The 56265-nt window shown below is 58.5% G+C and carries 56 protein-coding genes, 1 tRNA gene and 3 pseudogenes; 22 read left to right on the plus strand and 38 right to left on the minus strand.

What is annotated here, in order from left to right; all coding sequences use genetic code 11:
- The 3 genes from dapD to A3220_RS11090 form a co-directional block, all read left to right on the plus strand.
- Positions 1-843, plus strand: an 843-nt coding sequence (gene dapD, locus A3220_RS11080; RefSeq protein ID WP_062374865.1) for a 2,3,4,5-tetrahydropyridine-2,6-dicarboxylate N-succinyltransferase, incomplete at its 5' end; no start/stop codon positions are given.
- Positions 830-2002: a succinyl-diaminopimelate desuccinylase gene (gene dapE, locus A3220_RS11085; protein WP_062374867.1), complete on the plus strand. Its 1173-nt coding sequence runs from the start codon at positions 830-832 to the stop codon at positions 2000-2002. The genes dapD and dapE, both read left to right, overlap by 14 nt.
- Positions 1999-2388, plus strand: a complete 390-nt coding sequence (locus A3220_RS11090) for a hypothetical protein (protein ID WP_044629731.1) — start codon at positions 1999-2001, stop codon at positions 2386-2388. The genes dapE and A3220_RS11090 overlap by 4 nt, the downstream gene beginning before the upstream one ends.
- 70 nt (positions 2389-2458) lie before the next feature.
- Here the strand turns inward: A3220_RS11090 and A3220_RS18180 are convergent, their stop codons facing one another.
- Positions 2459-2992: a cold shock domain-containing protein gene (locus tag A3220_RS18180; RefSeq protein ID WP_044629732.1), complete on the minus strand. Its 534-nt coding sequence runs from the start codon at positions 2990-2992 to the stop codon at positions 2459-2461.
- Positions 2993-3102: 110 nt separating this feature from the next.
- On the opposite strand from A3220_RS18180, the gene A3220_RS11100 reads away from it, so the two are divergent.
- Complete coding sequence (locus A3220_RS11100) at positions 3103-3351, plus strand: SlyX family protein (protein WP_044629733.1); 249 nt, start codon at positions 3103-3105, stop codon at positions 3349-3351.
- A gap of 41 nt (positions 3352-3392) precedes the next feature.
- On the opposite strand, the pseudogene A3220_RS18320 reads toward A3220_RS11100, so the two are convergent.
- The 6 genes and pseudogenes from A3220_RS18320 to radC all read right to left on the minus strand — a co-directional run.
- Positions 3393-3512, minus strand: a pseudogene (locus tag A3220_RS18320) (alanine dehydrogenase); the annotation flags it as partial.
- 9 nt (positions 3513-3521) lie between these two features.
- The gene (locus A3220_RS11105) at positions 3522-4712 is read right to left on the minus strand and encodes a class I SAM-dependent rRNA methyltransferase (protein WP_062374869.1); all 1191 of its coding nucleotides are present in this window, start codon (positions 4710-4712) and stop codon (positions 3522-3524) included.
- A 78-nt stretch (positions 4713-4790) separates the two neighbouring features.
- Positions 4791-5618 (minus strand): bifunctional DNA-formamidopyrimidine glycosylase/DNA-(apurinic or apyrimidinic site) lyase, encoded by an 828-nt coding sequence (mutM, locus tag A3220_RS11110; RefSeq protein ID WP_062374870.1) that lies wholly within the window; start codon positions 5616-5618, stop codon positions 4791-4793.
- 138 nt (positions 5619-5756) lie between these two features.
- The gene (gene rpmG / locus A3220_RS11115) at positions 5757-5912 is read right to left on the minus strand and encodes a 50S ribosomal protein L33 (RefSeq protein WP_009098622.1); all 156 of its coding nucleotides are present in this window, start codon (positions 5910-5912) and stop codon (positions 5757-5759) included.
- A 38-nt stretch (positions 5913-5950) separates the two neighbouring features.
- Positions 5951-6187 carry a 50S ribosomal protein L28 gene (gene rpmB, locus A3220_RS11120; protein WP_038481085.1) on the minus strand — a complete coding sequence of 79 codons (237 nt, stop codon included), beginning with the start codon at positions 6185-6187 and terminating at the stop codon, positions 5951-5953.
- A 273-nt stretch (positions 6188-6460) separates the two neighbouring features.
- Positions 6461-7136 (minus strand): annotated as a pseudogene (gene radC, locus A3220_RS11125) (DNA repair protein RadC).
- A 149-nt stretch (positions 7137-7285) separates the two neighbouring features.
- Here radC and coaBC point away from each other — a divergent pair.
- From coaBC to slmA, 5 genes are all read left to right on the plus strand, one after another.
- Positions 7286-8554 (plus strand): bifunctional phosphopantothenoylcysteine decarboxylase/phosphopantothenate--cysteine ligase CoaBC, encoded by a 1269-nt coding sequence (gene coaBC / locus A3220_RS11130; protein WP_062374873.1) that lies wholly within the window; start codon positions 7286-7288, stop codon positions 8552-8554.
- A gap of 2 nt (positions 8555-8556) precedes the next feature.
- On the plus strand, positions 8557-9018 hold the full coding sequence (gene dut, locus A3220_RS11135; RefSeq protein WP_062374874.1) for a dUTP diphosphatase: 462 nt from the start codon (positions 8557-8559) through the stop codon (positions 9016-9018).
- A 47-nt stretch (positions 9019-9065) separates the two neighbouring features.
- Positions 9066-10454, plus strand: coding sequence for a phosphomannomutase/phosphoglucomutase (locus A3220_RS11140; RefSeq protein WP_062374876.1), 1389 nt, complete (start codon positions 9066-9068; stop codon positions 10452-10454).
- Between the two features lie 102 nt (positions 10455-10556).
- Positions 10557-11456 carry an acetylglutamate kinase gene (gene argB / locus A3220_RS11145; protein ID WP_044629740.1) on the plus strand — a complete coding sequence of 300 codons (900 nt, stop codon included), beginning with the start codon at positions 10557-10559 and terminating at the stop codon, positions 11454-11456.
- A 21-nt stretch (positions 11457-11477) separates the two neighbouring features.
- On the plus strand, positions 11478-12086 hold the full coding sequence (gene slmA / locus A3220_RS11150; protein WP_062374877.1) for a nucleoid occlusion factor SlmA: 609 nt from the start codon (positions 11478-11480) through the stop codon (positions 12084-12086).
- A 93-nt stretch (positions 12087-12179) separates the two neighbouring features.
- On the opposite strand, the gene rpoH is transcribed toward slmA, so the two are convergent.
- The 4 genes from rpoH to ftsY all read right to left on the minus strand — a co-directional run bounded on the left by rpoH (position 12180) and on the right by ftsY (position 16349).
- A complete protein-coding gene (gene rpoH, locus A3220_RS11155) occupies positions 12180-13049 on the minus strand; it encodes an RNA polymerase sigma factor RpoH (protein ID WP_062374879.1) in 870 nt (289 codons plus the stop codon).
- Positions 13050-13291: 242 nt separating this feature from the next.
- A complete protein-coding gene (gene ftsX / locus A3220_RS11160; protein WP_062374880.1) occupies positions 13292-14338 on the minus strand; it encodes a permease-like cell division protein FtsX in 1047 nt (348 codons plus the stop codon).
- A complete protein-coding gene (ftsE, locus tag A3220_RS11165; protein ID WP_058579699.1) occupies positions 14335-15003 on the minus strand; it encodes a cell division ATP-binding protein FtsE in 669 nt (222 codons plus the stop codon). Before ftsE ends, ftsX begins: the two co-directional genes overlap by 4 nt.
- On the minus strand, positions 15000-16349 hold the full coding sequence (ftsY, locus tag A3220_RS11170) for a signal recognition particle-docking protein FtsY (protein ID WP_062374882.1): 1350 nt from the start codon (positions 16347-16349) through the stop codon (positions 15000-15002). The genes ftsE and ftsY overlap by 4 nt, the downstream gene beginning before the upstream one ends.
- A gap of 126 nt (positions 16350-16475) precedes the next feature.
- On the opposite strand from ftsY, the gene rsmD reads away from it, so the two are divergent.
- Together rsmD and A3220_RS11180 are read left to right on the plus strand one after the other, a co-directional pair.
- On the plus strand, positions 16476-17060 hold the full coding sequence (gene rsmD, locus A3220_RS11175; protein ID WP_228219032.1) for a 16S rRNA (guanine(966)-N(2))-methyltransferase RsmD: 585 nt from the start codon (positions 16476-16478) through the stop codon (positions 17058-17060).
- Positions 17061-17176: 116 nt separating this feature from the next.
- Positions 17177-17371, plus strand: coding sequence for a cell division protein ZapB (locus tag A3220_RS11180; RefSeq protein WP_044629605.1), 195 nt, complete (start codon positions 17177-17179; stop codon positions 17369-17371).
- Here the strand turns inward: A3220_RS11180 and rimI are convergent.
- The 8 genes from rimI to A3220_RS11220 all read right to left on the minus strand — a co-directional run bounded on the left by rimI (position 17368) and on the right by A3220_RS11220 (position 25185).
- Entirely contained in the window at positions 17368-17814 is a 447-nt protein-coding gene (gene rimI / locus A3220_RS11185; protein ID WP_054640806.1) for a ribosomal protein S18-alanine N-acetyltransferase, read from the minus strand. The genes A3220_RS11180 and rimI overlap by 4 nt on opposite strands.
- A complete protein-coding gene (locus tag A3220_RS11190; RefSeq protein WP_062374886.1) occupies positions 17811-18614 on the minus strand; it encodes a hypothetical protein in 804 nt (267 codons plus the stop codon). Before A3220_RS11190 ends, rimI begins: the two co-directional genes overlap by 4 nt.
- Positions 18611-18919, minus strand: a complete 309-nt coding sequence (locus A3220_RS11195) for a BolA/IbaG family iron-sulfur metabolism protein (protein ID WP_054640807.1) — start codon at positions 18917-18919, stop codon at positions 18611-18613. The genes A3220_RS11190 and A3220_RS11195 overlap by 4 nt, the downstream gene beginning before the upstream one ends.
- 40 nt (positions 18920-18959) lie before the next feature.
- On the minus strand, positions 18960-20363 hold the full coding sequence (locus A3220_RS11200) for an MFS transporter (protein WP_058579704.1): 1404 nt from the start codon (positions 20361-20363) through the stop codon (positions 18960-18962).
- An 88-nt stretch (positions 20364-20451) separates the two neighbouring features.
- Positions 20452-20838, minus strand: a complete 387-nt coding sequence (locus tag A3220_RS11205) for a hypothetical protein (RefSeq protein ID WP_062359457.1) — start codon at positions 20836-20838, stop codon at positions 20452-20454.
- Positions 20839-20927: 89 nt separating this feature from the next.
- On the minus strand, positions 20928-22439 hold the full coding sequence (gene lysS, locus A3220_RS11210) for a lysine--tRNA ligase (protein WP_062359464.1): 1512 nt from the start codon (positions 22437-22439) through the stop codon (positions 20928-20930).
- 34 nt (positions 22440-22473) lie between these two features.
- A protein-coding gene (gene prfB / locus A3220_RS11215) for a peptide chain release factor 2 (RefSeq protein WP_128082421.1) occupies positions 22474-23572 on the minus strand; the annotation gives its coding sequence in 2 pieces (ribosomal slippage) (positions 22474-23496 and positions 23498-23572; 1098 coding nt in all).
- 260 nt (positions 23573-23832) lie between these two features.
- Positions 23833-25185 (minus strand): outer membrane protein transport protein, encoded by a 1353-nt coding sequence (locus tag A3220_RS11220; RefSeq protein ID WP_062374891.1) that lies wholly within the window; start codon positions 25183-25185, stop codon positions 23833-23835.
- Between the two features lie 267 nt (positions 25186-25452).
- Here A3220_RS11220 and A3220_RS11225 point away from each other — a divergent pair, with 267 nt between their 5' ends.
- Both A3220_RS11225 and A3220_RS11230 read left to right on the plus strand, forming a co-directional pair.
- Positions 25453-25899 (plus strand): MerR family DNA-binding protein, encoded by a 447-nt coding sequence (locus tag A3220_RS11225; RefSeq protein ID WP_062374908.1) that lies wholly within the window; start codon positions 25453-25455, stop codon positions 25897-25899.
- The gene (locus tag A3220_RS11230) at positions 25872-28385 is read left to right on the plus strand and encodes a heavy metal translocating P-type ATPase (RefSeq protein WP_062374893.1); all 2514 of its coding nucleotides are present in this window, start codon (positions 25872-25874) and stop codon (positions 28383-28385) included. Before A3220_RS11225 ends, A3220_RS11230 begins: the two co-directional genes overlap by 28 nt.
- A gap of 88 nt (positions 28386-28473) precedes the next feature.
- Here A3220_RS11230 and A3220_RS11235 read toward each other — a convergent pair whose 3' ends face one another.
- The 11 genes from A3220_RS11235 to ffh all read right to left on the minus strand — a co-directional run bounded on the left by A3220_RS11235 (position 28474) and on the right by ffh (position 39446).
- The gene (locus A3220_RS11235; RefSeq protein WP_062359474.1) at positions 28474-29091 is read right to left on the minus strand and encodes a YitT family protein; all 618 of its coding nucleotides are present in this window, start codon (positions 29089-29091) and stop codon (positions 28474-28476) included.
- A 70-nt stretch (positions 29092-29161) separates the two neighbouring features.
- Positions 29162-30958, minus strand: coding sequence for a DHHA1 domain-containing protein (locus tag A3220_RS11240; protein WP_062374895.1), 1797 nt, complete (start codon positions 30956-30958; stop codon positions 29162-29164).
- A gap of 6 nt (positions 30959-30964) precedes the next feature.
- On the minus strand, positions 30965-32353 hold the full coding sequence (gene thrC, locus A3220_RS11245; protein ID WP_058579709.1) for a threonine synthase: 1389 nt from the start codon (positions 32351-32353) through the stop codon (positions 30965-30967).
- A gap of 3 nt (positions 32354-32356) precedes the next feature.
- Positions 32357-33673 carry a homoserine dehydrogenase gene (locus A3220_RS11250; protein ID WP_044629618.1) on the minus strand — a complete coding sequence of 439 codons (1317 nt, stop codon included), beginning with the start codon at positions 33671-33673 and terminating at the stop codon, positions 32357-32359.
- An 85-nt stretch (positions 33674-33758) separates the two neighbouring features.
- Positions 33759-34550, minus strand: coding sequence for a DsbC family protein (locus A3220_RS11255; protein WP_044629619.1), 792 nt, complete (start codon positions 34548-34550; stop codon positions 33759-33761).
- Entirely contained in the window at positions 34525-35406 is an 882-nt protein-coding gene (gene xerD, locus A3220_RS11260) for a site-specific tyrosine recombinase XerD (RefSeq protein ID WP_062374897.1), read from the minus strand. The genes A3220_RS11255 and xerD overlap by 26 nt, the downstream gene beginning before the upstream one ends.
- A 105-nt stretch (positions 35407-35511) precedes the next feature.
- On the minus strand, positions 35512-35868 hold the full coding sequence (gene rplS / locus A3220_RS11265) for a 50S ribosomal protein L19 (protein ID WP_054640811.1): 357 nt from the start codon (positions 35866-35868) through the stop codon (positions 35512-35514).
- 152 nt (positions 35869-36020) lie between these two features.
- Positions 36021-36797 carry a tRNA (guanosine(37)-N1)-methyltransferase TrmD gene (gene trmD / locus A3220_RS11270; RefSeq protein WP_058579728.1) on the minus strand — a complete coding sequence of 259 codons (777 nt, stop codon included), beginning with the start codon at positions 36795-36797 and terminating at the stop codon, positions 36021-36023.
- Positions 36798-36886: 89 nt separating this feature from the next.
- Positions 36887-37432, minus strand: coding sequence for a ribosome maturation factor RimM (gene rimM, locus A3220_RS11275; protein ID WP_062359481.1), 546 nt, complete (start codon positions 37430-37432; stop codon positions 36887-36889).
- 58 nt (positions 37433-37490) lie between these two features.
- On the minus strand, positions 37491-37739 hold the full coding sequence (gene rpsP, locus A3220_RS11280) for a 30S ribosomal protein S16 (protein WP_009098555.1): 249 nt from the start codon (positions 37737-37739) through the stop codon (positions 37491-37493).
- A 294-nt stretch (positions 37740-38033) separates the two neighbouring features.
- Positions 38034-39446 (minus strand): signal recognition particle protein, encoded by a 1413-nt coding sequence (gene ffh / locus A3220_RS11285; protein ID WP_054640812.1) that lies wholly within the window; start codon positions 39444-39446, stop codon positions 38034-38036.
- A gap of 273 nt (positions 39447-39719) precedes the next feature.
- Between ffh and ccsA the strand changes: the two genes are divergently transcribed.
- Both ccsA and A3220_RS11295 read left to right on the plus strand, forming a co-directional pair.
- Positions 39720-40517: a cytochrome c biogenesis protein CcsA gene (gene ccsA, locus A3220_RS11290; RefSeq protein ID WP_062374909.1), complete on the plus strand. Its 798-nt coding sequence runs from the start codon at positions 39720-39722 to the stop codon at positions 40515-40517.
- Positions 40518-40621: 104 nt separating this feature from the next.
- Positions 40622-41896 carry an HlyC/CorC family transporter gene (locus A3220_RS11295; RefSeq protein ID WP_062359483.1) on the plus strand — a complete coding sequence of 425 codons (1275 nt, stop codon included), beginning with the start codon at positions 40622-40624 and terminating at the stop codon, positions 41894-41896.
- On the opposite strand, the gene A3220_RS11300 is transcribed toward A3220_RS11295, so the two are convergent.
- Both A3220_RS11300 and A3220_RS11305 read right to left on the minus strand, forming a co-directional pair.
- Positions 41893-42573, minus strand: a complete 681-nt coding sequence (locus A3220_RS11300; RefSeq protein ID WP_062374899.1) for a 1-acyl-sn-glycerol-3-phosphate acyltransferase — start codon at positions 42571-42573, stop codon at positions 41893-41895. The two genes, A3220_RS11295 and A3220_RS11300, sit on opposite strands and share 4 nt — an antisense overlap.
- Positions 42570-43184 carry a TetR-like C-terminal domain-containing protein gene (locus tag A3220_RS11305; protein ID WP_044629626.1) on the minus strand — a complete coding sequence of 205 codons (615 nt, stop codon included), beginning with the start codon at positions 43182-43184 and terminating at the stop codon, positions 42570-42572. Before A3220_RS11305 ends, A3220_RS11300 begins: the two co-directional genes overlap by 4 nt.
- A gap of 189 nt (positions 43185-43373) precedes the next feature.
- Between A3220_RS11305 and A3220_RS11310 the strand changes: the two genes are divergently transcribed.
- Complete coding sequence (locus A3220_RS11310) at positions 43374-44060, plus strand: SOS response-associated peptidase (protein WP_044629627.1); 687 nt, start codon at positions 43374-43376, stop codon at positions 44058-44060.
- Complete coding sequence (locus A3220_RS11315) at positions 44060-46900, plus strand: insulinase family protein (RefSeq protein ID WP_062374901.1); 2841 nt, start codon at positions 44060-44062, stop codon at positions 46898-46900. Before A3220_RS11310 ends, A3220_RS11315 begins: the two co-directional genes overlap by 1 nt.
- Before the next feature lie 13 nt (positions 46901-46913).
- On the opposite strand, the pseudogene sbcB reads toward A3220_RS11315, so the two are convergent.
- The 4 genes and pseudogenes from sbcB to minC all read right to left on the minus strand — a co-directional run bounded on the left by sbcB (position 46914) and on the right by minC (position 50497).
- Positions 46914-48408: pseudogene (gene sbcB / locus A3220_RS11320) on the minus strand (exodeoxyribonuclease I).
- A 128-nt stretch (positions 48409-48536) separates the two neighbouring features.
- A complete protein-coding gene (gene minE / locus A3220_RS11325) occupies positions 48537-48788 on the minus strand; it encodes a cell division topological specificity factor MinE (RefSeq protein ID WP_016915987.1) in 252 nt (83 codons plus the stop codon).
- Positions 48785-49603, minus strand: a complete 819-nt coding sequence (gene minD, locus A3220_RS11330) for a septum site-determining protein MinD (RefSeq protein WP_062359492.1) — start codon at positions 49601-49603, stop codon at positions 48785-48787. Before minD ends, minE begins: the two co-directional genes overlap by 4 nt.
- Positions 49604-49759: 156 nt before the next feature.
- Complete coding sequence (gene minC / locus A3220_RS11335) at positions 49760-50497, minus strand: septum site-determining protein MinC (RefSeq protein WP_054640813.1); 738 nt, start codon at positions 50495-50497, stop codon at positions 49760-49762.
- A gap of 181 nt (positions 50498-50678) precedes the next feature.
- Here minC and A3220_RS11340 point away from each other — a divergent pair, with 181 nt between their 5' ends.
- Positions 50679-53486, plus strand: coding sequence for a DUF349 domain-containing protein (locus A3220_RS11340; RefSeq protein ID WP_062374904.1), 2808 nt, complete (start codon positions 50679-50681; stop codon positions 53484-53486).
- Positions 53487-53591: 105 nt separating this feature from the next.
- Here A3220_RS11340 and phbB read toward each other — a convergent pair whose 3' ends face one another.
- Complete coding sequence (gene phbB / locus A3220_RS11345; protein WP_062359496.1) at positions 53592-54338, minus strand: acetoacetyl-CoA reductase; 747 nt, start codon at positions 54336-54338, stop codon at positions 53592-53594.
- A gap of 273 nt (positions 54339-54611) precedes the next feature.
- Between phbB and A3220_RS11350 the strand changes: the two genes are divergently transcribed.
- Positions 54612-54688 (plus strand) — tRNA-Met (locus tag A3220_RS11350).
- Positions 54689-54880: 192 nt separating this feature from the next.
- On the opposite strand, the gene A3220_RS11355 is transcribed toward A3220_RS11350, so the two are convergent.
- Complete coding sequence (locus tag A3220_RS11355) at positions 54881-55153, minus strand: helix-turn-helix transcriptional regulator (protein WP_252860460.1); 273 nt, start codon at positions 55151-55153, stop codon at positions 54881-54883.
- Between the two features lie 104 nt (positions 55154-55257).
- Here A3220_RS11355 and A3220_RS11360 point away from each other — a divergent pair, with 104 nt between their 5' ends.
- The 3 genes from A3220_RS11360 to A3220_RS11370 all read left to right on the plus strand — a co-directional run.
- A complete protein-coding gene (locus A3220_RS11360) occupies positions 55258-55497 on the plus strand; it encodes a hypothetical protein (protein ID WP_062374905.1) in 240 nt (79 codons plus the stop codon).
- Positions 55490-55855 carry a DUF3596 domain-containing protein gene (locus A3220_RS11365; RefSeq protein WP_062374907.1) on the plus strand — a complete coding sequence of 122 codons (366 nt, stop codon included), beginning with the start codon at positions 55490-55492 and terminating at the stop codon, positions 55853-55855. Before A3220_RS11360 ends, A3220_RS11365 begins: the two co-directional genes overlap by 8 nt.
- Before the next feature lie 63 nt (positions 55856-55918).
- Positions 55919-56265 (plus strand): transposase (locus A3220_RS11370; RefSeq protein WP_174524467.1); only part of this gene is annotated, 347 nt, incomplete at its 3' end.

Below are 56265 nucleotides of genomic sequence, written 5' to 3' on the forward strand. Positions count from 1 at the left end.
AAGGCGCTGGAAGCGGCAGGCCACTCCGAGCAGGCCGCTCTGGCCGAGTCGCTGGCCACTAGCCAGCGCCCGCTGGTGGCGATGTTCCTGGAGAGCGACCAGCCGCCGCAAACCGCCCCTGAGGTGTACCTGAAGCTGCACCTGCTGTCGCATCGCTTAGTGAAGCCTCACGGCCTGGACCTGACCGGCATGTTCGGCCTGCTGCGTAACATCGCCTGGACCAACGAAGGCGCAATCGATATCGAAGAGCTGCCCACGCGCCGCCTGAAGGCGCGCCTCGCTGGCCGTACGCTGTCCGTCGACTGCGTGGACAAATTCCCCAAAATGACCGATTACGTGGTGCCCACCGGCATCCGCATCGGCGACACCGCTCGTGTGCGCTTGGGCGCTTACCTGGGTGAAGGCACCACGGTCATGCATGAAGGGTTTGTTAACTTCAACGCAGGCACCGAAGGCCCCGGCATGATCGAAGGGCGCATTTCCGCAGGCGTTATGGTCGGCAAAGGCTCTGACCTGGGCGGCGGCTGCTCCACCATGGGCACCCTCTCCGGTGGTGGCAACATCATCATCAAGGTGGGTGAAGGCTGCCTGATCGGCGCCAACGCCGGTATCGGCATTCCGCTGGGCGACCGCTGCACCGTGGAAGCCGGCCTCTACATCACCGCTGGCTCCAAGGTGACGCTGCTGGATGACCAGGGCCAGGAAGTGAACACCGTGGCTGCCCGTGAGCTGGCAGGCCAAGACGACCTGCTGCTGCGCCGCAACTCACAAAATGGCCGCATCGAGTGCCTGACCAATAAAAGCGCCATTGCGCTGAACGAGGCGCTGCATGCCCATAACTGAGCCTGCCTCACTGTCGCCTACGCTGAAGCTGGCCTTTGAGCTGCTTCGCCGGGCGTCGGTGACCCCCGACGATGAAGGCTGCCAGGACCTGATGATCGAGCGCTTAACGGCGCTCGGTTTCCATATCGAGCAGCTACCGTTTGGCGATGTGAAGAATTTCTGGGCGGTTCGTGGTCACCACGGCCCGGTGCTGGCGTTTGCGGGGCACACCGACGTGGTGCCCAGCGGGCCACACACTAACTGGGAATTTCCGCCTTTCGAGCCCTGCATCGACGACCAAGGCATGCTCTGCGGGCGCGGCGCGGCTGATATGAAGGGCAGCCTTGCCGCCATGCTCACCGCGGTGGAACGCTTTGTAGCGCGCTACCCTGACCATGATGGCCGCATTGCGTTTTTGATTACCTCCGATGAGGAAGGCCCGGCCATCGACGGCACCCGTGCGGTGGTAGAACATCTTCGCGAGCGCAATGACCGCCTGGATTACTGCATCGTTGGCGAGCCCTCCTCTACTGCTCGCCTAGGCGATGTGATCAAAAACGGTCGTCGTGGCTCTTTGGGCGGTGTGCTGCATATTAAGGGCATTCAAGGCCATGTGGCCTACCCTCACTTAGCGCGCAACCCGATCCACCAAGCGATGCCCGCCCTGGATGCGCTCGTCAACGAGCACTGGGATGCTGGCAACGACTTCTTCCCTGCAACCAGCTTTCAGATATCTAATCTGCGTGCCGGTACAGGGGCCACCAATGTGATTCCTGGCGAGGTAGAGGTGGTGTTCAACTTCCGCTACTCCACGGAAGTCACCCATGACGAGCTGCGCTCACGCACCGAGGCAATTCTGGATCAGCACGGTCTTGAGTATCACATCGACTGGACGCTGAATGGCGAACCGTTCCTGACGTCCGAAGGTGAGCTAGTGGAGGCGGCGATTCGTGGCGTGGAAGCCGTGACTGGCGAACGCCCAGCGCTTTCTACCAGCGGCGGCACCTCGGATGGCCGTTTTATTGCCACTCTGGGCACGCAGGTGGTAGAGCTTGGCCCGCTGAACGACACCATTCACAAGGTGAACGAGCGCGTGCGCGCTAGCGATTTGGATGCGCTGAGCCGCATCTACGAAGCAACCCTTCAAGCGCTACTGACCACCAACGAGGTAAGCGTATGATGGAGCGGTTTCCGGATATCGAAGTGTATCTGGCGCGGGTTACGCTGGATGACATTAACGCCTGGCTGGCTGACGTGCTGAGTGCACCGCCCCTTAGCCCAGCAGGAAAAGGCAAGTGGAAAACCCGTGGCCAGTATCAGGGCGATAGCGTACCGGTGCTGCTGGTGGATAACGCCGCGGATGGTTTTGCCAGCCTCTGGTTCGATAGCGGACACACCCCGTGGCACACCGACCAGGAGTGCGCCCAGCACGCCGCTGAAGCGCTGCAGGTGGAAGTCCGCTGTTCGCTGGGGGGCTGGCACCCTGGCGACGACCCAGACCGCTTTTGGCAGGTGCTGCCCGGCGGCCAGGAAAAAGCCATCGAATGGCCGGACTCAGGCCGTTAAATGCAAAAACCCCCGTAAGCGCGGGGGTTTTCTCTTTCAGCACTAATTTATCACTACAGCGCCTGGGCGCTTACTCAATAATGCTGACGTCATCGGCCTGCAGGCCGCGATCATTTTTAATCACGTGATAGCGAACAATCTGGCCTTCGGCCAGCATACGCGGGCCACGGCCACGAATGGCACGGAAGTGAACAAACACATCCTCTCCGTTATCGCGAGTAATAAAGCCGTAGCCTTTGTTGGTGTTAAACCACTTTACTTCCCCCTCTTCACGGCCATCGTTGGGGTCGATGATATCTTCCTCTTCATCATCTTCCACCGTAGGAGCAGGTGCTTGGGGTTGGCGCGGCGCAGGCTTAGCCCGAGCCACATCTGCCTTCACAACCATTGGTGGCGCCAGGGCAGCCGCCGCTAACGTGCCGAGAAACAACATAATAAAGCAGCCAAAGGCTACCGCGGCATATACGCTAAAAGCAGCTTCGGCTAACCACTGCTCAGCCAGAGGTGCATTGGTTAAATGAACAATCCCTGCCAGAAGAAGCGGCGTGGGGGCGGCGAGTAAGACACTGATAAAGAAACAGCGAAAAACAACTTTTGGGTTCATAGATGATAAAAGCTCTCTTGTTGTATGGGTAACAGACGAAGGACAATACTCGAACTACCAGGCCCATTCCTAACAGTACCGAGCATACTACACAAGGTGACGATGTTATCATGACAAACGAATTATCGCCTGCTGAGCTCGCTCAACGTCTTGAATCGTTGGAGAGTCGGCTGGCCTATCAGGAGCACTGGCTGGACACTCTGGATCAAGCGGTCGCCCAGCAGGAGCGCCGCTTGGAAAAACTGGAGCAGCTAAGCGCCTTGATGCGCGAACGGCTACGCGAGCAGCATCAGGCGCTCCAGGCGGGCGACTCCCAAGGCAGTTTTCGTCCAGAAGACGATATCCCACCCCACTATTAAGCCACGACTCGCGGCTTCTTGCCCGCCCAAAAGCAGTGGGATTACCTCACCATGCTGGCCGGGGCAACGCTTTCTAGCCCAAATGCATCAGCAACGGCACGATAGGTCACCTTGCCGTTGTGAACGTTAAGGCCGGGCAGGAAGTGCGCATCATCGGCTAATGGCCGTGCTTAGTCGCGGAACACGCGCACGCCTAGCGCCTTCAAGTACGACGTCTCCGGTATGGCCGGGTGTACCGGGTGATCAGGTCCTTGGTGGCCCTGGAAGATCACTTGACCCTGGCGGTCTTGGTGGCGCACTGCACCGCGCACCACATCGACCAAACGATCAGACGCAAGGTGCATGGAGCAAGATGCCGACAGCAGCAGGCCATCGCGGCCCAGCAGGCGTATCGCCTCACGGTTCAGGCGCGAGTAGGCGCGCTCGCCGTTGGGGATATCCTTACGCTTTTTGATAAACGCAGGCGGATCGAGAATCACCACATCGAACTGCTCGCCATCTGCCTTTAGCGCCGCCAGGGCTTCAAAAGCATCGCCTTCACCAATCGCCACCTGCTCTTGAACGCCATTCAGCTCGGCGTTGCGCGCCACTTGCTCCAGCGCCGCGCCGGATGCATCCACGCAGAGCACTTCTGATGCACCGCTGGCCGCCGCCTGAACGCCCCAGCCACCCACGTAGCTGAATACGTCTAGCACGCGCTTACCGGCCACTTGGCTGTTGAGCCAAGCACGGTTCACACGGTGATCATAGAACCAGCCGGTTTTCTGGCCGTTTAGCACCGGCACGGCAAAGGTGACGCCATTTTCGACCAGCAGCACTTCGTCAGGCAGCGTACCTTTGACGACTTCCACGTGGGCTTCCAGGCCCTCCTGGCGGCGGCCACCGGTGTCGTTACGGAAGACGATAGCACTCGGCTTAACCACTTTCTCCAGGGCGTCAACGATATCTTCCGCCAGTGCCTGCATACCGGCGGTGTTGAGCTGCACCACCAGCACATCGCCGAAACGATCAATCACCAGGCCAGGCAGCAGGTCGCCCTCGCCATGAATCAGGCGATAAAACGGCTGATCAAACAGGCGCTGGCGCAGCGCTAGGGCCTGATTAAAGCGATGCACGAACAGCGAGCGGTCCAGGCGCATTTCAGGGTCGCGAGACATGATGCGGCCGCAGATCAGCGAGTGCGGGTTCACGTAGGCAACGCCCAGGGTTTTACCGTTGGACGCCTCTACCAGCGCAGGCTCGCCCGCCGCAAAGTTTTTCAGCGGCGTCTCTTTGATATCGACTTCGTTGGAGTAGATCCACAGATGGCCAGCTTTTAAGCGGCGATCGGCGTTTTTATTCAAGCGCAGGCGTTGGGTCACAACAATCTCCAAAAGAGCAAGCTGACAGTGCACTTAGGCACTGTAAGCATAAAAACAGTTAACCGCCCAAGGCGACGATTAACGCTGGCAACCGGGGCAAAACACACTGGCACGTTGATCCAGGGTAATGCGCTTCAGCTCGCTGCCACAGCGTAGGCAAGGCTGCCCGTGGCGTCCGTAAACATTCAGCCGCTGGGCGAAGTAACCAGGCTCGCCTTGGCCGCTGACAAAATCGCGCAGCGTAGTGCCACCTTGGGTAATGGCCGCCGCCAACACCTCTTTGACGGCCGCCGCTAGCGCGTCGTAGCGCGCTTGGGAAATTCGCCCCGCCGCACGGCGCGGGTCGATGCCTGCCATAAACAGCGCTTCGGCGGCATAAATATTGCCCGCACCCACCACCACACGGTTGTCCATCAAAAAGGGCTTTACTGCCACCCGCTTATTACGCGACAGGCGGTAGAGCCACTGGCCGTTGAAGGCATCGCTAAGCGGCTCAGGGCCAAGGTGGGCAAGGCGGGTATCGCGGCTGCCGTCGCCCTGCTGCCAGTCGACAAACCCAAACCGACGCGGGTCATGGTAGCGCAGCACGTAGCCGCTGGCGGTCACCACATCCACATGGTCGTGCTTTTTCGGCAAATCCCCCGGGCGGGCAATACGCAGGCTGCCCGACATGCCTAAGTGCCACAGCAGCGTGGCACTGCCATCAGCGGTGGCTAGCGGAATCTGCAGGTATTTAGCTCGTCGGGCCAACTCGCCCACTCGTGCGCCGATTAAGCGTTCGGCCAAGTCGTCCGGCACTGGTACCCGCAGGCGCGGCTGGCGCACCCGCACTTCGGTAATTTCTTGCCCCTCTATATAGGGGGCGATGCCACGTCGCGTGGTTTCAACTTCAGGCAGTTCGGGCATGATGAAAGCCTATGATGACAGCACAGTGACAGCGATTAACGGCCAAGGCGCTAACGACAGACATGCAAAAACCCGGCTTTAGGCCGGGTTTTTCAACAGGCGCTCGCCTGCGGTGAAAGCCGATCATCGTAATCGCGATTACTTGATCTTGGCTTCCTTGTAGATAACGTGCTTACGGACCACCGGGTCGTATTTCTTGAATTCGAACTTATCCGGGGTGTTCCGCTTGTTCTTATCAGTGGTGTAGAAGTGGCCTGTACCGGCACTAGACACCAGCTTGATCTTATCGCGCATGGTTTAACTCTCCCAAAAGTGCTTAGCAAAAAGCTGGCTTAGATAGCGTCGCCGCGTTTGCGGATATCGGCCAGAACCGTCTCGATACCTTTCTTGTCGATGATGCGCATGCCTTTAGAGGAAACGCGCAGCTTGACGAAGCGGTTTTCAGACTCAACCCAAAAACGATGGGTGTGCAGGTTCGGCAAGAAACGACGACGTGTCTTACGCTGGGAGTGAGAAACGTTATTACCAGTTACCGGACGCTTGCCGGTAACCTGACATACTTTGGACATGAGAGCCTCCAACCGCTTGGCGAGTTGTTCAAAACTGTCGGGCAAACCGGAGCAGGGAGGGAGTCGACGCAGTTAACCGCCTAGCTGTACCCAAATCCGTTATTCAACCCAAGTTCAAAGGTGGCACTTTATACCAGAGCACCTAGCTACCAGCAAGCGAAACCGCCCAAAAAGCCCAAAAAAGCGCTTTTTTGGACAATTTACTTAGAAAAAGGGCAAAGACCGAAGGGTCGAGCACACGTCTTCTGCTGCTGATGCTGCTGAAAATTACCGCTATAGCCAGCCACGCTCGGCAAATGACACCACTTCTCCGTCCCCCACCACAAAATGATCGAGTACCCGCACGTCAAAGAGTGCAAGAGCATCTTTTAAGCGTTCAGTGATACGTCGATCAGCATCGCTGGGCTCAGCCACACCCGATGGGTGATTGTGGGCCAGGATGACAGCACCAGCGTGTAACTCAAGCGCACGCTTGGCAACTTCGCGGGGGTAAACGGATGCGCTGTCTAGGGTACCGCGAAACAGGGATTCATAGCGAATAATTCGATGCTGTGTATCCAAAAAAAAGTACGGCGAACTCTTCATGCCCCAAGTGACGCAGCTGTGAGCTCAAATAGTGGCGCACCAACGCAGGCGACGTTAGGGCATTGCCACGAGCCAGTTGGCTGGCCAAATGCCGTCGAGAGAGCTCTAGGGTGGCCTGCAACTGGGCAAATTTAGCACTTCCCAGACCACGGGCGGAGCAGAACTGGGTTTGGTCCGCCTCAAGCAACTGCCTTAACCCCCCAAAGTTCGCCAGCAAATCCCGCGCCAAGTCTACCGCCGAGCGCCCCTGCACGCCTACTCGCAGAAAAATCGCTAACAGCTCGGCATCCGAAAGCGCCTGCGCGCCCATATTCAACAGCTTTTCCCGTGGCCGCTCACCTTCGGGCCAATGATTAATCCCCATCCACGCCTCCCTAATGGTTCTTTTAACGCACTGCCATGACCACCAGCCTCACTATACCTCGCATTATGGCGAATCTGCCGAGCATGCCAAAATAATCAGCCAAATGGTATGGTAAGCCCCTTGTTGATCGTCACACTGGACTGCCCACCATGGCCCCACTTTCGCACTCCCCCTTATCGTCGCTAGCGGGTAAGCGCCTGCTGCTGGGCGTTAGCGCTGGCATCGCGGCCTACAAAAGCGCCCTTATCGTGCGGCAGCTAAAACAGGCTGGCTGCGAGGTTCGTGTAGTGATGACCGAGGGAGCCCAGGCGTTTATAACGCCACTCACGCTTCAGGCACTTTCGGGCGAGCCGGTGCGTACCTCGCTACTCGACCCTGAAGCGGAAGCTGGCATGGGGCATATCGAGCTGGCCCGCTGGGCGGATGCCATCGTCATCGCCCCGGCCACCGCCGACTTGATCGCGCGGCTGGTCCATGGCATGGCGGATGACTTACTGACCACTCTATGCCTTGCTTCTGAAGCACCGCGTCTCATCGCCCCTGCGATGAATCAGGCCATGTGGCGCCACCCAGCCACTCAGCGCAATGTGAAACAGCTGGCCACCGATGGCTGGCAGTTGATTGGCCCGGCGGCGGGCGATCAGGCCTGCGGCGACGTCGGCCCAGGGCGCATGAGCGAGCCTGATGAAATTCTGGAGGCCGTGAGCCGCCATTTTGCACCGCCCATTACCCCTTCGGCCAGCGCCCCCCATGTCGTGATTACCGCTGGCCCCACGCGGGAGGCACTAGACCCTGTCCGCTACCTGTCGAATCACAGCTCGGGGAAGATGGGCTATGCCCTGGCGGCCGAGGCGGCCGCGCAAGGCGCACGAGTAACGCTAATCAGCGGCCCGGTGAATTTGCCTACTCCCCAAGGAGTCGAGCGGCTCAACGTCGAAACCGCCGTACAAATGCATACAGCAGCGCTTGAGCTAGCGCCCCAGGCGGCGCTGTTTATCGGCTGCGCAGCGGTGGCCGACTACCGCGCCGCCAACGCGGCCGAGCACAAGCTGAAAAAAACCGACGACCAGGACACCCTAACGCTCACGCTGGTGAAAAATCCCGACATCATTGCCGATGTGGCGGCGCTACCGGACGGCCAGCGCCCCTTTGTCGTGGGCTTTGCCGCCGAGACCCAAGACATCGAGCGTTACGCCCAGGATAAGCTCGCCCGCAAAGGGCTCGATATGATCGTCGCCAACGATGTTTCCCAACAGGGGCTGGGATTTGGCAGCGACGACAACGCGGCGCTCCTGCTATGGCGAACATCCGACGGTAGTGACCGACTCGTTGCACCGCCACAGCCTAAAACGCAGCTGGCCGCGCTGATCGTTCGGCACGCCCTCACCCACCTCTCTTTGACCTCTTCTGGAGCCTAACCATGAGCAGTTCCCGCCCTCGCCTGCAGTGCAATGTGTTGGATGAGCGCCTGCACGACTATCTCCCCACCTATGCCACGACAGGCTCTGCGGGCATGGACTTACGCGCCCTGCTGGATGAGCCGCTCACCCTTGCCCCCGGCGAATGTCAGCTCGTCCGCACCGGCCTTGCCATCTATATTGAAGATCCGGGTTTAGCGGGAATGATTCTGCCGCGCTCTGGCCTAGGCCATAAACACGGCATCGTGCTGGGTAACCTAGTTGGGCTCATCGACTCCGACTACCAGGGCGAGCTAATGATCTCGGTATGGAATCGCGGCCAGGACAGCTTCACGATTGCGCCCTTCGAGCGGCTCGCCCAGTACGTTCTGGTCCCCGTGGTGCAAGCTGAACTCGATATCGTCGATAGCTTTACCGACTCTACTCGCGGCAGCGGCGGTTTCGGCAGCACCGGCCGTCAGTAACCCCGTTCGCCAGCCCACTCCCTTTCAGCGTTTTTCTAGGATCGATGATGACCGTACCCGCTTCGATATTTCGCGCTTACGATATTCGCGGCATCGTGGATGACACGTTAAGCGAAGCCACTACCGAGCTGATTGGCCGTGCCGTCGGCTCTGAAGCTGCCGCTCGTGGCGAGCAGACGGTGATTGTGGCGCGAGATGGCCGCACCTCTGGGCCGCGCCTGCAAACGGCGCTCATTCGCGGCCTGCAGGCCGCCGGGCGGGACGTTATCGATATCGGCATGGTGCCCACGCCGGTGCTCTACTTCGCCACCCACACGCTGCCAGAGAGCCGCTCAGGGGTGATGCTCACCGGCAGCCACAACCCGCCGGACTACAACGGCTTTAAAATCGTCCTGGCGGGGGAAACATTATCGGGCGACGCGATTACTGCGCTCTTTGAGCGCATTCAAGCGGGCAATTTCACCCAGGGCCAAGGCAGCGTGAGCAGCCAAGATCTGCGCGCCAGCTACCTGGAGCGCATCTTGAGCGATGTAAAGGTGGAACGCCCGCTCAGCGCCGTGGTGGATTGCGGCAACGGTGTGGCCGGAGAGCTTGGCCCGCAGCTTATTCAGCGGCTTGGGGTCACCACCACACCGCTGTTTGACGAGATCGATGGCCGCTTCCCCAACCATCACCCCGACCCCGGCAAGCCGGAAAACCTGCAGGATCTGATCCACCACGTCCAACAGAGCGGTGCCGACATCGGCCTTGCCTTCGACGGCGACGGTGACCGCCTGGGCGTCGTGACGCCCCGTGGGCGTATGATTTACCCTGACCACCTGTTGATGCACTTTGCCACCGATATGCTGTCGCGCAACCCTGGTGCCAAGGTGGTCTTCGATATCAAGTGCACCGGCAACTTGGCCAAGGTGGTTAGCGAGGCTGGGGGTGAACCCGAGATGTGGCGCACCGGCCACTCACTGATCAAAGCGCGTATGAAAGAGACCGACGCGCTGCTGGGCGGCGAAATGAGCGGACATATCTTCTTTAAAGAGCGCTGGTACGGCTTTGATGACGGCCTCTACTCAGCCGCACGGCTGCTGGAGATTCTTGCCCAATTCCCCGGCGACGCGGACACTTTCTTTGACCAATTCCCCCAAGATGTCAGTACGCCAGAAATTAACGTCAGCGTTGCCGATGAAGAAAAATTTGCCATTATCGAGACACTTGCCAGAGAGGGCGACTTCGGCGAAGGTATCAAAACCACGCTGGATGGCATTCGCGTTGATTACACCGACGGCTGGGGATTATGTCGCGCCTCTAATACGACGCCCGCCCTGGTACTGCGTTTCGAGGGAAAAGATAGCGCAGCGCTCGCTCGAATCCGCGAGCGCTTTGAAAAAGCGCTACATGGCGTCGCGCCTACACTGACCATACCGGCCACCACAACGACATGATCGCGCCCTTAGAACGCGCGACGTGTTAAAAAAATGCTGTCATCCAGGCGCGTAAGCGCCTAGCAACGCAACAGACATTAAAAAGAGCAAAGGGACAACGTCATGAGTTCAGCTAGCCGCGACCCCCAGGTCGTTGTGGAGGTGCTGTCAGAAGCGCTTCCCTATATTCAGCAATTTTCCGGTAAAACTGTCGTCGTGAAATATGGCGGCAATGCCATGACCGAAGACACGCTGATCGACTCATTTGCTCGCAACATCGTGCTGATGAAGGAAGTTGGCATTAATCCGGTGGTGGTTCACGGCGGCGGCCCGCAAATTGGCAGCCTGCTGGAGAAGCTCAATATCGAATCCCGCTTCGTGAATGGCATGCGAGTCACTGACTCGCAAACCATGGATGTCGTGGAGATGGTACTGGGCGGCTTGGTGAACAAGAGCATCGTCAACCTGATCAATCAAAGCGGCGGCAAGGCGATTGGCCTGACTGGCAAAGATGGCGCCCAGATTCGCGCCCGGCAGCTGAAGGTGGAGCACCAGAGCCCGGAGATGACCGCGCCGGAAATCATCGATATCGGCCATGTCGGCGAAGTGGAGTCGATCTCCACTGACCTGATCGAGATGCTGGCCGCCCGGGACTTTATTCCGGTCATCGCTCCCATCGGCGTGGATGACAAAGGTAACAGCTACAACATCAATGCCGATCTGGTAGCAGGCAAGCTGGCCGAAGCGCTGAACGCCGAGAAGCTGATGCTGCTGACCAACGTGGCGGGCTTGATGAACAGCGAAGGCAAGGTACTAACAGGGCTCACCACCGCCCAGGTAGACGGCCTGATTGCCGACGGCACCATCTACGGCGGGATGCTACCCAAAATCCGCTGCGCGCTGGATGCCGTGAAAGGCGGTGTGAACAGCGCCCATATTATTGATGGCCGCGTTCCTCATGCGGTGCTACTGGAAATCTTTACCAACGCCGGGGTAGGCACCCTGATCACTGACGCAGGTTAATCGCGACGGAGGGCAAGAGTCATGAGTGACGATCGCAAACCTCGCCGCCGCGAGCAAATTCTGCAGGCGTTAGCCATCATGCTGGAAGAGGACAGTGGCAAGCGGATCACCACGGCCGCACTGGCGCGCCAAGTGGGCGTTTCCGAAGCGGCGCTGTATCGCCACTTCCCCAGCAAGGCGCGCATGTTCGAGGGACTGATCGACTTCATCGAAGAGAGCATTTTCGCACGCATTACCCGCATTCTGGATGACATCCCCGACGCCACGACCCGCTGCGGGACAATTCTCTCGCTCCTGCTCGGATTTGCCGAGAAGAACCCTGGGCTTGCCAGGGTGCTAGGGGGCGATGTGCTCACCGGTGAAACCGCACGGCTGCGCCAGCGGGTACACCAGCTCTTCGAGCGCCTGGAAACCCAGCTCAAGCAGGTGCTGCGGGAAGCCGAGCTGCGCGAAGGGCTACGCACCAACATTTCCGCCTCGGCCGCAGCCAACCTACTGATCGCCCAAGCCGAGGGGCGTATTTCTCAATATGTACGTAGCGACTTCAAGCGGCTGCCTACCGAGTATTGGGAGGATCAGTGGACGCTACTCTCGGGCCAGCTATTTAGAAACGCTTCCCAACCCGCATAATGAGGCGCGTGCTCTCAGCACATGCACAAAGCAAATGAAAACGCCCCGCCGTAACGATACCGGCGGGGCGTTTTCCTGCGTGAGGCGTGAGTGTTACGCAGCGATGGCCGCGTCGCCCATTTTTTGGCGCAGCTTCTTCATGGCGTTCTTCTCAAGCTGGCGGATACGCTCGGCACTAACGCCGTATACATCGGCCAAGTCGTGCAGCGTGGCTTTATCATCGGTGAGCCAACGACGCTGCAGAATGTCCCGGGAGCGCTCATCCAGCTCTTTCAGCGCCAGCTGCAAGCGGCGAGTGGAGTCCTCTTCAAAGTCGCTATCCTCTAGCTGGGCCGCCGGATCGGCGGAGGCATCGTCAAGGAAGTAGGCAGGCGCTTGGTAAGCACTCTCCTCATCGTCGCTGGGCGAGGCATCATAACCTGCATCAAACGCCGAGAGGCGGCCTTCCATATCGCGCACGACTTCGGGCTTCACATCAAGGTCTTTAGCGATGGCATCGACTTCATCGTTGTTCAGCCATGCCAAACGCTTTTTCGCGCTACGCAGGTTGAAGAACAGCTTGCGCTGAGCTTTGGTGGTAGCGATTTTAACGATGCGCCAGTTACGCAGCACAAACTCGTGAATCTCTGCCTTGATCCAATGCACGGCAAACGATACCAGGCGCACGCCCTGGTTAGGGTCGAAACGCTTGACCGCCTTCATCAGGCCAACATTACCTTCCTGAATCAGATCTGCCTGCGGCAGACCGTAACCGGAGTAGCTGCGAGCAATATGCACCACGAAACGAAGGTGCGATAGCACCAGTCGACGTGCCGCCTCAAGATCGCCCTCATCGTAAAGGCGGAACGCCAGCTCGCGCTCCTCTTCGACGCTCAGCACCGCGATGCCATTCACCGCTTGAATGTAGCCACCCAGGTCATTGCCTGGTGAAAACTGTCCCACCGGTAGAAGACTAGTGCTCATATGCAGATGGCCTCCCTTAAAACCTATCGTGGTTGACGTGCTGGCGTCGCGTGAATGTGCGCAGCCAAACGTCTTGCGTTAACCTTAAGACCTTAGGCGAACCCAGAGGTTCAAACGATCGACGCACAGTTGGCATCGATCACGCCACGGGGGTAGAAATTCCCGTGACTGCCCGCATGGACAATATCGCGAAGTCTATGTACTGCCTATAACGTGAAGATGACAACGCGACAGACGCATGCTCAGCGCGGGCGTATGCTGGAAAGATGGCGCGTGACGGCAAGCCAAGCGCCCAGCCAGCCAAGTAGTATACTGCAGGATAGCAGAATTGTAGAGCCTGTCACATCTAGCTGCGGCAAGGTGAAGCTGGCACCGTAGCTGGCCGCCAGCGCCGCTACCGGCAGTGAGAGCCAGTGATTACCCAAGGCCAACAGACCCAGCGCCAAAAGCCCGCCGCCAGCGCCATACCAGGCTCCACTGTACAAGAACGGGCGACGCACGAAGGCGTGAGTGGCACCAATCAGCATGACCACTTCGATTTCACGGCGTCGACTCTCCACCGCCAAGCGAATGGTATTACCAACGACTAGCAGTACACCGAAACCAAACAGCACCCCCAGCGCCAGCGCCACGCGGCGCCCCAACGCCGCCAGATGGCGCAGCCGCTCGACCCAGGCCAAATCGACGCGTACTTCATCGATGCCAGTTACCCCCTCGAGCCGCTCGGCTAGTTCAGCCATCGCAGCGGGCTCTACATCTTGAGGGGAAATGACGATACTCGTGGGGAGCGGATTATCGTCAAGCCCTGCCAGGGTATCGTCGATGCCCAACGACTGCTGGAAATCCGCCATGCCCTGCTCTGGGCTGATCATACGCGTCTGCGCCACGCCGCCGTCAGCACTCACCGCCTCTTCGATCCGAGCCGCCTGCGCTGCATCAATCCCCATATCGAGATAAACGGTGAGCGACGCGCTTTCATCCAGCTCGGCATCCAGCAGCTTGGCGCTGTCCAACGTCAGCCATAGAGCAGCGGGAAGTACCAAGGCAATGGCAATGGCCAGCATGGTCAGCAGGTTTCCCAACGGGTAGCGCACCAGTCGAAAAAGGCTATCCAGCGCCATGGCCCGGTGGTGACGCCCCCAGGCACGCAGGCGACTGCTAAAACGTGTTTGCTGAGCGCGCGCCCCACTGCGAGGGGCTGTTTCCGAGGCAGGTGCGGCGGGCTTGGGTGTTTGGCGCTTACCCCGAGGGGCGGCGCCGCTTTGGCGAGCATTGGCTGAGCGCTTCATGCAGCCCCCTCATCGGCGACTAAACGACCGTCCTGCAGACGCAGAATCCGATGACGCAAGCGCGCAATCAGCGCCAAATCGTGGCTAGCGATCATGACCGTAGTGCCGATGCGGTTGAAGTCCTCGAACAGCCCCATGATGTCGGCGGAGAGCTGGGGGTCTAGGTTACCGGTGGGCTCATCGGCAAGCAGCAGCGCGGGCTTATTAACCACGGCGCGGGCAATGCCCACCCGCTGCTGCTCACCGCCGGAAAGCTCGATGGGCAGGGCTTTTTCACGGTGCAACAGGCCGACTTTATCCAGTGCTGCCCGCACCCGCCTCGCCGCCTCTCGGGGCTCTACACCCTGAATTTCTAGCGGCAGCGAAACGTTATGGAACACGCTGCGATCAAATAGCAGCTGGTGGTCCTGAAATACCACGCCAATCTGGCGACGATAAAACGGCACCTGGCTGGCGTGGAGCTGAGCAATGTCATGCCCGGCTACCACTACTCGCCCACGGCTGGGCTTTTCTAGGCGCATAATCAGCCGCAGTAGCGAGCTTTTTCCCGCCCCGGAGTGGCCAGTCAGAAACACCATTTCGCCTCTCGCCACGCGAAAGTTCAGATGCGCCAGCGCGTCAAAGCGCCCTCCATAGCGCTTCCCCACATGCTCAAAAGCAATCATGCGCGACCATCATCCCCTTGACGGTCAAACAGCGCGTTGACGAAGTCGTTAGCGTTGAAGGGGCGCAAGTCGTCCAGGCCCTCACCCACCCCGATAAAGCGAATCGGCGTTTCTAGCTGTTTCGCCAGGGCAAAGATAATCCCGCCTTTGGCGGTGCCATCCAGCTTGGTTAAAGTAATGCCGCTAATCGGCACCGCCTCATTAAAAGTAGTGGCCTGGGAAATTGCGTTCTGCCCCGTGCCTGCATCCAGCACGAGCATGACCTCATGGGGCGCCGTGTCATCGAGCTTCTGCATCACACGGTGCACCTTTTTCAGCTCTTCCATCAGGTGGCTCTTGTTGTGCAGCCGCCCGGCGGTATCGGCGATCAGCACATCTACGCCGCGAGACTTGGCGGCCGCCACTGCGTCGTAAATCACCGAGGCGCTGTCAGCCCCGGTGTGCTGAGCAATCACCGGTACACTGTTGCGTTCGCCCCACACTTTAAGCTGTTCCACCGCCGCCGCACGGAAGGTATCCCCGGCTGCCAGCATGACGCTCTTGCCTTCGCGCTGGAAACGCTGGGTGAGCTTGCCGATGGTGGTGGTTTTACCCACGCCGTTGACCCCCACCACCAGAATAACGAAGGGGCCGTCGCTCTCTTTCTCGAAGCTGAGCGGCGCAGACACGGGTGCCAGCAGCGCGGCCAGCTCCTCCTGTAGGCCGCGATAGAGCGCTTCGGGATTATTCAGCTCTTTGCGGGAAACCCGTGCCTCAAGGCGCTCGATGATTTCGCTCGTCGCTTCGATGCCCACATCGGCCATGAGCAGCTGAGTTTCCAGATCCTCCAGCAGCTCGTCATCGATATGCTTTTTGCCAAGGAACAGGTCGGCCAAGCCGTCAGTAAGATTGGCGCGGGTTTTTCCCAGGCCAGATTTGATGCGCGCAAACCAACCTTTCTTCTCGCCTTTTTCGGATACCGGCTTCTCTTGAAGCGCAGGCTTCGCGGCTGGCTCTGGCTCTGGCTCTGGCTCTGGCTCTGGCTCTGGCTCTGGCTCTGGCTCTGGCACAGTGTCCATGATTGGCGCGGGGGTGACTTCCTCGTCAACGCCCGTTGGCTGAACGTCCTCTTTGCTCACCGGCTCAGGCGACTGCTCCTGAGCGAGCACCTCAGTGGGTTCGTTTTCGCGCTCCGGCGCGGGCTTGGGCGGCTCTTCTGCCAGCGATTCGGAAGGTGCTGATACATCAGCAGCAGGCTCCTTATCAGGCGCGCCTTCGGGCTCGTCTAGCAGCGCTGGCTGCTCTTGGGCGTCTTGAGGCTCCTGCTGGGAGTCGTGCTTTTTCTTACGTTTGAAAAAACCGAACATAGGTGTCATCCGACTAAATAGGTGAACATTGCGATTATCCTACCACCGCAGACCAAGACTTTGGATAAGTAGCCCGCTACAATCCGCGTTATGAAACGACAACGCTCCTCTCGCTCATCATCTCGCATGTCGACTCCCCGTCGCGGAACTGCCAAACCGCCGGGTAAACTGCGCATTATCGGCGGCGATTTTCGCCGCCGCATGCTGCCTGTGCTCGACCATCCGGGCCTGCGCCCTACGCCGGATCGCGTACGTGAAACGCTGTTTAACTGGCTGGGCCAAGCGCTGCATGGCAAGCAGGTGCTGGACCTATTTGCCGGTACCGGCGCGCTTGGCATCGAGTCGCTCTCTCGGGGGGCTGCGCAGGTCACCTTTGTCGAGCGCGATACACACGTTGCCGCGCTGATTCGCGACAATCTTGCCACCCTCGGTGCAACGCAGGGGCAGGTAGTGACTGCTGATGCCCAGGCGTTTCTTGAAAAGCCTAGCCAACCTGCTGATCTGGTGTTTCTCGACCCGCCGTTCCACCAAGGGTTAGCCGCGTCTTGCTGTGCCGCGCTGGAAGCGGGCGGATGGCTGGCAAGCGATGCGATGATCTACCTGGAAACCGAACAGAGCCTAACGCCAGCGGTACCGGCTAATTGGAATTTACACCGTGAAACTCAGGCAGGTGAGAGTATTGCCAGACTCTATCAACGCGTGCCCTCGTAAAGCGCTTGCCGCCAACTGACAGCAGCGTTACGCTCGCTCAATTGAGTCACACATTGATAGCCCATTTTATTTCATGACGATAGGCAGCCGCCTGTCGTCCGTTACTGGAGGTAGGCATGAGCCTTGAGCTTTTTAATCAGTTAGAACAGAAAATCACCGACACTGTTGAGGCGTTGGAGATGATGAAGCTGGAAAACGAAGAGCTGCGTAACGAAAACGCTCAGTTAAAACAAGAGCGTGAAGAGTGGGAAAGCCGCTTACAAGGTGTGCTTAGCAAATTCGATGGCATGAGTGATAGCAACGCCTCCTAAGCCAACGGCAGCGACATTAACAGCGCATCCTCCCGCCCGGTCGTGCCTTTCACGGCCGGGTAGTACTCCTTCCGACGACCATCTTCGCCAAACCCCGCCTGCTGATACAGCGCAATCGCCCGCTGATTTCCAGCACGCACTTCCAACAGCAGCCGCTCAGCTTGCCACTGCTTCGCCACCGCGACCACTTTGTTAAGCAGCCGCTGGCCTATGCCTTGCCCTTGGCAATCGGGTAGTACACCAATCGCCTGTAGCTCAGCGTCAAACGGCAACTTCGCCACCAACGCATAACCCATTAGCACGTCGTCCTGCCAATAGCCCACTACCCAGGCCTGCTCATCAGCCAGCGCTTCATCTAACTGCTGGGGGCTTGCCCCGCTGTGCGCGGCGGCTTCTAAGGTATGTAGCGGCACTCGATGCGCAGCGTTTAACCGGCAGATCACTCGGCACTCCACTGCTGCCCTAAGGCCACCAAACGCGGCCATAGCGCGCGTTTAGCACTGGCCTGCTGAGTGAGCACGGCCAGCGACGGGCCTTGCCACACAGGAAGTGCGAGCGTTTGGCTCTGCCCGTCGGTAAGCGCCATGACTCGAGCAAGGTCAGTAGCCGTCTCCTCTGCGCCCCACCAGAGCACTTGCTCTAACTGCCAGCCTTGTCGGCTCGCGGCCCCAGCAACAAACGCTGCCACACCCTCCTGAGCTTCCTCAAGCGGCTCTTCCGGCGCAAAGGCTGTGGCCATGGGCGGCCATTTGAAGTGGGTCACTGTTGGCAGTTCGCCGCGTAACACACCAGCCGCCCGCAGCATATTGGCAAGCAACTGCTGTTCAACCGGAGACATTTCCCCTTCACATACGCTAAGCCAGCGTCCTCCCACACAAGCACAGGAGAGACTAAAGCTCAGCGGCTTGGCGGGTTGCGCAGGCGGCACTCTGGGTTCTGGTACCGGGCTCGCCTCCGGGGTGGGTGCCGCGGCAGGCGAATGACCTAAGAGCGCCTTGACCGCCGAGGGCGATGCCACTGGGGAAGTGTTGCCTTGCTCGGCAGCGGCAGGCTGGCTACGTGTTCGCGGTGCTGGTGCATCATCCAGCAGCGCATGCAACCGCTCCCGTGGTGGTGTTTTGGTCGGTGTTTCTTCCCACTCGCAGGCTTCCGTCGGGCGGGCGTTGGGCAGCTGGTAGCGGCATGCCCAAGCGGTAATACCCATAGCATCCAGGTAGTGCCGACGAACAACCTCCGGGGTCACTGGCCGCCGCCACGGCAGTTGGGGGAGTTCGGGCGCTCGCTGCCCCGTGCCTGCCACTCTTTGGGTGTGTAGAGGTGCAGCGCCAGGGCGTGCACCGGGCCAGAGAGCTCATCCGCCAACAGGGCATAAATTTGTTGGTGGCGCTTGACCGGCATCATGCCATCGAAGCTATCGCTTACCAGCGTCACTTTAAAGTGAGTTTCAGAGTTGGCCGGCACGTTATGCATATGGCTTTCGTTTTCGACCTGCAGCACGTCAGGGGTTAAGGCCGCCAACTTCTGCTCAATTTGTGTCTGTATCGCCATGGGACTCTCCTTCAGTCAGCAACTGGCTTATTGTACGCCCTTACTTTCCAACAGACGATGCCCGCCGCTCATCCAGCGCCCGCTGGGCGAGCGATACCCGCGACAGGCTCGCCAGCAGTGCCAGCACGGTAGTGCCCGCACCTAGCCAGAGCGTGACCTGAATTGGCGAGCCCAGTGCCAGCGCCGCTCCTACCAGTGCGACACCAAACGACTGCCCCACCGTGCGTGTGGTGCTCATCACCCCTGAAACGTTGGCACTGCGCTCCGGCGGTAGGCTGCCCATCATTTCGCGGTTATTCGGCGGCTGGAAAAGTCCAAACCCAATACCACACAGCGCCGTGCGCCACAGGCTGCCCGCCACGCCGGTGCTCTCATCCACCAGCGCCAGCGCGACTAGGCCAATAATCAGTAGCATCAGCCCGGTACTAGATAGCAGGCTGGGATTAACTCGATCCGCCAACCGCCCCGCCAACGGCCCCACTAGCATGATCGCCAGGGGCCACGGCGTGAATAGCCAAGCGGTTTCTAGTGGCGAAAAGCCCATCTGCTCCTGGTAGAAAAACGATAGCGCCACAAAAGTGAGTCCCTGGCCGATAAAAGCCAGGCCAGATGCCGAGACCGCCAGCGTAAAGCGCTTCTCGGCAAACACACTCAGCGGCAGCAGCGGGTAAGGCGCGCGGCGCTGGCGATGAATAAACAGCGCGCAGGCCCCTACCGCTAACAGTGCCCAGCCGCCGCTTTGCCAGAGTGGTGCAGCGTGACCAACGGCGTCCATAGCGACAAAGAAGCTCGCCAGCATCAACATCGAGTAGAGTGCCCCCAGCGTATCAAAACTACCCTGGCGAGGCGTATCCCGCGGCAACGCCCGGCTGGCTAGCCAGAGCGAGCACACCCCGAGGGGCACGTTGAGCGCAAACAACCACGGCCAATCCACAAACGAGAGAATAACCCCGCTGAGCGTGGGGCCTGCGGCATAACCACCCGCTACCACTAGAGCACTTAGACCGAGCGCGCTGCCTAACAAGCGGGATGGAAAAATAGCCCGATAGAGGGACGGCCCAATAGAAAGGGTCGCAGCTGCCCCAAGGCCTTGGAAGGCGCGAAACACTAGCAATGTTTCTAAATTACGCGACAGTGCCGCCCCTAGTGCTGCTACCACAAACGTCCCAAGGCCAAACAAGTAGAGCCGCCTGCGAGTAATGAGCTCGCTGATGCCCGCAAATACCAGTAAGAACGCAGCACACACGACCTGGAACAGGTTAGTAATCCATACTGCCCTGGAGGCCGGCACATTCAGATCGGCAGCAATGGTGGGCAGGGCCAGGTTGATCATGGTGGTATCGACCACCGCCATCAACGTACCGGTGACCAGCGCCAGCACGGCGAGCAGGCGCTCAGGCCCCGGCAGCCCATCATCGCCAGGGCGAGTTTCAAGCAGTCGCATGGTAATGAATTCCTAAACAGACCCCTTACAAACGGCGAAACCGGCCGAAGCCGGTTTCACTGTGCGCTTACGCTAAAATAGTAGCACGCTAATCTTGTTCGTTGTCGAGCAGCAGCGCGTCGTCAACATCCGAGATTTCCAGGGCGGTTTCGTCGTCCAGGTCAATGGCTAAGTAGCTGTGCTCAACGCGCAGGAAGTCCTGAAACAGCGACCAATCTAATTTTTCTGGCCACTGGCGCTCATCCTCTTCCCAGGCGCGTAGCTCGGTCTCCAGGATTTCTACGTGACGCTCGCGGACAAACGTCTCTAACGCCTCAGGGGTATCCATCTCGGGGATCAGGTATACCGTACTTTCACGTTCGACGTCGTCCAGGGTCAGGTCGTCGTCTCCCATGGTGGGTTCGAGCGCATTGATCCAGTCCACGAAGGTCTGGGTCGGCCTGACGCTCAGGGCAGAGCGATTTAGCAGTTTCATGGGATTCTCCTCGCCGTCGAAACGTTGACCATTATGGGCGCTAAATCGCGCCCTTACCAACTTTTCGTCCGCTACCGCCTGATTGAGCGTTAATCCACCTCGGGGCGCATGGCCGGGAATAGCAGCACATCCCGAATGGAGGGGCTGTCGGTGAACAGCATCACCAAGCGGTCAATGCCAATGCCCTCGCCCGCCGTGGGCGGCAGGCCGTACTCCAGCGCGCGCACGTAGTCGGCGTCATAGTACATGGCTTCCAGATCACCGGCGTCTTTCTCGGCGGCCTGTTCACGGAAACGCTCTGCCTGGTCTTCGGCGTCGTTCAGCTCCGAGAAGCCATTGGCGATCTCGCGTCCACCGACGAAGAACTCAAAGCGGTCGGTCACGAAGGGGTTGGCATCGTTACGACGCGCCAGCGGGCTAACTTCTGCCGGGTATTCAGTGATGAACGTGGGCTGGTCCAGTTTGTGTTCCGCCACTTCTTCAAAGATCTCGGTTTGAACTTTACCCAGGCCCCAGCTCTCTTTGACCTTGATGCCCAGTTTTTCCGCCGCAGCGCGGGCAGCATCTAGGGTATCTAGGTCGGCATCGGTGATGCCGTCGCCGTGATCCAGAATCGCTTGGCGCAGGGTGAGACGCTTGAAGGGCTGACCAAAATCGTAGCTGGCCCCCTGGTAAGTAATCGTGGTGGTGCCCAGCACTTCCTGAGCCGCCGTGCGCAGCATGGCTTCGGTCATGTCCAGCAGGTCGCGGTAATCCGCGTAGGCCCAGTAGAACTCCATCATGGTGAACTCAGGGTTGTGCCGAGTGGACAGCCCTTCGTTACGGAAATTGCGGTTGATCTCGAACACTTTCTCGAAACCACCCACCACCAGACGCTTCAGGTAAAGCTCCGGGGCAATACGCAGGTACATATCGATATCCAGCGCATTGTGGTGAGTAATAAACGGGCGCGCCGCCGCGCCGCCGGGGATCGGCTGCAGCATCGGCGTTTCCACTTCCATGAAGCCACGGGCTTCGAAGAAACGGCGCATGGAGCTGATCACCGCCGCGCGGGTCTCGAACACCTTACGCGACTGCGGGTTCATGATCAGATCGACGTAGCGCTGGCGGTAGCGCGCTTCTTGATCGGTCAGGCCGTGGAACTTATCCGGCAGCGGGCGCAAGCTCTTGGTCAGCAGCTGCGCCTCGACCATCATCACGTACAAGTCGCCTTTACCCGACTTATGCACCGGGCCACGGGCGGCGACGATATCGCCGATATCCCAGCCTTTGATGTCTTCCAGCACGTCTTCCGGCAGCCCCTTTTTATCCACGTAGAGCTGGATCTGGCCCGCCACGTCCTGAATCACGATGAAAGGACCGCGTTTGCGCATCACGCGACCGGCCACCGACGCCTGATGATCCAGCGCTTCCAGCTCGGCTTTGTCTTTCTCGCCCAGCAGGTTGTGCAGCTCAACGGTGAGGCTGTCGCGGCGGAAATCGTTCGGGAAAGCGCTCTTGCCCTGCTCGGCCGCTCGCTCACGGCGGGCCGCCAGCTTGGCACGGCGCTCGGCGATCAGGTGATTTTCGTTATCGAGAGAAGACGCGTCTTGGTTAGCCATCGGGCACCCTATTTCTGTTCAAACGCTAAAAAGATTACAAACCCTGCTTCAGGCTGGCGACGATAAACTGATCTAAATCCCCGTCGAGCACCTTGTCGCAGTTGCTGGACTGAACGCCGGTACGCAGGTCTTTAATGCGCTGATCATCCAGTACGTAAGAGCGAATTTGGCTGCCCCAACCGATATCGGCTTTGGAGTCTTCCGCTTCCTGCTTGGCCGCATTGCGCTTTTGCATCTCAAACTCCCACAGCTTCGCCTTCAACTGCTTCATGGCGAAATCGCGGTTGGCGTGCTGGCTGCGCTGATTCTGGCATGCCACCACAATTCCGGTGGGTTCGTGGGTAATCCGTACCGCGGAGTCGGTGGTGTTGACGTGCTGACCACCCGCACCGCTGGAACGATAGGTATCGACACGCAGATCCGATGGATTGATCTCGACCTCGAAGCTGTCGTCGATTTCTGGCGACACAAAGACGGAGGCAAACGAGGTGTGGCGACGGCCGCCAGAGTCAAACGGGCTCTTGCGCACCAGACGATGGACGCCGGTTTCGGTACGCAGCCAGCCAAAGGCATGGTCACCCTGAATATGCAGCGACGCCGACTTGATGCCCGCGACTTCCCCGGCAGAGATTTCGATGATCTCGGTCTTGAAGCCGTGGCTTTCGGCCCAACGCAGGTACATGCGCAGCAGAATGTTGGCCCAATCCTGAGCTTCGGTGCCCCCGGAGCCCGATTGAATATCCAGGTAGGCGTTGTTCTCGTCCATTTCTCCCGAGAACATGCGGCGAAACTCGAGCTTCTCCAGAGCGTCCTGTAAGCCGTCGAGCTCTTTGCGTACTTCCTCGACGGTGCCCTCGTCCTCTTCCATCTCGGCGAGTTCCAACAGGTCGCGGCTATCCGCTAGCCCCTGATCCAGCTCATCGATGGTCGCCACAATGGCTTCCAGGGAGGCACGCTCTTTGCCCAGCTTTTGAGCGTAGTCTGGATCGTTCCAGACGTTGGGGTCTTCGAGTTCGCGGGATACTTCTTCTAGCCGATCTTTACGCTCGGCATAGTCAAAGATACCCCCTAAGAACGTCTGTCCGCTCAGACAGGTCCTTGATCTGGTTATGAATCGGGTTGGTTTCCAGCATGGATCGCCCTAGCCTTGGTCAGTAAATAGCGGGGTCTCATGCGCGCTAAAACGCGGCTTAAAAGAGACAGGCGCCGCTGAGGTGACTCACCGCTTGGCGTTTAACACCTTCGCGAGCCAGCCCAGCGGCGGAATTCTGGCACGCATTGTAGCGAAACCCAGCGCATACCGCACCCACCCAGCCCTTCGTTGCTCACGTAAAAAACCCGGCCGAAGCCGGGTCAGTAGGTCGAAAACCGATCAGTAAGCGCGAGCAGCCGATCAGAACCGATAGGTCAGCTGAGCACCAAAGCCATGAGCTTGGTTTTTGTAGTCGGCAGAGTAAGTGGCACCGCCGACGGGCACACCACCGGTTTGAGCACTGGCAAGCAAGTCTTGACGATCTTGCTCAACAAAGGTGCTGCGCTCGGTGAGATAGGAGTAGGCGAAGTCCAGCGTCAGATCGGGGGTCGGGCTCCAGCCAGCACCGACAGAGAAGATACGACGCTCATCAGAGGGAATACGTACGCTGCGGTCTTGGTCGTTGGTAGGCGTGAAATCTAACGTTACGCCAGCGCGCAGCGCTAACGTCGGCGTTAACTGATACTCACCACCAGAGGCAAAGGCCCAGGCATTTGAGTAGTTTTGCTGCTCGTTGGTAATTTCGTTACCTTGGCTACCAATGATTGAGATCTCTTCAAACTGGCTCCAACGCACCCATGATGCGCCGAACATCAGCTTCAGGCGGTCGGTCATTTGTTGAGTTAGCGAGAAGTTAACCGTTTCAGGCGTGGTCAAATCCAAGCTAGCGGTATCGGCACGCACTACATTGCCGAGCGGATCTGTGGCCTGGAAGGTGCCTTCCAATTCGTAATCAACCGCTGAACGATAGGTTAGACCAAGGGTCGTTTCTGGCACCGGCTGATAAATGACGCCTAGGTTATACCCCCAACCGTCGTCGTCACCTTCGACCCGTGAGTCCACATCACCCGCCGCGTTAAATGCTGCGCTGGACGGCAGTTGACGACGCAGCTCACCTTCCACTTGATTGTAAGTAATACCAATACCCGCCGACCACTGCTCATTAAAGCGGTAAGACACTGTTGGCTGCGCACTCACCACACGTAACTCGGTGTAATCACCAAAATAACGGCCCTGGAACGTATCCTCGTACTCGGTTTTAGAACCGAACGGTGCGTAAACGCCAAACCCAAACGCCAGTTGTTCATTGACTGGGTGAGCATAGAACGCAAAGGGCACCAGCGTACCCGGCACCATATCGCCATCGTTCGTTCCAGGAATCGCACCGATAGGCACCTGAGTACCGACGGGGGCACCGCCTTGAGCAACACCGGCATCTAATGTGCGGTTCGCCGAGACATTACTAATATCCGTATCGACGCTTAGGAAAGTACCACCCGCTGTAATCTGGGCGCGGTCGAGGAACGACATACCCGCCGGGTTACCGAACACGATGGTGGCGTCGTTGACGTTTGAGCTACGTCCCGCATGGCCGTACCCCTGCCCACTGACGCTCTGCTCGTTGATTTGATATCCGCCTGCGTTGGCTTGGCTAGCAAAAGCAACTGCTGCTACCGCGGCCACTAGGGTTAGTTTTTTGAAGTTATTATGCATTGTGGGCCTCTCTCCCGATGATCCGGCGGACTGTGCCATCCACCCGCGTTGTTCCTACACCTCAGTTTTCGCCCAATGTAGGGTTTGGTTCAAGGGCAAACGAGCGTTTTATTTTGTTTTTTACTTATACATTAGTCGCACGACCGTTTTAAATCAGTGTTTTAGTCATTTTGACTGATGCTGACGCGCACGCTTGACCTATGGGTTACCCATAGGTTTTACACTATTTTAAATAACATTAGATGGCGGCCTGGGAGAAAAACAGTGCTGAACGACTTAAAAGTGAGCGAACTTGCCAAACGTGGCAACGTGACTGCTGAGACCGTTCGCCACTACACGCGCGAAGGACTGCTCTCGCCCACACGCCACCCTGATAATGGCTATCAACTTTTTTCAGCCACCGACCTTGAGCGGCTGCACTTTATTCAGCGGGCGCGAAAGCTGGGCTTTAGCGTGGCGGAAATCCGCGACATTCTGGCCCATGCCGACCAAGGCGACTCCCCCTGCCCGCTAGTGCGCGATCTGCTTGCCCACCGGCTGCCGCAAATACGCGCGCGGATTGCCGAGCTAGAGGCACTTGCCGAGCGTATGGAGCAGGCACTGGAGAGCTGGCGCGACATGCCCGACGGCACCCCCGACGGCCATAGCCTGTGCCGCTTAATCGAAAGTTTTCCTGAGGAGGCCCCATGCAGCACGACACCGAGCAAACCGTGATGCTGATACGCACCGTGCCGGGTATGAACTGCCAGGGCTGCGTTAAGCGCATGCGTGAGGCGATTCAAGCCCAGGACCCGGCCGCCCAAGTGGAAGGGTTTCCTGCAGAAAAGCGTCTGGAAGTGACCAGCTCCCTTGACGATCAAGCGCTGGATAGTGCGCTCAACGAAGCGGGCTACCCACCCAGCGACGACGCGAGTGACGCACCACACCCCGACGCACCTGAACCCGCTGAATCGCAGAGCGCTCCCGTGGATGCGCCCCAACTGCGCCTGCTGATTAGCGGTATGACCTGTGCGGGCTGCGTGAAAAGCGTTGAGAAGGCGCTGGCCAACACGCCTGGAGTGAACAGCGCCTCGGTGAATTTCGGCACGCACACTGCCCAAGTTACAGGCAGTGCAACGCCTGATGCGCTAATGGCCTCCGTTGCTGAGGCAGGCTATCGCGCCGAACCGATTGTGGATATACGTGAAGCCGAGCGCACTCGCGAGGCGCAAGAGGCCGTTACCTACCGCCAGCGCCTCAAGGGCAGCGTGCTGTCGCTCTCCCTCGCCATTCCACTGATGCTGAGCATGTTCGTCTATCACCCACACCCCATGGGCGCCGGCCGCTTGTATTGGCTGGTGATTGGCCTGCTGACGCTGGCTATTTTGGCCTTTCCTGGGCGGCACTTTTTCACCAACGCCTGGAAACAACTCAAGCACCACCAAGCCAACATGGACACCCTGGTGGCCATGGGTACCGGCACCGCCTGGCTCTACTCCATGATGGTGGTGCTCTTTGCCCCCTGGTTGCCTGAGGTGGCTCACGGCATCTATTTTGAAGCCTCTGCCATGGTGATCGGCCTGATTTTGTTGGGCAATGCACTGGAGCTCAAAGCCCGCGGTCGCACCAGCAGCGCCCTTAAACGGCTGCTCGACCTGCAGGAGAAAACCGCCCGGGTGATACGCGACGGCGTTGAACAAGAAATCGCGGTGGACGATGTAGCGCTGGATGACCATATTCGCGTGCGCCCCGGTGAGCGGCTGCCGGTGGATGGCGTAGTGCTCGACGGCCAGAGCTATATCGATGAATCCATGCTTACCGGCGAACCGGTGCCCGTGCATAAAACAGCGGACGATGACGTAAGCGCGGGCACGGTGAACGGTAACGGTAGCTTGGTGTACCGCGCCACGCGCATCGGCCGCGATACCCGTTTGGGGCGCATTACCGAGCAGGTGGCCAGCGCACAAAACTCCCGCCCGCCGATTGGTGAGCTGGCCGATAAAATATCAGGCGTATTTGTACCCACCGTGATGATTATTGCGGTGCTAACGGCCCTTGCCTGGTACAACCTCGGACCCGCTCCGGTGGCTATTCATATGCTGGTTACTGCTACTACCGTGCTAATTATCGCCTGCCCCTGCGCGCTGGGCTTGGCCACCCCGATCTCTACCATGATTGGCGTGGGCAAAGCCGCCGAGCATGGCGTGCTGGTGCGTAGCGGCGAAGCGCTGCAAACCGCGAGCCGCCTGACCACACTGGTCGTCGATAAAACGGGAACACTGACCGAAGGCAAACCTCGTGTGACCGAGGCAACGGTGCTGCACGATGATAGCGCCCAAGTGCTGGCCTGGGTGGCCGCCCTAGAGAGCCGCTCGGAGCACCCCCTTGCCAAAGCGCTGACGGCCTACGCCGAAGAGCACGACGCCCGTCCTGATACGCTGGCTAGCTTTGATAGCGTGACCGGCGGCGGTGTTAAAGGCACCAGCCAAGCCAATGACACGCTGCTGCTAGGCAATGCGCGCTTATTGGAAGCGTCTGGCGTCGACCTTTCCCCAGCAGACGAGAGCATTCGCCAGTTGGAAGCCAAGGCGCGCTCGCTGGTTTATTTAGCGGTGAATGGCAAGCTGGCCGCCCTCTTCGGCGTTAGCGACCCGCTGCGCAAAGATGCCGCTGCCGCCGTGAAGCGCTTGCAGAACGATGGGTTAATCGTTGTGATGCTGACTGGCGATAACGAGCATACCGCCGCTGCGGTGGCCCGCGAGGTAGGCATTAGCGAGTTCAAGGCAGGCATGACGCCTGACGACAAGCATGCAGAAATTGAGCGCCGCCAAGCGGCGGGCGAAGTGGTCGGCATGGTGGGCGACGGTATTAACGACGCCCCCGCGCTGGCCCGCGCCAACGTGGGTTTTGCCATTGGCCAGGGTACCGATATCGCCATGGAGAGCGCCGGTATTACGCTGATGCGCGGCTCACTACACGGCGTGGCCACGGCGATTGAACTGAGCCGTGCCACGCTCTCTAACATCAAGCAGAACCTGATCGGCGCGTTTGGCTATAACGTGCTGTGCATCCCGATTGCCGCTGGCGTGCTCTACCCCGTAACCGGCATGTTGCTGTCACCGATCATTGCCGGCGTGGCCATGTCGCTCTCCTCCATCACCGTGGTCAGCAACGCCAACCGCCTACGGTTATGGAAGCCCACCCAGCAGGAGGCCGTATGAGTTTACTGATCAACCTTGCGGGTATTGCCATCATTGGCTTGATCGTCTGGTGGTTTTGGCTTAACTAGCTGATTTTACGTCATCACGGCTAGCTAACCCCGATATAACGCCCTGGCTTGTGGTTCAGGGCGATAATCAAGTTGAGCATCAGCGCCCCCAACACCGAGTAGCCTACACGGTCTAGCGGTAGCTGGGTGAGTGCCACCAGCAGGATCACGGCGTCGATGCCGAGCTGCACATAGCCTGCCCGCAGGCCATGTTTATCCTGCAGGTAGAGGGCAAGAATGTTGATACCGCCGAGGCTGGTGCGGTGGCGAAACAGCATCAGCATGCCAATCCCCATCAATGCGCCGCCCATCAGTGCCGCGTAGAGCGACGGCACGTTGGCAAATTCGACCCACCCCTGAGTAAGCTCGGAGAACAGCGAGACCAAGCCAATGGCGACAAAGGTGCGCAGCGTAAAGCTCCACCCCATGCGTTTGATCGCCAGATAGTAAAACGGCAGGTTGATGGCAAAAAACCACACGCCAAATCCCCACCCGGTCAGGTAATTGAGCAGTAGCGCCATCCCTGCGGTACTGCCGGTGAGCAGCACCGCGTGGGTGTAAAACGTCACCCCTAGCGCCACAAACAGCGTGCCCAACAGCATCGCCATGATGTCTTCGTAGGGCTTGTGAGGGTCTTTAGGCAGGTCTTCCATGCGCATGAGTGCGTCCTTTTTAGGATTATTAGAGCGGCCGCTTAAGCGGCCAAGGACGCGAGGATAGCGGAGAGTATTAAACGGGGCTAGCGTGCTCCACCATGAGCTGCAATGACTCGCGACCGCGCCAGCGGTTGCGATTGAGCTTGTAAGCGCAGTGCAGCGTATCGCCCACGCTAAACGAGGGCAACTCCCCCGGTGTGAGCGCGCGAAACCAAATCGCTTTGCTGGTGACGGCCCCCATGGAGAGCTCCATCATCAGGTGCGAACCTTCTGCACCCACCGGGCGCAGCGCTTCCACAATAAAGCGCCCTTCAAATAACGGCGGGTCGAACTCCCGCCCGTAGGGGCCTAACGTCTCGATTTCCACCAGCGTCGCCAGCGAGAGTTGGGCGGTCGAGAGCTCGCCATCGGTCCACAGACGCGGGTAGAGCGGTGTATCGCCCAGCTGCTCACCGACCGCCTGCAAAAACGCGGCTTTGAAGGTGTCGAGCTGCTCCCGTGGCACGCCCACGCCTGCAGCGCCACTGTGGCCCCCAAAGCGCGGCAGCGCCTCTGGGGCAAGCTCAAAGGTGCGCTGTAGTGCGTCCCGTAAATGCAGCCCGTCAATAGAGCGGCCGGAGCCGGTAAGCATATTGGGTGCCGCCGCCCGCGTAAGCACCACGGCTGGGCGTCCGTAGGCCTGCACCAGCCTTGAAGCGACGATGCCCTGCACGCCGGGGTGGCCATCTTCCAGCAGCACCACGACGGCAGGCTCGTTGGCTTCCAAAGCAGGTGCGGCGAGCGCCCACGCCTCCTCGGCCATGTCCGCCTCAATCGCCTTGCGGGACTGGTTATCCTGGTCCAGCACCTCAAGCTGCCGGTTCGCGACGCCGTCGCTCTCGGCCAGCATGAAGTGCAGCGCCGCGTAGGGGTCGTCCAATCGCGAGCGAGCGTTGATTCTCGGCCCCATCTGAAACGCCAGTGTTTCGGCATTGAAGGGCACGCTGTCGGCCCCTAAGCGCGCGGCCATGGCTCGCCAGCAGGCGGCGTCCATGCGGTTGATTAGCGTCAGGCCATGGCTGACCACCGCTCGATTGGCGGGGCTTCCGCCTAGCGAGACGCAGTCCGCCACGGTGCCTAACGCCACGTAGGAGAGCCACGGTGAGAGCTTCGGCGTGGCCTCAGGCAATACGCCCCACTCTACCAGTACGCCGCGGGCGAGCGACATCAGCAGCCACGCCACCATGCAGCCCGCAATGGTTTTATCCGGGTAGTGGCAGTCGCTGCGGGTCGGGTTCACGCAGGCATACGCCGAGGGCGGTGGGCCTTCCAGGGGCAGCGCATGGTGGTCGCTGACCACCACATCGATACCGGCTGCTTTCAGCCGCGCAATGCGCGGCTCGTCAGAACTGCCGCAGTCGGCGGTAATCACCAGCGTGGGCAGCGGTTTTAAGCTCAGCGTTCGCTCCACCAGCGGCAGGCTGATGCCGTAGCCGTCGTGAATGCGGTGACCAATTAAGCTGTGTAGCTTGTGCTCGGGCACGCCAAATAGCTCGACCAGCGTACGCCGAATGACCACGTGAGAGGTGATGCCGTCCACATCGTAGTCGGTCAGAATGCCTATGGACTCGCCCTCGGCGACCGCCTGGGCAATCCGCTCCGCCGCTCGGCGACCATCGGCAAGTTTTTCAGGATGCACGAGATAGCGCAGGCTGGGCGACACCAGCGGCGCAAGCTCCCCGGTATAGCCGGGCAGCCGCGACGCCAAAAGCCTTGCCTGAAGCTCGCTCAGCCCTTCGGATTGCGCACGCAAATAAACAGCCTCGTCCAGGGGACGAGGCTCTAGGCGGGGCTGGTTACTCTGCTGAGAAAGGGGTGACACTTGGGTCATATCACCTCAGCGACGGTTGTCAGCGACGAACTGCTGGACCGCGCTCAATTCTGCGGGCAACACCGTATAGCGCTCTTCGCGCTCCAGCAGGTCGTCCATGTGGGTCGGCAGCGGTACGCCCTGGAAGCCCGCTTTCACCACTGCCTCGGCGAACTTCGCCGGGTGGGCGGTGGCCAGGGTGATCATCGGCGTGGAGGTGTCTACACGTGCCCGCTCGGCCGCTCGGTAGCCGGTCGCCGTATGCGGATCGAGAATCTCACCGGTACGATGATGCGCTTCCCGAATCACTTCCAGAATCGTCTCGTCATCGACGCTGTAGCTGGCGAACTTCTCGCGCAGCTTGGCCAGCGGCGCATCGGCAAGCGCAGTAGGCTCTTGCTGGAAGCGTTCCAGCAGAGCTGCCACGGCGGCACCATCACGGTCGTAGGCATCGAACAGCAGGCGCTCGAAATTGGACGACACGACGATATCCATAGAGGGTGCCAGCGTGGCTGCGAGCTCTTTCTTGGAGAAGTCGTTAGCCGCCAACGTGCGGTGCAGGATGTCGTTGGCATTGGTGGCAATGATGAACTGCTTCACCGGCAGGCCCATCTTGTAGGCCATGTAGCCCGCAAAGACGTTGCCGAAGTTAGCCGAGGGCACGCAGAAGCTCACTTCCCGCTGGGGCGCACCCAAGGCCACGCCTGCGGCCACGTAGTAGACGATCTGGGCCATGATGCGCGCCCAGTTGATCGAATTCACTGCCACAAGCCGCGTGCCGTTCAAGAAGCCTTGATTGGCAAAGCTGGCCTTGACCATCGCCTGGGCATCGTCGAAGTTGCCTTCAATGGCGATGTTAAAGACGTTGTCGGCGAGCACCGAGGTCATCTGGCGACGCTGCACTTCGGAGACGCGGTTGTGGGGGTGCAGTATGAAAATATCGAGGTTGTCGCAGTGGCGGCAGCCTTCGATGGCCGCAGAGCCTGTGTCACCAGAGGTGGCGCCCATGATCACCGCGCGTTCACCACGCTTTTTCAGGAAGTGATCCAGCAGTCGCCCCAACAGTTGCAGCGCCACGTCTTTAAACGCCAGCGTCGGGCCGTGGAACTGCTCTAACAGGAAGTGGCTGGCATCCAGCTGCTTTAACGGCACCACCGCGTCGTGGTTGAACGTGGCGTACGCCTCGGTCACCAAACGGCGGAAGGTCTCGTCGTCGATCTCACCATTGACGAACGGTTTCATCACCCGAAAGGCGATCTCGGCGTAGGAGAGCCCGGCCATGTCGGCCAGCTCTTCTTTGGAGAACTCAGGCAGCGTTTCCGGGACGTAGAGGCCGCCGTCGCTGGCCATACCGGTAAGCACCACCTCTTCGAAAGAGAGCGCGGGGGCTTGCCCACGCGTGCTGATATAGCGCATCGGTTACTCTCCTTCGTCCAGGCTTTCTACGCGAATACGCGTGACGGGGCCTGCAATATCCGCCATGGCTTCGATCTCGCGGATCGCTTCGTTCATCTGCTTCTCTTTGGTGCGATGCGTCAGCAGAATGATCGGTACCAGCTCGCCTTCGGTGGCCTCTTTCTGAATCAGCGCTTCAATGGAGATGCCCTGCTCGGCCAGAATGGTCGCTACACGGGCCAGCACACCGGGGCGGTCTACCGCCAGCAGGCGCAGGTAGTAAGCCGTGGTGATCTCTTCCATCGGCATAATCGGCAGCTGGCTCACGTCTTCGTCGATGCCGCTAAACGCCAGGTAAGGCACGCGGTAGTGGTGGTCGGTGGCGATGTCGCGGGCCACGTCCAGCAGATCCGCCACCACGGCAGACGCCGTTGGCTCAGCACCCGCACCCGCGCCGTAATACAGCGTGGGGCCAACCGCGTCGCCCATGACCGCAATGGCGTTTTTCACACCATGCACATTGGCCAGCAGGCGCTCTTTGGGAATCAACGTGGGGTGAACACGCAGCTCAAGGCCTTGATCGGTACGCTTGGAGATCCCCAGATGCTTGATGACGTAACCGAGGTTGTCGGCCTGCTCCACGTCTTCGGCAGTAATGCGGGAGATCCCTTCGGTGAAAGCTTTTTCAAACTGCAACGGCACGCCGTAGGCAATCGAGGCCAGGATGGTCAGCTTGTGGGCGGCATCGATGCCTTCCACATCGAACGTCGGGTCGGCTTCGGCATAGCCAAGCGCCTGGGCCTCGGCCAATACGTCTTCAAAGGCACGGCCTTCGTCGCGCATGTGAGTCAGAATGAAGTTACCGGTGCCGTTGATAATGCCCGCGACCCACTCGATACGGTTAGCACCCAGGCCTTCACGCAGCGATTTGATGACGGGAATCCCCCCCGCGACGGCGGCTTCAAAGGCAACGATCACGCCCTTTTCATGGGCCGCACGGAAAATCTCGTTACCGTGAACGGCGATCAGCGCCTTGTTGGCGGTGACCACGTGCTTGCCGTTGGCAATCGCGGTGAGCACCAGCTCGCGGGCAATATCGTATCCGCCAATCAGCTCGACCAGCACATCTACGTTGGGGTTGTTCGCCACCTCGAAGACATCGGATGTCGCGTTAATGCCGGTAATATCGCAGTCGGGATGAATACTGCGGTGGGCAACCTGCTCAATCACAATCGGGCGGCCTGCGCGGCGGCTAATATCATCCGCGTTGCGCGTTAATACGTTGAAGGTGCCGCCACCCACAGTGCCTAACCCACAAATGCCTACTCTTACCGGTTTCAAAATACTTCCCCTTTCGTGTTGGGCACCCGCGGGTGCCGCTTCTTAAATCAGTGTCTCAGCGTGTCCGTTCGTCACTTATGTGACGTTATTCATCTTCCAAGCCTAACATGGCAACGAGCCGCTCGGGGGGTACAAATCCAGGCACCATTTGCCCATCGGGCAGGATAATAGCTGGCGTGCCTTGCACCCCTAGCGCTTGCCCCAAGGCGTACTGATCTGCCACCGGGTTATCGCAGCTGGCTTCTGCGGCAATCGTCTGGCCCTCTTTAGCCTGATTCATCGCTTCACTGCGGTTATCAGAGCACCAGACTTGCTGGAGGGTGTTAGCGGCGCCACTGCCCATACCAGCTCGTGGAAAAGCGAGATAGTGTACCGCAATCCCACGTTCGTTGAGCTCGGGCACGGTCTCATGGAGGCGCTCGCAATAGGGGCAGGTGGGGTCGGTAAACACCACCACCGTGGCCTTGGGCTCCTCGACGCCCCTAAACACGACGCGCTCGCTCTCGGGAATCGCTGCCAGCGCCGCTGCTCGCTCTTGGTTGCGGGACTGCTCGGTCAGATTCACTAGTCCATTATCCGCATTTTGGTAGAGGTCCCCTACCAAAAAGTGGCTACCGTCGGCATTGGAGTAAAACGACTCACCGCTCTCCAGACGAACATGATAGATCCCTTCCATCGGCGTGGCGCTCACCTGCTCTACCGGCATCGGCTGGCCGTTCACCTGTAAATTTTCAGCCAAGCGCTCGGCAACATCATCGGCGTAGGCAAAAGCAGGCAGTAAACTGCCCGCCAGCACCAGCCAGGGGGCACAGGATTTCGCAGCTGAGGGCATACGTTGGCGCATTCTTTGATTAACCTCGTGGATGGTGGTCAGCATGCAGTTGCTCCAGGCGCGCCTGGGCAACGTGAGTATAAATTTGTGTGGTGGATAGGTCGCTATGACCTAACAGCAGCTGTACGACCCGTAAATTAGCCCCATGATTCAATAAATGAGTCGCGAATGCGTGGCGCAACGTGTGAGGCGACAGCGGCCGCGATATTCCTGCCGTGATGGCGTGGGCTTTAATACGGTGCCAAAATGTCTGCCGCGTCATTGAGTTATCGCCTCGCCCGGGGAACAGCGCTGGGCGCGTTGGGTCCTGCATCAACGCTGGCCGCGCCGTTTTTAAGTACTGCGCTAGCCACTCGGCGGCCTCCTCCCCCATGGGCACTAGGCGGTCTTTATCCCCTTTGCCGCGCACGCGCACCACCCCCTGGCGCAAGTTGACTGCATCGCCGGTCAGGCCAACAAGCTCAGACACCCGCAGCCCACAGGCGTAAAGCAGCTCCAGCATGGTGCGATCACGCACACCCAGCGGCGTGCCCACATCCGGGGCCAGCAGCAGGCGCTCGACCTCGTCTTCTTCCAACGTATCGGGCAGGCTGGGGCGCACTTTGGGGAGCGACACGTTGGCCAGCGGGTCGCTGTCGATATGACCATACAGTCGTGCCCAGCGATAAAAACTGCGCAGTGACGAAAGCATTCTGGCATTGCTGCGCAGTTGATAGCCCTGCTCGCGGCGCTGCTCCATCCAAGCGCCAAACCGCGCGGGGGACGCCGTGAGCAACGTTTCATCATCGCGTTCAAGCTGCTGCTGCCAAGCGGCTAAATCGCGACGATAGGCCGCTAGCGTATGGTCGCTGGCTCCCTGCTCTAACCACAGAGCATCCAGATAAGCATCAATCACGCTCATAGGCTAACGGTCTCCCTGCAAGGCGACAAACAAAAACCCCGCCCCGCAAAGCGGTGACGGGGTTTTCCGTATCCGAGCGCCGTGCGCCCGTGAAAAAAGTGGCGATTAAGCCAGTTTTTCCTTGATACGCGCCGACTTACCGCTGCGCTCACGCAGGTAGTACAGTTTGGCTTGACGAACGTCACCACGACGCTTGACTTCGATAGAGTCAACCAGCGGGCTGTAGGTCTGGAAGGTACGCTCAACGCCAACACCGTGGGAGATTTTGCGTACGGTGAAAGCGGAGTTCAGGCCGCGGTTACGCTTACCGATGACCACACCTTCAAACGCCTGCAGACGCTCACGAGTACCTTCTTTTACTTTAACCTGAACGACGATGGTGTCGCCCGGTGCAAAAGCAGGAATCTCTTTGCTCATTTGCTCGGCTTCGATCGCCTGGATCACCTTGTTCTTGCTGCTCATCTTCATACTCCTAAATAACGTAATGGCTTGCCACGCAGTCGTGGAAGGGGCAAACCGTGATCCCGGCGCTCGAAGCGAGCTACGCGGGAGTCGTTATGGGTGACGCAGGTACGTAAGCTTACTACTGTATCCGTCCTGCACCGCCGCTCTGCCTACTCCGCTTTACCCAACGTAGCGGACAGAGCGTGTTCCTCGATAAACTCGTCTAGCAGCACTTGCTGCTCGGCGTTAAGGGTTCGCCCTGCTAACAGATCAGGACGACGCTGCCAGGTACGCCCCAGCGACTGCTTTAACCGCCAGCGCTTGATGGCTGCATGATTTCCGCTTAGCAGCACCTCAGGCACTTGGCGCCCGTCGATGACTTCAGGACGGGTATAGTGCGGGCAGTCTAACAAGCCGTCATTAAACGAGTCTTCGATAGCGGAATCCTGGTGGCCCAGCACGCCGGGTACCAACCTTGCCGCTGCGTCGATCAGCACCATCGCGGGCAGCTCACCGCCACTCAGCACATAGTCGCCAATCGACCATTCTTCATCGATGTCACTCTCCACCACGCGCTCATCAATGCCTTCATAGCGCCCGGCAACCACTACAAGAGGGCCTGCCGAGGCGAGCACTTGAACGCCCTGCTGATCTAACCGGCGCCCTTGGGGCGATAGGTAGATCACCGTCGGCGTGAGACCGGTTGCCTGCTCGGCACGTTGGCGAGCATCAAAGATAGCCGCCCGGAGGGTGTCTACCTTCATTAGCATACCGGGGCCGCCGCCATAGGGGCGATCGTCCACGCTGCGGTGGCGGTCGGTGGCATAATCCCGCGGATTCCAAAACTCTAGGGCAATGCGCTGTTTCTCTACCGCCCGACCGATCACGCCCTGCTGGGTAATCGCATCGAACATCTCAGGAAACAGCGATACCACACCAATCCACATCGCTGGTGCGTCTGTTTGGCTGCCTGCAGACTCCTCTGCTGCCACCGTTGCATCCGTCGCCGTAAGTTCGTTCAAAGCGTCTTGGCTCATCAAAACTCAGGGTCCCAGTCAACCACCATACGGCCGTCTTCCAGGCTGATCTCAACGATCACATCATCGGGCAGGAAGGGTAACAGCCGCTCGCGCTTATCGATTGCGTCGTTATCACCGCGTACCACCATGACATCGTTCGCGCCGGTTTCAAACAGGTAGCTGACCTGCCCTAACCGCTCGCCTGACTGAGTGAAGACAGTAAGGCCCTCAAGCTCATGCCAGTAATACTCATCGTCGGAAAGCTCGGGCAGTGACTCTTTCGGCATCAGGATATCCGCTTGCGCCAGCGCTTCGGCTGCCGTTCGGTCATCCACACCTTTTAACTGCACCACCAACCCTTTACCTTGCCGACTCCCCTGAACCACGGTCATACGCGTGAGGGTTTCCCCTTGGCGCACCCACCACTCAGGGTACTCTAGAATGCTGTCCATGGGGTTGGTATAGGAGTACACCTTCAGCCAACCTTTAATCCCGTGAGGGCTAGTTAGCTTACCAAGCACCACATGTGTGTCGTCAGTATGGCTAGTGTTAAAACGCGTCATTGACGACCACTCCAGCTACAACAGCATCTATTGCTATGACTTGCGACGGGCAACAGGCTTAGGCCTGCTTGCGCGCTTCTTTAACCAGCTCAGCAACACGACCAGACAGCTGGGCGCCTTGGCTCTGCCAGTGAGTAACGCGATCCAGATCAACACGCAGACGCTCTTCTTGACCACGGGCAACCGGATTGAAGAAGCCGATACGCTCGATGAAACGGCCATCACGGGCGTTGCGAGAATCGGTAACAGTCAGGTGATAAAAGGGACGCTTTTTGGCGCCACCACGTGCCAAACGAATGGTAACCATACGATAACTATCCTTCGGTTGAGGTTACGAGAGTGGGGCATAGCGCAAACCGCTATCAGAACACTCGTCATACTGTTTTCTTGGCGCACCACCTGCTTATATAAGCCAAGGCGACACACCATCAGGACCTTCATTGGCAAGTATTGGGGCCGTGCTAACGCACATTTTGCCAACACCCACGCATGAAGAGGCCGCATTCTACGCAAATGCGCTCGGCTTGGAAAGCCTGACAGCCAGAAAACTCACAGGCCGTCAACCTTACCAAGCGCATCAGAACGCGACGACAGGTACCATTTAGCGCCAGGGTAAGCCGCCAGGACCACCCATGCCGCCCATACCACCGGGGCCACCCGGGCCGCCGCCGCCACCCATCATGCCCGACATACCGCGCATCATTTTCTGCATGCCACCTTTCTTGCCCGCTTTCTTCATCATCTTCTGCATCTGCTTGTGCTGCTTTAGCAGGCGGTTCAAGTCAGGCACCTGCAGGCCCGCCCCCGCTGCTATGCGGCGTTTGCGCGAACCGTTAATGATGTCGGGCTTGCGGCGCTCTTTGGGCGTCATGGAGTTGATCAGCGCTTCTAGCTTGCCTAGCTCCTTCTCAGGGCCGGGGCCTTGCGCCAGTTCGGCCATTTGGCCCATGCCCGGCAGTTTGCCGAGCAGGCCGCCCATGCCGCCCATTTTCTTGAGCTGCTGAAGCTGGTCACGGAAGTCCTCAAGATCAAAGCCATCGCCCTTCTTCACCTTACTGGCAAGCTTGGCGGCCTTGTCTTTATCCACCGTGCGCTCGGCTTCTTCGATCAGCGACAGCATGTCGCCCATACCAAGAATTCGAGACGCGACCCGGTCGGGGTGGAAAGGCTCTAGCGCATCGACCTTTTCACCAACCCCCATAAACTTGATCGGCTTACCCGTGACATGACGGACAGACAGTGCAGCACCACCCCTTGCATCACCATCAGCCTTGGTCAGGATCACACCGGTCAAGGGCAGCGCTTCATTGAACGCCTTGGCGGTATTTACCGCATCCTGGCCAGTCATGGCATCGACAACAAACAGCGTTTCTTGGGGAGAAACCGCCTTATGCAGTGCCTGAATTTCCGCCATCATCGCTTCATCGATGGCAAGGCGGCCTGCAGTATCGACTAGCACTACGTCGTGGAACTGAATTTTAGCGTGCTTGATGGCCGCGTTGGCGATGTCGACCGGCTTCTGATCAGAGCGGGAGGGGAAGAAGTCGACCTGAACCTCTTTCGCCAGGGTTTCAAGCTGGTCGATGGCCGCCGGACGGTAGACGTCTGCCGAGACCACCAGCACTTTTTTCTTTTCGCGCTCGCGCAGGTAGCGGGCCAGCTTGGCGACGGAGGTGGTTTTACCCGCCCCCTGCAAACCGGCCATCAGCACGACAGCGGGAGAGCCTTTTAGGCCAAGGCCTTCATTGGCCTCGCCCATAATCGCTTCCAGCTCTTGCTGGACGATTTTGACGAACTGCTGGCCCGGCGAGAGGCTTTTCGACACCTCTTGGCCGACCGCACGCTCGCGCACCCGCTCAATAAAGGCTTTAACTACCGGTAGCGCTACGTCTGCCTCAAGCAGCGCTTTGCGTACTTCACGTAGGGTATCTTTGATATTGTCGTCGGTTAGCCGTGCTTGGCCTTTGATCGACTTCAGCGTCTGGGAAAGACGCTCGCTCAGATTCTGAAACATGGGGCCTCTGCCTCCGTCGCTGTCGCCGGGCGTATTCACCGGACGAATGTGGCCGAGATTATACGCGCTCGCGGCCTGAGTCTCCATGGGCGTCAGCGTTGGCGCTCGATGGCTGTGCGACGCCGCCTTGATTGGTTATAGTAGGCGAGCCGATCTAGATTGACCGGAAAATACATTGAGGCGTCCTGACTGGGAAGTATTGCCACTCGGATACAGGCGCTGTTCTGACCCTATTTTTCTCAACAACGCGCTGCAAGGCGCATGGATAGCATCATGCAGGCGCTCCCGTTCGCCACGATCGCTTTTATTCTCTATGTCGCCGCTGCTATTTGGCAGGGCATGACGCTGTTTCGCCGGGTGCCTCCCCGCCAAGGCATGGTACGTCTGCTAGGCGCGCTAGGCCTGCTGTTGCATATCCCCGTGGTCGTGCAGCTGGTGGGGGAATCACCGGGGCTGCTGCCCGGCTTTACCACCAGTGCCACGTTATTGATGGCGGTGGCGGTGAATGTGGTGCTGGTGGCCAGCCTATTCAAGCCAGTGCTTAATGCGGGCATCGCGCTGTTTCCACTTGCTGGCATTGCCCTGATTGTGGCCACTTGGCTGCCTAGCCAGGGCAGCCATAGCGGCTTAACACCGGGTATTTTGCTGCATGCCGTGAGCTCTGCTCTGGCGTTTGCCGTGCTCGCCATTGCCGCCGTGCAAGCGGTGCTGGTGGGATTGCAAAACCAGGCGCTGCGTCACCACCATATTCGCGGAATCGTTCAGTCGCTGCCACCGCTGACCACCATGGAGCGGGTGCTGTTTGAACTGGTCTGGGCAGGCATTGTGCTGCTGACACTCTCAATTATCAGCGGCTTAATCTTCCTCGATAACCTGTTTGCTCAGCACTTGGTTCATAAAACTGTTCTCTCACTGGGCGCCTGGATCATTTTCACCACGCTACTGGTGGGCCGCTACCGTTTTGGCTGGCGCGGCATGCGTGCCGTGCGCTGGACCCTCGGTGGCTGTGCCCTTCTGCTGCTGGCCTACTTTGGTAGTAAATTCGTGCTGGAAATTCTGCTTAACCGCTAAGCCTGCGGGCTTAGTGGTGATCTCGCGTCAGTAAACGCACGCTTGACACGCCACTGCCATGCTTCTACAAATCGAGCTTAATACGCCATAAAGGAACTTTCGACTTGAGCGACGACTTCCCTCTGGGGTTACTGTTCGGCCTGCTAGCCTTACTCATCCTGCTGTCTGCCTTCTTCTCTAGTTCTGAAACGGGCATGATGTCGATCAACCGCTATCGACTTAGCCACCAAGCCAACAGCGGCGACCGTAGCGCCAAGCGCGTGATGCGCTTGCTCACCCGCCCTGATCGACTCATTGGCGTTATTCTGATTGGCAATAACTTCGTCAATAACTTGGCAGCCTCCATTGCCACGATTATTGCCATCCACTTTTTTGGCGATGTGTCCGGCCCGGCTATTTCCACCGCGTTGCTCACCATCACTATTCTGATTTTCGCGGAAGTTACACCCAAAACCTACGCGGCCATCAAGCCTGAGCGCATTGCTTACCCCACCTCCTACGCCCTGGAGCCGCTGCTAAAGCTACTCTACCCCTTGGTATGGCTGGTCAATGTGATGTCGAACGGTCTGCTAAGGCTGATTGGCGTGAAAAGCGTGGATAGTGGCGGCGATAGCCTAACTCGTGACGAGCTGCGCACTGTGGTGCATGAAGCGGGCACCCTGATCCCTTACCGCCACCGGGCCATGCTGCTGTCGATTCTGGATCTTGAAAACGTGACGGTGAACGACATCATGGTGCCCCGCCACGAAGTGTTGGGCATCGACCTGGACGACTCGCTGGAAGATATTCTGACCCAGATCCGCACCAGCCAGCACACACGCCTGCCGGTCTATAAGGGCGATATCAACAACATTATTGGCATGCTGCACCTGCGCAACGCGGCGCGCTTTTTATCCCGCAGCGAAGTCACTAAAGCGGCGATTGTTCAAGAGGCACGCGAGCCCTACTTCATTCCCGAATCCACACCGCTGCATACCCAGCTGCTGAATTTTCAAAAGCAGAAGCGGCGGATCGGCATCGTGGTGGATGAGTACGGCGATGTAGAGGGGCTGGTGACACTTGAGGATATTCTCGAAGAGATCGTCGGCGAGTTCACCACCGACGTTTCCGAAGATGACGAGATTCACCAGCAGGATGATGGTAGCCATGTCATTGAAGGCACGGCTAACATTCGTGAGATCAATAAGATGCTGGGGTGGCAACTGCCGACCGACGGCCCAAAGACGTTAAACGGGTTAATTCTTGAGCACTTAGAAGCTTTCCCAGAAGGTCCAGCCTGCCTGCAGATCGGCAACACACGGATGGAGATTCTGGAAATTCGCGATAACCTGATCACCTCAGCGCGCTGCTGGCAAAAGCTGCGCTTGCCCCGCCGCTAATCCTGCTGTCGCGGCTGGCAACGGGCGATCTCGCTATCGCCCGCGGCCTTCAATGCCCTAACCCGCTGCTCCAAGAAGCGCCTTAACGCCACACCCTCGACTTCATGCACTAAAATGGGCGGACCAAAGTGCAGGCTCACTGGCGCTCTAAACCGCGAAGGCCACTTCTTTAGTGCTTTGCCGCCGTAGTGGGAGGTCCACGACCCCCAGAGCCCCGCCAAGCCTGCCGGAATTACTGGCACGCTGTCTCGGGCGAGAATGGTTTCGAGCCCACGGCGAAAGGTATGAATGTCGCCATCTGGGGTTAAGCGCCCTTCCGGAAACACCATCACGACATCGCCCTCACGCAGCGCCTTGCTCACTTCATCCAGGGTGCGCCGCAGCGCTCCCGGGCTATGGCGTTCCGATTCGACCGGAATCGCTCCGACCAGTTGAAACCACCACTTCAGCCAGCGGGATTCGAAGATGGGCTGATCCATCACAAACCGTAGCGACCTAGGGCTTCCACCGCCCAGCACCAACGCGTCCATAAAGCTAACGTGGTTACAGACGACCAACGCAGCGCCCCGTTTGGGTACGTGCTCTTGGCCATGCACCGACAGCCGGTAGCAAACGCGCATGGCCACGTAGATCACGCGGCGCAGCAAGCAGCGGGTGGTTTTGATTCCCCATGTCACGTCACCGCCTCCCGGTGTCGCAACCCGGCCAGCACGGTGCTCATGAGTTGATCCAATAGTTCATCGACTTTGAGTTGCTGCCCTTGCCAGTAGCCTAGCCGCTCGTTCAAGCCAAGCTGCACCAAGCCGTGAACGCTGCCCCACAAGGTACGGCCAAGGCAGCGTGCTTCCAGGTCATCCAGCGCAGGTTGATACTGCTTTAACGATGTCTCCACCTGGGTAAACAGGGCTTCAATCAGGTCGCTCTGGCGCTGGCCCAACTCCCCTTCCTGGGCGAGCGGGTAGTCAAACAGCAGCTGCCAACGGTAGCAGTCTTGCTCCGCAAACCGCCAATAGGCATCCGCTAAGGCGCGCAACCACGGCTCGGGGTCGTCTTCGGCCAGGCTGGTAATGGTATGCTGCAAACGCGCGAGGGTTTCGACGTTGACATGCTGCAATAAATTATTAAAGCTGCCGTATAGTTTTAGCAGCGTACTGGGCGCACAGCCCACCTCTCTGGCCAGGGCACGTAGTGATAAACCATGGACTGGCTGCTTAGCCAACCACTCATCACAAGCGTGCATGACCTGCGCGTGGAGGGCATCGGGCGCATGCTGTCTAGGACGGGCCATGGCGATCTCTTCAGGTCAACGGCAAACAGGGAAGAATGCCTCATCGCGCTTTAGCGTGAGCAAGGTATACGATAGGATACCTTACATCGAACACTGTTTTCGACACTAAAACGCGACATTTAACGTATTACTACTCCCCCTCGCCATTTTGTACCAGCGCCGCAGGCATCGCGCATTAAGGAGATCGGCATGACGGGACGCCTACACGTACAGCGCCTATCGCTCGCCCGCCTTGCGCCAGACCTGAAGAGCACCGAGCCACTCATTGAGTCGCCCAATCTAGCCCCGCGCCAACCAGTGTCGGCCTTCCGCCTTGAGCAGGGGCGATTAACGCACACGCCACTGTTTTGGGGGCTGACGCCGCCGTGGCTCAAAGTGCTCGACCACGCCCCCCACTGCGCGCGGGCGGAAACACTGAGCAAGCGGGCCATGTTTCACGAGGCCTTTAGCGCCCGGCGCTGCGTAATTCCGGTCAGCGGCTTTTACGTCTGGAAGCCCCAGGCCCGCAGTAAACAGCCGTTTCTGGTCACCCAGGTGAATCGCGCGCCGCTGCTGCTAGGCGCGCTATGGTGCCGTTATCACACCACGTTAACTACGTTTGCCGACTCAACAGCGCTGATCAGTGTGCCCGCCAACGCTTGCTTATCGTCGCTCACCGACCGTCTACCGGTGATCATTCCACCGGAAGCGCTGACGCAATGGTTAGACCCCAGCACTGATTTATCGTCGCTAACACCACTATTGATACCGGCACCGCTGGAACTGTTGGGCGCTTTTCCGGTATCAAAGCATGTTAATAACCCTGCCTACCAGTCACCCTCTTGCGCGCATCCCACAGGGCCGATGCTGCGCTGGACCGTGTCACAGGAGCCGTAATGTTACGACCTACTTACGCTATTCCGCCCCGCCTCAAGGCGCGGCGTGCCGTTCTCGGCCTGACCATCAGCCTGCTCTGGATAGCCGCCCCCAGCGCATGGGCGGAAGAGAGCCCGGTGGCAGATGTGACCATCCCCAAGGTGAGCCCGTTTGATGACCGCGACTACCGCGTTTTAACGCTCGAAAACGGCCTGCAGGCGCTATTAGTGAGCGACCCGGAGGCTGATAAAGCCGCCGCCTCCATGAACGTGCGGGTCGGCAGCGCCCAGGACCCAGACGACCTGCAGGGGCTGGCGCACTTTTTGGAACATATGCTGTTCTTGGGCACCGAACCCTACCCGCAATCGGATGCCTACCAGCAATATATTTCCGACAACGCAGGCTCTCATAACGCCTTCACGGCCCAGCAGGACACCAACTACTTTTTCGATATTGAGCCTTCAGCACTGCCCGGCGCACTAGACCGCTTTAGCGAGTTTTTCCTCTCTCCGCTGTTTAATGCTGACCACTTGGAGAGCGAGCGCAATATCGTTCACTCCGAGTACATGGCGCGTATTCGCGATGAATCACGCCGCGAGAACGATGTGCTAAACCAGTTACTCAACCCTGACAATCCCACTACAGGGTTTGCGGTGGGCAGCCGAGACACGCTGGCCGACCCAGAAGGCGAGGCAACGCTGCGCGAGCGAGTGATCGACTTCTACTACCGCTACTACGATGCCAACGTGATGAACTTGGCGGTGGTAGCCCCCCAACCGCTGGACGAGCTGGAAGCCCTAGTGGTGGAGCGTTTTGCCGATATTCCCGATAATGATTTGAGCGCCCCCACCATTGATGCGCCGCTGATCGACCACGACACGCTGCCGCGCTACGTAGAACGCCAATCGCTGCAGGATCGTCGCCAACTGCGTTTCTATTTCCCGATTCCTGACCCTACCGACGAGTATCGCACCAAGCCAACTCAGCTCATCGCGCATTTACTGGGCGATGAGGGCGACGGCAGCCTACTGGCCGTGCTGCGCGAGGCAGGCTTGGCCGACGGGCTCTCAGCGGGTGTGGGCCGCGGTGATGGCAATGAAGCACTATTTACCGTCTCCATTAGCCTGACGCCCGCAGGTGCCGAACGCCTTGACGACATCGAAGCCACGCTGTTTGCCGCGATCGAGCAGATTCGCGCCGACGGGCTGGCCGAATGGCGCTATGACGAGCAAAAAAGCCTGAGCGAGCAGGCGTTTCGCTTTCAGCAGCACGGCGCTCCTCAGCAAGAGGCCACCCGCCTAGCCATGAGCCTCTCCCGCTACCCGGTCGAGGACGTGCAGTACGCCGCGTACCGGATGGACGGCATGGACAGTGAGCGCCAGCAGCGTTACTTGGACGCGCTGACTCAGGACAACATGCTACGTTTTTACTCTGCCCCGGATGTCGAAAGCGACACCATATCGCCGTGGTTTAACACCCAGTGGAAAGAGCAGCCGCCGACCGCCATCGGTCAGGCGCTGAGCGGCTTAGCCTTGCCAGAACCTAACCCCTTTATTGCCAGCGACCTCACCCTTCAGGGGGGCCAGGATGAGCAGCCTACTGCCTTGATTGAGACGCCTACGTTTACCGCTTGGCACATGCAGGACAGCCGTTTTAATACGCCCAGCGTCGAGTGGCGGGTGAGCTTGCAGCACCCCAGCGCCAGCTACTCGGCGGAAGAAGCGGTACTCACGCGCTTGCTGGCAGGCTGGCTGAACGACAGCCTTAATGAGTCGCTCTACCCCGCTTGGATCGCTGGGCAGTCATTTAGTGCTTACGCCCACGCGCGCGGTATGACGCTGTCGTTTTCCGGCTGGCGCGATGGCCAAACTCCGCTGATCGAGCAAGCCCTTGAACAGCTTCAGCAGGCGGATATCTCTACCGGTGCGTTTGAGCGGGTGCGCTATCAGCTACAGCGGGAGTGGCGTAACGCCCCTCAAGCATCGCTCACCGGCCAGGCAAGCCGCGCACTAGGTGAAGCACTACTGACGCCGCAGTGGTCCACTGCTGAACTACTGGAAGCGAGCCAGCGGCTAGAGAAGCGCCATTTGGAGAATTTCCGTCGGCGCTTCTTGGATGATTTGTACATCGACGCCATGGCGGTGGGCAACCTGAACGCCGAGCAGGCGCAGGAACAGGCTAACCTGATTCGCGGTGCGCTTACGCCACGTTTGACACGCGACGACATTCCTCCGCTGACACCGCTAGAAGTCAGTAGTGAGTCGGAAATACTGCATCCTCACAGCACTCGCGAAGAGTCGCTGGTGCTACGCTATCTGCAGGGGCGCGATACCAGCGTTGAGGAGCAGGCGCGCTTGAGCGTGCTAGCCCAGTGGCTAGACACGCCGTTCTACCAGCAGTTACGCACTGAAGAGCAACTAGGTTATATCGTCAATGCGGGCTATTCACCGATGCTGGAAGCCCCGGGCATTAGTCTGATCGTACAGTCGCCGGATGTGGATAGCAGCACCATTGCCGAGCGCATGGATGCTTTTATGGAAGCCGCAGAAGCGCGTCTTAACACACTAAGCAATGGCGAACTGGCTGCCCACCGTCAAGCGGTTCACGACCGCCTGAACCAACGGGACACTAGCCTGCCAAGCATGACCAACCGCTATTGGCAGGCCACCGCGCTCGATGAGGTGCGCTTTGACCGCCGCGAGCAGTTAGCAGCCCTTGCTTTGGACGTAAGCGTTGAGGAGCTCCAATCGCTATGGCCAGAACTTCTATCACGCCAGCTGGATATTCGCTTCAATCCCGGCGACTCGCCCAGCGACATCGCGACCTACCGTGAAGCGCGCACGCCGTTCGACGCGCGCTAACCCCACCGCCAGCTCAGGCATCAAATGCCTGGGCTGGCATCATGGCCTCAACAAACATCACCAACTCTTCGAGTATCTGGCGCTCTCGGTCTGTTAGCGCTTGCTGATTATAACGCTCGATTTCCCGGGCAAATGCTTTAAGCGTAAAACCCGATAGCGCGGGATCGTTCATGCGCATCCAGCGAAACGCCTCCCACTGCTCGCGCTCCTCGCCCTCTAAGGTGTCGGGGTAGCTGCGGGCGCGAAAGCGAAACAGCATCTCTTCCAGGCGTGGGTCTTGAAAGGCGAAGCGCTGCCCCACTAAGTCCCAGGGGTCCATGGCCAGCACTCGCTCCATCTGCTGACGGTCAGCGGCAGAGAAAAAAACTGCCGGAGTAGAGCATTAAGTCAGGGTCTTGAGGCGACTCTTCGTAGCCGCCACTGAACACCTCGGCCACCTTCTGCGCTACACCGCTAGCCTCACGTAGGGTTTTCCAGTGCCCTCGGCAGGCGGCAATATCGATGCCTAGACGCGCGACAATCGCGCCGTACTCACCTTTCTGCTCGCCCTCAACATCTTTCAACACCTTGGCTGGAAAGATTACCGGGCAGCGGTTGATATGAATGACTTTGAGCGGAATGCGCGCTTCCCCTTCAGAAAGATCCTGCTGGCTGACAAATACCCGTTCACGAATCTGCTCGGCGCTGAGCGACAGTAAATCGCCGGGGTCGACGCTTAAATCGTAAACGATCACCCCGTTGGGGTTCGTGGGGTGCTCCGCCAGCGGCATCACCAGCGCGCTACAGCCTCGGCTGGCAGGATAGCGGCGGGAAATATGCAGCAGCGGCTTGGCACTGGGCAGGTCCAGCTGCTTGGCCACCGCGCGCTTGCCGCGCAGGCCAAGCAGGTAATCGAACAGTTTAGGGTTACGCGCTTTCAACAGCCGCGCCAGCGCGATGGTGGCGCGCACATCTGCCACCGCGTCGTGGGCGCCCTCATGGGCAATGCCATTCGCAGCGGTGAGGTGCTCCAGTTTAAAGCTGGGAGCGCCATCTTCCCGCAGCGGCCACTCAATACCCTCTGGGCGCAGCGCATAGAACGCCCGCACCACGTCGATTAAATCCCATCGGGAGTTGCCGTTTTGCCACTCGCGGGCATAGGGATCAAGCAGGTTGCGATAAAACAGATGGCGGGAGACTTCATCATCAAAACGCAGGCTGTTGTAGCCTGCCACGCAGGTGCCGGGCTCGCTCATGGCGCTCTGCACCTGACGGGCGAACTCGGCTTCGGGAAGCCCACGACGCTGCGCTTTTTGAGGCGTGATGCCGGTAATCAGGCAAGCGGCGGGGTGCGGCAAATAATCATCGGCGGGCTTACAGTACAGCTCGATAGGGTCGCCGATTTCGTTGAGGTCGGCATCGGTGCGTAATGCAGCAAACTGAGCGGGCCGATCGCGACGCGGATCGGCACCAAAGGTCTCATAATCGTGCCAGAGAAAACTGGCAGGGGCGGCATTCGGTGGCGCCATGGATGCAAACTCCCTTGAGCGTGACAGCCCACCCATGCGCCGAGGCATCATTCGCTGGATGGGAACAAAAGCCCAAGCCTAGCACACCCGCGACGCTTCCCGCCGCCCCTCTAAGCGCTCCTTAACGTTTAGCTTTTAGGCAGCGTGACGTTAAGCTCAAGCACCGAACAGTTATCTTCGCTATCCAGCGAAATTTGAATGGCGTCGTCATCCACATGCACATAACGACGGATCACTTCGAGCAGTTCGCGCTCAAGCAGCGGCATGTAGTCAGGCTGACCACGTTGGCTACGCTGATGCGCCACGATGATTTGTAATCGTTCTTTGGCCACCGAGGCGGATTTCTTGCGCTCACGCTTCAAGAACTCCAACAGTTTCATCGACGACTACCCCCAAACATCCTGCTCAGTAGACTTTTACGCTGCATTTCATGGAAGCGCAGCGGCATCTCCTCACCTAGCAGGCGCGAAACGGTATCAGTGTAGGCTTGGCCCGCGTCACTTGAAGCATCGTGAGTGACCGGAACACCCTGGTTAGACGCACGCAACACCGCTTCTGATTCGGGGATCAGGCCGAGCAGATCAATTGCGAGAATCTCACGGATATCGTCCAGGGTCAGCATATCGCCTGACGTCACGCGGGCTGGGTTATAGCGGGTAATCAGCAGGTGCTCTTTCACCGGATCTAAGCTCTGCTCAGCACGCTGGGTTTTCGAGCCTAGCAGCCCCAGAATACGATCAGAGTCACGCACGGAAGAGACTTCCGGGTTAGTCACGACAATCGCCTCGTCGGCGTAGTACATAGCCAGCTGCGCGCCACGCTCAATCCCCGCGGGCGAATCGCATAAAATATAGTCAAAATCACCTTTAAGCTGTTCAAGAACTTTCTCGACGCCCTCTTGGGTTAAGGCGTCTTTATCCCGGGTTTGCGAGGCGGGGAGAATAAACAGATTTTCGACACGTTTATCACGGATCAGCGCCTGGTTTAGCCCGGCCTCTCCTTGAATCACATTGACGAGGTCGTACACCACCCGGCGTTCGCAGCCCATAATCAAATCTAGGTTGCGCAGGCCTACGTCGAAATCAATGACGACCGTCTTTTTGCCACGTAGCGCAAGCCCCGTCGAAATCGCTGCGGCGCTAGTGGTTTTACCGACCCCCCCTTTACCTGAGGTCACAACAATAATTTTGGCCAAGAGTCACTTCCTTCTTGAAGTCGTTCATTGCGAGCACGATTACGTTGCGCTACGCGCATAACGGGAACATCAATGTCATCAAAACAGCACACTGTAACGGATAGCGGCCGTGGCGTCGCTAGGCATGAAGCATTAACCGCCTCTCAGCCAAGCGGCTTACCCCAACGGCTTAATTTCCAGCTGCTCTTTTATGAAATGGACTTCTGCAGCGCGCCCTAAAAGCTGCGAGTCGATATCTTCCAGCCGCTTATAGTTACCCGCTACAGATAAAAGCTCTGCTTCCAGTTCGCGGCAGTAAATGCCCGCCTGGGTATTGCCATGAATACCCGCCAGCGCGCGCCCGCGCAGGGCACCATAAACATGAATACTGCCAGCGGCGAGCACTTCAGCACCGGCATTAACCGCACCGATTACAATCAGGTCGCTACCTGCAGCGCTGACCTGCTGGCCGGAACGCACTGTCCCCCGGTAAAGCCGAGTGGTTACGGAAACGGCAGTAGCGGGTTTAATGTCATCATCTTCTGGCTCGTTCAACGGAGCGACAGTCTCCAACGCTCGTGCGCGCCCCTCTTCAACTGGCGCGAACCAGCCAAGCCCCAGCGCCCATGCCGATTGGCGAATCGGCTCAGCACCACCACGTACGGCCACGGGTAACAGCTTGTGGTCGCGGCATACGGCGCAAATCCGCTCTAACGCAAGGTGGGGCTCATCGAGTTTTTCCACGCTAAGCACAACGGGTGTATGCTGAAAGAAAGCGGGAGATTGCGACAGTTTGCCAGCAAGCTGCCGCCGGATACGCTCCGGGTCAGCGCTCGTTAACTCCATGACGGTCATCGGCAGCATGCCGCCCTTGAAGGTAAAGGCTACGTCGGCGCTGTTGGCGTTGAGGCTCATGGCCGAACTCCATGTCATGTTCAGGTAAGATAAGGGTAGCGCAATCTCGCGCTTTGCGTTGTGAATCGCTGGAAAACCCACAGCGCTACGACAAAGCTAAGCGACAGCGACGAGGACTGCAACCGCCTGCTCATCGATGTCTTATTTTTTTCACGTTACGCACCTCTTAGCAGGATGATCCATGCACGGACTGTTACGACGCCTGTTCGCTCCTCGGTGGCAACACCCCGATCCCGAGGTGCGCCGCAAGGCACTCCATCAGCTTGACCCTCAGCAAACAGAGCAGCGGGAGGCCCTACACACTCTCGCCAACGATAGCGACAGCACTATTCAGTTAGCGGCGCTGCTCGCGCTTGACGATCTCAATGGCCTGCTTGTCGCCTATGAGCAGCACAGCCAGGACGAAGCATGGTTCAACGCCGTTTGCCAGCGGCTCACCGGGGCTGAGGGCCATGTAGACTTGCAGCAACGCCAAGCTCACGTGGAGAGCCTGACCGATCAACGTCTGCTGAATACGATTGCCATGCAGGGCGATAACCTGGGGCTACGTCTCACCGCACTAAAGCAGCTGACGAGTGAAGAAGACTGGGTGCAGCAGGCGTGCCATAACAGCGTCGCGGCGGTACGTCATCAAGCAGCAGAGCGGGTCAACGACGAAGAGAACCTAAAGAGGCTGCTGAAAGAGGCGCGCCGTGACCGCCAGGTGGTTCGCTTCGCTAAAGAGAAACTCACCCAGCTGCGTAACGATGCTGAATGGCTTGCAGAACAGCAGGCCCAACGGGAGCACCTGCTCACCCAGTTAGAGCAGCATGCCCGCGCCCCCTGGGAACCGCTTTACGGTGGCCGCTTCCGCCATTTAGAAAGAGAGTGGCAACACCTCAGTCATCCGCCCAGCGTTAGCCAGGAGCAGCGCTTTCATCAAGCGGTGCTGAGCTGCCGCAAAACGCTCCACGACCATGAAACTCAAGAGCAGGCCCACCAGCAAAGCCTTGCCCGCCGCGCTGAAGCAGAAAACACCCGCGATCAGCTGCTAGAAGGGCTAGAAGAGACGCTAGAGGGGCTCACCCACGCCAACGAGCTGACCGCTCAGGACATTGACAGCCTACGCGCTCAGCGCCAGCTCTTGGGCCAGCGCTGGCAGTCGCTCTCGGACCTTCACCCGCCGAATGAGGCCACCCAGCAGCGCTACAGCCAAGCGCTCAAGCAGTATGAGCAGAGCATGGAAGCCTGGCAGCGTTGGCAAACAGTGAGCCTTGCAGTAGAGCAAGCCTTGGCCAACAGCGATCACGACGGGCTAGCAGAGCACGTCGCCCAGTGCCGCTGGCCAGCGACGCTGACGGCCCCATCGTTGCTCGCTCAGGCGCAAAAGCAGCTTGCCACACAACATGCTCCGCCCCAGCAGCCAGACCTCTCCCTTAATGCGCTTAGCGCTGAGCTGGATAACTTTGAACACCTGTTAGAGCGTGGAGCATTTAAAAGTGCCAGCCGTTTACATCAGCGTTTAAAGCCCGCCATTGAAGCGCTGACAAGCGGCGATGCCAAACCGCTAAAAAGCCGCTTAAAGCACCTGGGTGCGCGGCTTGCCGAACTGCGCGACTGGCGCGGCTTTGTAGCAGGCCCTAAACGTGAGCAGCTCTGCGCCAGCATTGAGGCATTGGCAGACGATCCGCATATGGCGGAGTCTGCGCTTGACCGGCACCACCGCCAACTGGTGAAAGAGTGGAAAGCACTCGGCGATGCGGCGGCCAACAGAGAGCAATCGGCCCGCTTTCGGGCGGCCTCTGGCCGGATCCATGAGCGCCTAGCGCCCTGGCGTGCACAGCTTGACCAGGAACGAGAGGCCAACCTGCACGGCCGCGAAGCGCTGTGCGAGCAGCTGGAAACGCTGCTTGCTCAACCCGCTGAAGATGCCGACCCCGATATGCTGCGGGAGATTCGTGATAAAGCGCGCCACCAATGGCGTCACTACTCTCCGGTGCCCCGGGAGCGCTCCGAGGCCATTGGCCGCCGTTTTGGGGCAATCCGTCACCGCCTGCAGGCGCTCATTGACCAGCGTGCTGAGCAGATCGCCGCACAAAAGCGTGAGCTGATTGAGCAAGTGCAAGCACTGCAAAACGATAGTGAACAGCCACTGGCAACGCGCATTACGCGCACCAAGCAGCTACAGCAGCAATGGCGCTCGTTAGGCCGCGCGCCCAAAGGGGAGGAGCAAGCACTATGGAAGACCTTCCGCAGCGCCTGCGACCAGCTGTTTGCTCAGCGCGACGCGCATAAGCACGAACAAGCCAACCGCCAGCAGCAAACGCTTGACCAACTGCAGGCCATTATTGATGAAATGGATGGCTGGCAACCTACCCAGGCAGATGAATCGGAGCGGCTAGATACCTACCTTGCCAGTATCAGCCAGCTAGAGCCTATGCCCCGCAATCGCCGTAGCGAAGGGATGCAGCGCCGCCTCAGCGGCATTGTGCGAGCCAAACGAGAGCGTTTAAGCCGCCTAGAAATTGTTGGCAAGGTGCAGCAGTGGCATGCGTTACTACCGCTAGTGAATGCGCACTTACATGCTGACCAGCAAGCGCTCAATGGTGAGGGCGCACAGGCAGTGGAGGCTACCAGCGAGATACCCATTGAGCTAACAGAGGCCTTCAGCGAAGCACACCAGCAGCGTAATCACGCTCGCCTCTCTACCCCACTGCCACTTTCAAGTGAGCAACAGAGTGCGTTAGAAGAGCAGTTGGCACGCCTAAGAGTCCATCTTTCATTGCTCGCCTTAGGCAGCGTCAAACAGCGTGATGAACCACTGCGACTCGCCATTCAAGTTGAGCGCTTAAACAGCGGCATTCATACTGAGCGCAGTAAAGCGGATGAGCTGGACGAGGTACTGGTGGCGCTGTTGGCGCTAGGGCCGATGCCTCACAACTTATGGCTGCAAGAAGTCAATGAGCTGGATAACCTACTGAGCCGTTTGGCCCGCCCGCCCCAACCATAACTCGCTTACACATAGCCCTAGCACACAAAGCAAACGGGAGGCGCATCGCCCCCCGTTTTTCGCTTTCTTTCTTGTGAAAAGATCGCTGGTGCTTAATGGTAGGGCTTAGCCCATAAACTGGCCGCCGTTAATATCGATGTTGGCACCTGTGATAAAGCCGGACTCTTTGTCGGCCAGGAACGTCACCAAACGACCAATCTCTTCTGGGGTGCCGTAGCGCTTTACCGGAATCGTCTCGCGAATCGCTTCACGAACCTGCTCCGGAATTTTCATAATCATGTCGGTGGCGATATAGCCGGGGGAGACGGTATTCACGGTAATACCCTTCGTGGCCGTTTCCTGCGCCAACGACATGGTTAACCCGTGCATTCCCGCTTTGGCCGCTGCGTAGTTCACCTGACCAAACTGGCCTTTACGACCGTTGATGGATGAGATGTTAATAATGCGCCCATAGCCATTCTCCAGCATTCCCTCAATGACGCTACGGCAAGTATTGAAGACGCTATTAAGGTTAGTATCAATCACTTGATACCACTGCTCATAGGACATCTTTTTCATGGTGCCATCGCGGGTAATGCCTGCGCAGTTGACCAGCACGCTGATCGGCCCATGTTTTTCATGGATTTCGCGGGCACCTTCGAGACAGGCGTTATGGTCGGACAAATCAACACCCGATAATGCGATATTGTTATAGCCGTCGGCTTGCTGGGTTTCCAGCCAGATTTTGGCTTTGTCGGGATTATGGTACCCCGCCACCACCAGATAACCCGCATCTGCCAACGAACGACAAATTGCCGTTCCGATTCCACCAGTTCCACCAGTTACCCAGGCGACGGGGGCTTGATTGGCCATTGACTACCTCCCTGATAAGACAAATGGCTTGGACTTTAATCACTGTTATGGCGTCGCAAGCCACTCTGAATAAGCGCATTCGCGCTTCTTTCACTCACAGCACGCCGCTTGTTCTATTGGGCGACACACCGACAGTAAGCTTTTTGTTATGCTGATTGAAAGCATAGCTTTACTCCCTCAATGTTGCAGCACGATGAAGATGACTGCCAGCAAGAAAGCTTATATGAGGGGTTGACTTAGCGTCAAAAATGCGTAGAATACGCCACACGTTGATGCGGGGTGGAGCAGTCTGGTAGCTCGTCGGGCTCATAACCCGAAGGTCATCGGTTCAAATCCGGTCCCCGCTACCAATATTTTGAAAGGCAGATCAGTTACTTACTGGTCTGCCTTTTTTGTTGCCTGTCTTTTCAAATTCCTCTGTGCCCACATTGTGCCCACACCGTGCCCAATATTTTCATTGCCTCTGAAGATCAAAAATTTGCATGACCTTCAGGCACCTGACGGCAAATTCCTACCTCACAATTAATTTCCACACTACGTTCTTAGTCGGCCAAAGGCGCAGACTCATCATTAGCCTCCTTAACATGAGTTACCAGTTGCTCAATCTCACAATCGAAGTAGTAACAAAGCTTGTCGAGATTATCAGTCACTGTGCTATGGCCTGGATGATTGATAATTTTCGATAACGTCATTCGATTGATACCTGTTTCTTTTGCTATCTCGCCAATCGTAATCCTGCGCCGTTCTTCAAATTCTTTCTCAGCGATCAGCTCTTTTAAGTGATACCGAATCATCTCTTTGTCCAATATGATCATAAAAATTATCAAAAAGGTGTTGAAATAATCATTTGATCGTTTATATTTATAATCGAACGATTAAATATATTATCAAATGATCACTTGCGCGAGGAGATAGTCTCATGGACTGCACTTTTTTGACAACGGAAGAGCTCGCATCGCGAATCAAATATGATGCACGCACTATCCGCCAGCAACTTAAAGACAGTGTGCTCATTGAAGGCACTCATTACATCCGCCCCTTTGGACGTCGGAAAATCCTTTATATCTGGGAAACTATTCAGGAAGAAATGCTGAAAGCGACCCCTCGTGAGCAAGCAATCGCCATTCCAATGGCGAACGGAGGCGTATGCCATGGGTAAGGTTCGCGTCCGCCAAGAGAGCAAAAAGCTTTTTATCGACTTCAGGTATGACGGGCAACGTTTTCGTGAACAAACGCTTCTAGACGACAACGCAAAAAATCGTAAGCAGTTGGAACAGCTTTTACAGCGCATGGAAGCAAAAATGCTGCTCGGCGAATTCAATTATGCAGAGTTCTTTCCTAATAGCAGCAACTTGCAGAAATTGAAGCCCCATCAGCCTACCAATACAGCTGAGCCTCAAGTTGTCAGCGATTCAGACACACCATTCTTCAACAGTTTCTCTGATCAGTGGTTCGACGAAAGCAAAATCCAATGGCGCGCCGAGTTAAGCTCAGTTCTTGTGTATGGAGGGCAGTAGAGAGGGTGGCGTATCCTGTTGATTGATCTCGCCAGATCACAACCAACATAGGACGGATACGCCATGAGCAATTCTACTCTCCAAGCCGTGACGCAGCCAGACACCGGCGCTACTGATCCGTTGCATGAGCTGCTGCGCAAAGGGGCCCGAGACCTGATCGCCAAGGCCGTGGAGGCCGAGTTGAGCACGTTTCTGGAGCAATATGCCGACAAGACGCTGGAAGACGGCCGCCGTGTCGTCGTCCGCAACGGCTACCTGCCGGAGCGCACCGTGCAAACCGGTATCGGCGACGTCGAGATCAAGGTGCCCCGCGTCCGTGACCGCAGTGGCGACGGGGTGACCTTCAGCAGCGCGCTGTTGCCGCCCTACCTGAAGCGGGCCCGCAGCATCGAGGAGCTGATCCCCTGGCT

It is taken from the genome of Halomonas sp. KX33721 (genome assembly GCF_001596805.1).
Lineage (GTDB): Bacteria > Pseudomonadota > Gammaproteobacteria > Pseudomonadales > Halomonadaceae > Vreelandella > Vreelandella aquamarina.

Excerpts from the sequence above, each read along its gene's own strand:
- dapE (WP_062374867.1), top strand. The coding sequence starts at position 830 with ATGCCCATAACTGAGCCTGCCTCACTGTCGCCTACGCTGAAGCTGGCC.
- A3220_RS11090 (WP_044629731.1), top strand. The coding sequence starts at position 1,999 with ATGATGGAGCGGTTTCCGGATATCGAAGTGTATCTGGCGCGGGTTACG.
- A3220_RS18180 (WP_044629732.1), bottom strand. The coding sequence starts at position 2,992 with ATGAACCCAAAAGTTGTTTTTCGCTGTTTCTTTATCAGTGTCTTACTC.
- A3220_RS11100 (WP_044629733.1), top strand. The coding sequence starts at position 3,103 with ATGACAAACGAATTATCGCCTGCTGAGCTCGCTCAACGTCTTGAATCG.
- mutM (WP_062374870.1), bottom strand. The coding sequence starts at position 5,618 with ATGCCCGAACTGCCTGAAGTTGAAACCACGCGACGTGGCATCGCCCCC.
- rpmG (WP_009098622.1), bottom strand. The coding sequence starts at position 5,912 with ATGCGCGATAAGATCAAGCTGGTGTCTAGTGCCGGTACAGGCCACTTC.
- rpmB (WP_038481085.1), bottom strand. The coding sequence starts at position 6,187 with ATGTCCAAAGTATGTCAGGTTACCGGCAAGCGTCCGGTAACTGGTAAT.
- coaBC (WP_062374873.1), top strand. The coding sequence starts at position 7,286 with ATGGCCCCACTTTCGCACTCCCCCTTATCGTCGCTAGCGGGTAAGCGC.
- dut (WP_062374874.1), top strand. The coding sequence starts at position 8,557 with ATGAGCAGTTCCCGCCCTCGCCTGCAGTGCAATGTGTTGGATGAGCGC.
- A3220_RS11140 (WP_062374876.1), top strand. The coding sequence starts at position 9,066 with ATGACCGTACCCGCTTCGATATTTCGCGCTTACGATATTCGCGGCATC.
- argB (WP_044629740.1), top strand. The coding sequence starts at position 10,557 with ATGAGTTCAGCTAGCCGCGACCCCCAGGTCGTTGTGGAGGTGCTGTCA.
- slmA (WP_062374877.1), top strand. The coding sequence starts at position 11,478 with ATGAGTGACGATCGCAAACCTCGCCGCCGCGAGCAAATTCTGCAGGCG.
- rpoH (WP_062374879.1), bottom strand. The coding sequence starts at position 13,049 with ATGAGCACTAGTCTTCTACCGGTGGGACAGTTTTCACCAGGCAATGAC.
- ftsX (WP_062374880.1), bottom strand. The coding sequence starts at position 14,338 with ATGAAGCGCTCAGCCAATGCTCGCCAAAGCGGCGCCGCCCCTCGGGGT.
- ftsE (WP_058579699.1), bottom strand. The coding sequence starts at position 15,003 with ATGATTGCTTTTGAGCATGTGGGGAAGCGCTATGGAGGGCGCTTTGAC.
- ftsY (WP_062374882.1), bottom strand. The coding sequence starts at position 16,349 with ATGTTCGGTTTTTTCAAACGTAAGAAAAAGCACGACTCCCAGCAGGAG.
- rsmD (WP_228219032.1), top strand. The coding sequence starts at position 16,476 with ATGTCGACTCCCCGTCGCGGAACTGCCAAACCGCCGGGTAAACTGCGC.
- A3220_RS11180 (WP_044629605.1), top strand. The coding sequence starts at position 17,177 with ATGAGCCTTGAGCTTTTTAATCAGTTAGAACAGAAAATCACCGACACT.
- A3220_RS11195 (WP_054640807.1), bottom strand. The coding sequence starts at position 18,919 with ATGGCGATACAGACACAAATTGAGCAGAAGTTGGCGGCCTTAACCCCT.
- A3220_RS11200 (WP_058579704.1), bottom strand. The coding sequence starts at position 20,363 with ATGCGACTGCTTGAAACTCGCCCTGGCGATGATGGGCTGCCGGGGCCT.
- A3220_RS11205 (WP_062359457.1), bottom strand. The coding sequence starts at position 20,838 with ATGAAACTGCTAAATCGCTCTGCCCTGAGCGTCAGGCCGACCCAGACC.
- lysS (WP_062359464.1), bottom strand. The coding sequence starts at position 22,439 with ATGGCTAACCAAGACGCGTCTTCTCTCGATAACGAAAATCACCTGATC.
- A3220_RS11220 (WP_062374891.1), bottom strand. The coding sequence starts at position 25,185 with ATGCATAATAACTTCAAAAAACTAACCCTAGTGGCCGCGGTAGCAGCA.
- A3220_RS11230 (WP_062374893.1), top strand. The coding sequence starts at position 25,872 with ATGCAGCACGACACCGAGCAAACCGTGATGCTGATACGCACCGTGCCG.
- A3220_RS11235 (WP_062359474.1), bottom strand. The coding sequence starts at position 29,091 with ATGCGCATGGAAGACCTGCCTAAAGACCCTCACAAGCCCTACGAAGAC.
- A3220_RS11240 (WP_062374895.1), bottom strand. The coding sequence starts at position 30,958 with ATGACCCAAGTGTCACCCCTTTCTCAGCAGAGTAACCAGCCCCGCCTA.
- thrC (WP_058579709.1), bottom strand. The coding sequence starts at position 32,353 with ATGCGCTATATCAGCACGCGTGGGCAAGCCCCCGCGCTCTCTTTCGAA.
- A3220_RS11255 (WP_044629619.1), bottom strand. The coding sequence starts at position 34,550 with ATGCTGACCACCATCCACGAGGTTAATCAAAGAATGCGCCAACGTATG.
- xerD (WP_062374897.1), bottom strand. The coding sequence starts at position 35,406 with ATGAGCGTGATTGATGCTTATCTGGATGCTCTGTGGTTAGAGCAGGGA.
- rplS (WP_054640811.1), bottom strand. The coding sequence starts at position 35,868 with ATGAGCAGCAAGAACAAGGTGATCCAGGCGATCGAAGCCGAGCAAATG.
- trmD (WP_058579728.1), bottom strand. The coding sequence starts at position 36,797 with ATGTGGATTGGTGTGGTATCGCTGTTTCCTGAGATGTTCGATGCGATT.
- rimM (WP_062359481.1), bottom strand. The coding sequence starts at position 37,432 with ATGACGCGTTTTAACACTAGCCATACTGACGACACACATGTGGTGCTT.
- rpsP (WP_009098555.1), bottom strand. The coding sequence starts at position 37,739 with ATGGTTACCATTCGTTTGGCACGTGGTGGCGCCAAAAAGCGTCCCTTT.
- ffh (WP_054640812.1), bottom strand. The coding sequence starts at position 39,446 with ATGTTTCAGAATCTGAGCGAGCGTCTTTCCCAGACGCTGAAGTCGATC.
- ccsA (WP_062374909.1), top strand. The coding sequence starts at position 39,720 with ATGCAGGCGCTCCCGTTCGCCACGATCGCTTTTATTCTCTATGTCGCC.
- A3220_RS11305 (WP_044629626.1), bottom strand. The coding sequence starts at position 43,184 with ATGGCCCGTCCTAGACAGCATGCGCCCGATGCCCTCCACGCGCAGGTC.
- A3220_RS11310 (WP_044629627.1), top strand. The coding sequence starts at position 43,374 with ATGACGGGACGCCTACACGTACAGCGCCTATCGCTCGCCCGCCTTGCG.
- A3220_RS11315 (WP_062374901.1), top strand. The coding sequence starts at position 44,060 with ATGTTACGACCTACTTACGCTATTCCGCCCCGCCTCAAGGCGCGGCGT.
- minE (WP_016915987.1), bottom strand. The coding sequence starts at position 48,788 with ATGAAACTGTTGGAGTTCTTGAAGCGTGAGCGCAAGAAATCCGCCTCG.
- minC (WP_054640813.1), bottom strand. The coding sequence starts at position 50,497 with ATGAGCCTCAACGCCAACAGCGCCGACGTAGCCTTTACCTTCAAGGGC.
- A3220_RS11340 (WP_062374904.1), top strand. The coding sequence starts at position 50,679 with ATGCACGGACTGTTACGACGCCTGTTCGCTCCTCGGTGGCAACACCCC.
- phbB (WP_062359496.1), bottom strand. The coding sequence starts at position 54,338 with ATGGCCAATCAAGCCCCCGTCGCCTGGGTAACTGGTGGAACTGGTGGA.
- A3220_RS11355 (WP_252860460.1), bottom strand. The coding sequence starts at position 55,153 with ATGATCATATTGGACAAAGAGATGATTCGGTATCACTTAAAAGAGCTG.
- A3220_RS11360 (WP_062374905.1), top strand. The coding sequence starts at position 55,258 with ATGGACTGCACTTTTTTGACAACGGAAGAGCTCGCATCGCGAATCAAA.
- A3220_RS11365 (WP_062374907.1), top strand. The coding sequence starts at position 55,490 with ATGGGTAAGGTTCGCGTCCGCCAAGAGAGCAAAAAGCTTTTTATCGAC.